Raw genomic sequence first — 57,671 nt, forward strand, 5'->3', positions numbered from 1 at the left:
AAGTTCTCTCCTTCCGCACCATTATTTAAGTCTCTTTTATTAGAGCAATGTAGGGCTATCGCCAAGCGGTAAGGCAGCGGCTTTTGATGCCGCCATTCCCTGGTTCGAATCCAGGTAGCCCTGCCACATACAATGATATTGAGATTTTACCAATTATCTTAATATCTACAGAATAAGTTGCGGAAGTGGCGGAATTGGTAGACGCACCAGATTTAGGTTCTGGCGCCGCAAGGTGTGAGAGTTCAAGTCTCTCCTTCCGCACCATTATTTAAGTCTCTTTTATTAGAGCAATGTAGGGCTATCGCCAAGCGGTAAGGCAGCGGCTTTTGATGCCGCCATTCCCTGGTTCGAATCCAGGTAGCCCTGCCATATACAATGATATTGAGATTTTACCAATTATCTTGATATCTACAGATCAAGTTGCGGAAGTGGCGGAATTGGTAGACGCACCAGATTTAGGTTCTGGCGCCGCAAGGTGTGAGAGTTCAAGTCTCTCCTTCCGCACCATTCTTGATCAAAAATTTAAAATGGCTACGTAGCTCAGCTGGTTAGAGCACATCACTCATAATGATGGGGTCACAGGTTCGAATCCCGTCGTAGCCACCATAAACAACGTTATTTAGGTTTTTACCAATTACCTTGATAACTATAGAATAAGTTGCGGAAGTGGCGGAATTGGTAGACGCACCAGATTTAGGTTCTGGCGCCGCAAGGTGTGAGAGTTCAAGTCTCTCCTTCCGCACCATTCTTTCTCTCGATAAGAGAGGTTAAGTAGTCTTTGACTATTTACGCTGTAGGGCTATCGCCAAGCGGTAAGGCAGCGGCTTTTGATGCCGCCATTCCCTGGTTCGAATCCAGGTAGCCCTGCCATATACAACGATATTGAGATTTTACCAATTATCTTGATATCTACAGATCAAGTTGCGGAAGTGGCGGAATTGGTAGACGCACCAGATTTAGGTTCTGGCGCCGCAAGGTGTGAGAGTTCAAGTCTCTCCTTCCGCACCATTCTTGATCAAAAATTTAAAATGGCTACGTAGCTCAGCTGGTTAGAGCACATCACTCATAATGATGGGGTCACAGGTTCGAATCCCGTCGTAGCCACCATTGATTGGATTGCTAGCATAAGCTATCGGTCACGTAGATTTAAGATGCGGAAGTGGCGGAATTGGTAGACGCACCAGATTTAGGTTCTGGCGCCGTAAGGTGTGAGAGTTCAAGTCTCTCCTTCCGCACCATCTTAAATTAATCTACACTATCAGAATACGCGGAAGTGGCGGAATTGGTAGACGCACCAGATTTAGGTTCTGGCGCCGTAAGGTGTGAGAGTTCAAGTCTCTCCTTCCGCACCATTCTTTCTCTCGATAAGAGAGGTTAAGTAGTCTTTGACTATTTACGCTGTAGGGCTATCGCCAAGCGGTAAGGCAGCGGCTTTTGATGCCGCCATTCCCTGGTTCGAATCCAGGTAGCCCTGCCATATACAACGATATTGAGATTTTACCAATTATCTTGATATCTATAGATTAAGTTGCGGAAGTGGCGGAATTGGTAGACGCACCAGATTTAGGTTCTGGCGCCGCAAGGTGTGAGAGTTCAAGTCTCTCCTTCCGCACCATTATCGGAAAACCCAGCATGACTTTGCTGGGTTTTTTCTTTTTTTGGTTCTGGACTCGGGAAATCATTAGATTTGCCGAATTAAAAAAGCGAGCTCATGGCTCGCTTTTTTTCTATCTGTGATTTGAGTAGCTTACTACATACCTAACGCGTATTTCAGTACTTGAGCCTTAATTGGCCCTGAGTTTTCAGCAAGCTTCAATGCAGCATTACGTACGAACTTCAATGGCCCAAGATCGTTGCTAAAACCTTTATAGAAAAAGTCCATGCCCGTCTGCATGAGTAAGTTGTCAGGTCGACGTGCGCGTTCGTATTTCGCGAGTAAGGTATCTTCCAGCTTTTCTTGGTGTTCTGTTACCGAAAGGAGAACGTCTACATCTTTGAAGCCTAAGTTTACCCCTTGCCCTGCAAGCGGGTTAATCGTATGGGCAGAGTCACCCACTAACACGCAATTTTTGCTTGAGTAGCTTTGCGCATGACGACGAGTGAGTGGGAATGAGCCAAACTGTAAAACTTCAATATCGCCCAATTCAGCAGGGAAATGACGTAAGATTTCTTCCCTTAGTTGAGGTTTACCCATCGCACACAGTTGTTTAATGCGTTTTGGCGAGTCATACCAAACCAACGAACCTTGGCCTACTTCTTGACCGTCTTCATTAGTCAAAGAGCACAAAGGTAAAAATGAACGCGGGCCTGAAGGAGTAAATTGTTGCCAAGTGATATCTTGCTGTGGCAATTCTGTTTTCACGTTAATCAACATGCAGTGTTGTCGGTAATCCCACGCAGTCACACCAATTCCAGCCAATTGACGAACTTTAGAGTTTGCACCATCAGCACCAATTACCCAGTTAGCTTCAAACTGCACCCCACTTTCTAGTGTCACAAGGTTTACATCTGCAAACTCAATGTCTTTTAATCGCTCGGGACACATCACGGTTAGATTGTCATACTGAGAGAAGACTTGCCAAAGACCTAATTGGATTAGGCGGTTTTCAACGATATAACCTAGCTGCTCCAATGACAGTTCATCAGAGTGAAAACGAGTACGGCACTCCGGGTGCTCCCAAGTTTCTAAACGCCGATAAGGGCAAACTCGCATACTTTTAATTTCTGACCATGCGCCGAGTGAATCAAGTAACTCCACCGACTGGTGCGAAATCGCAGATACGCGAATATCCATCACCTGAGCGGCATCAAAAGCTTTGGGTTTTGCACCTTCAACCAAGACAACGCTTCTGCCCTGCTTGGCAAATCCAACAGCGACGGCTGCCCCAACCATACCGCCACCGATCACGGCGATGTCATACTTGTTCATTTTTCACTCTTCATCGTGCTGATTAATTGGCGTTTTTTATTGTACTTTCCATGGCTATTTTTACAAAATTGTTTAACAAAAAACCTTGTTCTGCATAGGGCGAAAAACTAGATTTCATCAGGCTTTGCAGAGAATTAGCCAGATCACTAGTCAGGTGCTTTTTAAAGCAGTACAATACGCCGCTTACCGCCGTGATGGCGGCTATAATTTGAGCAATAGCTCTCCAATTTAAGTACAACTGAACGAGCGAAAGTGAGATGAGTAAGAAACTGCTAATTAAAACCTGGGGCTGCCAGATGAACGAATACGATTCATCAAAAATGGCCGACCTGCTTAATGCTGCAAACGGCTACGAGCTGACGGAAGAGCCAGAGGAAGCAGACGTACTTCTACTTAACACCTGTTCGATCCGTGAAAAAGCGCAAGAGAAAGTTTTCCACCAGCTTGGCCGCTGGAAAACACTAAAAGATAAAAAACCTGGCGTAGTTATCGGTGTAGGTGGTTGTGTAGCAACGCAAGAAGGTGACCATATTCGTGAACGTGCACCATACGTCGACGTTATTTTTGGCCCACAAACTCTGCACCGCCTACCTGAGATGATCAAACAATCTCAGTCGGATGACGCACCAGTTATGGACATTTCGTTCCCAGAGATCGAAAAGTTCGACCGCCTACCAGAGCCTCGTGCAGAAGGCGCGACAGCATTCGTTTCTATTATGGAAGGCTGCTCGAAGTACTGTACTTACTGTGTCGTACCGTACACTCGTGGTGAAGAAGTAAGCCGTCCAATGGATGACGTGCTGTTCGAAATCGCACAGCTTGCTGAACAAGGCGTACGTGAAGTAAACCTACTGGGTCAAAACGTAAACGCGTACCGCGGTCCAACACACGACGGTGAAATCTGTTCATTTGCAGAACTGCTTCGTTTGGTTGCGTCTATCGATGGTATCGACCGTATTCGTTTCACAACGAGCCACCCGCTAGAATTCACTGACGACATCATCGCGGTTTACGAAGATACGCCTGAGCTTGTGAGCTTCCTGCACTTACCTGTGCAAAGTGGTAGTGACCGTATCCTAACTATGATGAAACGCCCTCACACCGCTATCGAGTACAAGTCGATCATCCGTAAACTGCGTAAAGCTCGTCCTGATATTCAAATCAGTTCAGACTTTATTGTTGGTTTCCCTGGTGAGACAGACAAAGACTTCCAAGACACAATGAAGCTAATCAAAGATGTAGACTTTGACATGAGCTTCAGCTTCATCTTCTCTCCACGTCCAGGTACGCCAGCAGCGGATTACCCTTGTGATGTATCAGAACAAGTGAAAAAAGAGCGCCTTTACGAACTACAGCAAACTATCAATGCTCAAGCGATGCGTTACTCTCGCTTAATGCTTGGCACAGAACAACGTGTTCTAGTTGAAGGTCCTTCGAAGAAAAACCTAATGGAACTACGCGCTCGTACAGAAAACAACCGTGTAGTAAACTTTGAAGGTAGTGCAGACCTAATTGGTCAGTTCGTTGATGTGAAGATCGTAGACGTATTTGCGAACTCACTGCGTGGTGAGCTAGTACGTACTGAAAAAGACATGGATCTTCGTAGTGTGATTTCCCCAACGCAGATGATGGCGAAAACACGTCGCGAAGATGAGCTGGGTGTAGCTACTTTTACGCCGTAAGCTCGTATAAATAGCCATGGAGAGCCTGGTCGTTATCAGGCTCTCACTAAGTGGCAAAAAATGAGAGGCAACATTGAGTAATAAAATCGTAACTCTAGAAATTAACCTAGAACCTTCCGACAACCGCCGACTTGCTAGCCTGTGCGGTCCATTCGATGACAACATCAAGCATTTAGAACGTCGTCTAGGCGTTGAAATTAACCACCGTAGTGACCATTTTACAATTGTCGGTAAACCTCATACCGCATCAGCTGCGCTGGATATCCTGAAAACTCTGTATGTTGATACCGCGCCTGTACGAGGTGAGATCCCAGACATTGAGCCTGAACAGATCCATTTAGCGATTAAAGAGTCTGGTGTTCTTGAGCAGAATACTGAGTCTAATATCGAGCATGGTAAAGAAGTCTTCGTCAAAACCAAGAAAGGTGTGATCAAACCACGTACGCCAAACCAAGCGCAGTACTTGGTTAATATGGTCACGCATGATATTTCTTTTGGTATTGGCCCAGCTGGTACAGGTAAAACTTATCTTGCCGTTGCTGCAGCAGTTGACGCACTAGAGCGCCAAGAGATCCGTCGTATTCTATTGACGCGCCCTGCGGTTGAAGCCGGTGAGAAACTGGGCTTCCTACCTGGTGACTTAAGCCAGAAAGTCGACCCATACCTACGTCCGCTATACGATGCCCTATTTGAAATGTTGGGCTTTGAGCGCGTAGAGAAGCTGATTGAACGTAACGTGATTGAGGTAGCCCCTCTTGCTTACATGCGTGGTCGTACTCTAAACGACGCTTTCATCATTCTTGATGAGAGTCAGAACACCACGGTTGAGCAGATGAAGATGTTCCTAACGCGTATTGGTTTTAACTCTCGCGCAGTTATCACTGGTGACGTCACGCAAATCGACTTACCTCGTGGTGCAAAATCAGGTCTTCGTCATGCTATTGAAGTATTAAGCGAAGTCGACGACATCAGCTTTAACTTCTTCTTAGCAGACGACGTTGTACGTCACCCAGTGGTTGCTCGTATCGTTAACGCGTATGAGAAGTGGGAAGCACAAGACCAGAAAGAGCGTAAAGAGTTCGAGAAGCGTCGTCGTGAAGAACGCGATGCGAAGTTACTAGAAGCAGCAAAAGCTGAACTGAATGCACAAGTTGCTTCCACTAAGGAATAATCATGGCGATTGAACTTGATCTGCAACTGGCAGTCGAAAATGAAGAAGGGCTGCCTTCGCAGCAAGATTTCCAATTGTGGCTAGATAAGACGATTCCTCTCTTCCAGCCACAAGCCGAAGTGACCATTCGCATTGTGGATGAACAAGAAAGTCACACGCTTAACCATGAGTATCGTGGTAAAGATAAACCGACTAATGTGCTGTCTTTTCCATTTGAAGCTCCTCCGGGTATGGAAATAGATTTACTTGGCGACTTAATTATTTGCCGCCAAGTCGTTGAAAAAGAGGCAATTGAACAGAACAAGCCTCTGTTAGCACATTGGGCGCATATGGTTGTACATGGCAGCTTGCATCTGCTAGGTTATGATCATATTGAGGATGACGAAGCCGAAGAGATGGAGTCCCTCGAAACCGAAATCATGCAAGGTATGGGCTATGAAGACCCTTACATTGCTGAAAAAGAGTAGCCATTGGCTATTCAGCAGGGAAAGGCGAACCACCAAAATGATTCTCGTGTTCGCCTCTCTATGTGTGCTATCACACTTCTGATAGCGTTACTTAATTGAGAAACAATGAACGAAGATAATTCTCCCTCTTCTAACGAAGATAAGAAAGAAAAGGCAGAAGGTCCGAGTAGAAAGTCCTTCTTTGAACGTCTAGGTCAATTATTTCAGGGCGAACCAAAAGATCGCCAAGAGCTTGTGGATGTTATCCGTGACTCTGAAGTCAATGACCTGATTGACCATGACACCCGCGATATGCTTGAAGGTGTTATGGAAATCTCCGAAATGCGCGTGCGTGACATTATGATCCCGCGTTCGCAAATGGTTACGGTTGAGCGTACTCACGACCTTGATACCTTGGTTGCCTTGATTACCGATGCTCAACACTCTCGCTACCCTGTGATCAGCGAAGATAAAGACCATGTGGAAGGCATTCTTCTTGCGAAGGACTTACTTAAATACTTAGGCTCAGGCAGTAATCCATTTGATATCGAAGAAGTTATTCGACCAGCCGTTGTGGTACCGGAAAGTAAACGCGTTGATCGACTGCTGAAAGAGTTCCGTGAAGAACGTTATCATATGGCCATTGTTGTCGATGAATTCGGTGGTGTTTCTGGTCTTGTGACCATTGAAGATATCCTTGAAGAAATCGTCGGGGATATCGAAGATGAATTCGATGAAAGCGAAGAGACAGACATTCGTAAGCTTAGCAAGCATACGTTTGCTGTCAGAGCGCTGACAACCATCGAAGAGTTTAATGAGACATTTGGAACTAACTTCAGCGATGAGGAAGTAGATACCGTTGGTGGCATGGTCATGACTGCCTTTGGTCACTTACCTTCTCGTGGTGAACTGGTTGAAATTGAAGGTTACAACTTCAAAGTCACCGCTGCCGATAACCGTCGTGTCATTCAACTCCAAGTGACGATCCCAGACGAAGAAACCCTGATTGAAGCCACTCAAGAGTAACGCGATACCCATTGGGAATCTCAGAAAATTATAATGATGAATGAACTCTTTCATCGCCTCAAGCGGCCCTTAGTGGCCGCTTTTGTTGGCGCCTCTACTACGCTCGCTTTTGCACCTTACCAGTTGTGGCCTGTTGCCATTCTTAGCCCAGCTATTCTACTGATTCTTCTTGCTAACCAAACACCGAAACGCGCACTGTGGATTGGCTATGCTTGGGGGTTAGGTCAATTTGCAACTGGCGTTAGCTGGGTGTACGTCAGTATCTCCGGCTTTGGTGGCATGCCACTGATTGCTAATTTATTTTTAATGGGCTTGCTTGTCGCCTACTTGGCTGTTTATTCAGGCTTATTTGCCTGGCTAAACAACAAACTCTTTCCTCAATTTACGCTCACAAAAGCGCTTCTCGCTGCGCCCGCTTTATGGCTAATCAGTGATTGGTTGCGTGGTTGGGTGATGACCGGCTTCCCGTGGCTATGGCTAGGCTACAGCCAGATTGATGCTCCACTAGCAAGCTTTGCGCCTATCGGTGGCGTGGAACTGCTCACTCTGTTTATCCTTATTAGTGCGGGGGCATTAGCCTATGCTTGGGTTCATAAACAGTGGCTGATGGTGATTATTCCTGCGGTATTACTCAGCACAGGCTTTGGGATTCGAAACTACGATTGGGTAACACCTCGACCAGAAGACACGACTAAGCTCGCGCTGATTCAAGGTAACGTTGACCAAAACCTTAAGTGGCTGCCAAGCCAACGTTGGCCAACCATCATGAAATACGCCGATCTCACTCGTGAAAACTGGGACGCTGATATTATCGTCTGGCCAGAAGCTGCAATTCCTGCTTTTGAAATTGAAGTGCCTTCATTTTTGAGCAATATCGACAGCGCAGCAAAAATGAATAACAGCGCAATCATTACCGGTGTCGTCAACCAAGCTGAAGATCGACAGTTCTACAACAGTATTCTGTCCCTTGGCATCACACCATACGGTGACTACAGTTTCGACTTGAGCGAACGCTACCATAAGCATCACTTGTTACCGTTTGGTGAGTTTGTTCCATTTGAAGATATTTTGCGCCCATTAGCGCCATTCTTTAACTTGCCGATGTCGTCGTTTAGCCGGGGAGCTTTTGTGCAGCCCAACATCGTTGCGAATGGCATGCACATGGCACCAGCGCTTTGCTATGAGATCATCTTTAATGAACAAGTGCGTCAAAATGTGACTGACGAAACGGACTTCATTCTAACGTTATCAAACGACGCATGGTTTGGTCACTCTATCGGCCCTCTTCAGCATATGGAGATCGCCCGTATGCGTGCCTTAGAATTAGGTAAACCGCTCATCCGCTCGACTAACAACGGATTAACAGCGGTAACCGATCACAAGGGAAAAATCGTTGAGCAAGTACCGCAGTTTGAAACTGCAGTGCTACGCGCGGAGCTCACCCCAACCAATCGGAAAACGCCATATCGAATCGTAGGTACTTGGCCATTGTATATTTGGGTGGGATTAAGTTTAGCGCTGGCTTTCGGTTTAAGAAGAAAACAGAGCTGATAACAGCTTGAAAGTAGAAAAGACAAAAAAGAGGCGACCAAGCCTCTTTTTTATTCATTGCATTATACAGTCGTTACGCGCCATTTATGGCTTTAATGACTGGCGAGTAAAGCCTTTGTGACCACATTTAATACACGGAATGATTACAGTTGGGTGGTTATACGTTGTCTTGTGACCACAATCATCACAGACCAAGGTACCTAAGCCTATCACCTCTCCTGCTTCATATAGCCCTTGATGCTCTAAGTCATCGAACAACTCAACCCACTCAACTTTAGTTCGGTCTGTAATCTCTAACAGCCCTTGCCATATCGAATCCGCAATCGTTAAGTAAAACGGACCACTTTTACTGTCCTCGTAACTCTCTGAAAACTCTTTTAAGTCTGCTTTAAGGTACGCTTTGATTAAAGCCAATTCATCTTTGGTCAAGTCATTAGCAGCATCCACCACTTTGCCCGACGTCTCAATCGCTTTGTTAACTTCTTCCGGACTGTGCTTCAAGGTTTCAATCACATCCTCGAGCATTTCCTCATAACCTGTTTTACGTTTAGGCATAACTGACCTCCATCTTTCTCCTACCTGCGTCACTTAAGGGCGCATGGGTACAGATTGGCTATTGTTGTGATCCCTAGCTTTAGGTATTCTATGACGATCTATTTAAGTCTGTTCTAACCGAACTCACAAATTCCAAGATAACGGATACCATCGATGCAAGAACAATACAACCCACAAGATATTGAACAAAAAGTTCAAAAGCACTGGGATGACAACAAAACCTTTGTTGTAAGTGAAGACCCAAATAAAGAAAAATTCTACTGTCTATCCATGTTCCCATACCCAAGTGGTCGACTGCACATGGGTCACGTGCGCAACTACACTATCGGTGATGTAGTATCTCGTTTCCAACGCCTACAAGGTAAAAACGTGATGCAACCAATCGGTTGGGACGCATTCGGTCTACCTGCAGAAAACGCAGCAGTAAAAAACAAAACTGCACCAGCACCTTGGACTTACGAAAACATCGAATACATGAAGAACCAACTTAAGCTTCTAGGCTTTGGTTACGATTGGAACCGTGAATTCGCAACATGTACGCCTGAGTACTACCGCTGGGAACAAGAGTTCTTCACTAAACTTTACGAGAAAGGTTTAGTTTACAAAAAGACGTCTTCTGTTAACTGGTGTCCTAACGACCAAACTGTTCTTGCAAACGAGCAGGTTGAAGACGGTTGTTGCTGGCGTTGTGATACGCCTGTAGAGCAAAAAGAAATCCCTCAATGGTTCATCAAAATCACTGAATATGCTCAAGAGCTACTAGACGACCTAGACAAGCTTGAAGGTTGGCCTGAAATGGTGAAAACCATGCAGCGCAACTGGATTGGCCGCTCTGAAGGCGTTGAGCTGAAGTTTGAAGTTAAGGGTCAACAAGACCTAGAAGTTTACACAACACGTCCAGATACGCTAATGGGTGTGACTTACGTGGGCATCGCAGCCGGCCACCCTCTTGCAGCTCTTGCTGCAGAGAACAACCCAGAGCTTGCAGCGTTTATCGACGAATGTAAGAACAACAAGGTTGCAGAAGCTGAGCTAGCGACAATGGAGAAGAAAGGTATGGCTACTGGCCTTACTGCTATTCATCCATTGAACGGCCGTGAAGTTCCTGTTTACGTAGCAAACTTCGTACTGATGGACTACGGTACAGGCGCGGTAATGGCAGTACCTGCACACGACCAACGTGACTACGAGTTCGCAACGAAGTACGGTCTAGACATCGTGCCAGTTATCAAGCCTGCTGATGGCAGCGAACTAGACATCTCTGAAGCAGCATACACTGAGAAAGGCGTACTGTTCGATTCAGGTGAGTTCGACGGCCTAGAATTCCAAGCGGCGTTCGATGCAATTGCAGCGAAGCTAGAAGCAGAAGGCAAAGGCACTAAGACTGTAAACTTCCGTCTACGCGACTGGGGCGTATCTCGTCAACGTTACTGGGGCGCACCAATCCCAATGGTAACGACTGAAGACGGTGAAGTTCACCCAGTACCTGCTGACCAACTACCAGTGATTCTTCCAGAAGACGTGGTAATGGACGGTGTAACCAGCCCAATCAAAGCAGATAAAGAATGGGCGAAGACCACATTCAACGGCGAACCTGCTCTACGTGAGACAGATACGTTCGATACGTTCATGGAATCTTCTTGGTACTACGCGCGTTACTGTTCACCGCAAGCAGACGACATCCTAGATCCAGAAAAAGCAAACTACTGGCTACCAGTAGACCAGTACATCGGCGGTATCGAGCACGCTTGTATGCACCTACTGTACTCACGCTTCTTCCACAAATTGCTACGTGACGCGGGCTACGTAACGTCTGACGAACCGTTCAAGCAGCTACTGTGTCAAGGCATGGTACTGGCAGACGCGTTCTACTTCGAGAACGAGAAAGGCGGTAAAGAGTGGGTAGCTCCAACAGACGTAGCCGTTGAACGTGATGGTAAAGGCCGCATTACTTCTGCTAAAGACACTGAAGGTCGTGATGTAACGCACTCAGGCATGATCAAGATGTCTAAGTCTAAGAACAACGGTATCGACCCTCAAGAAATGGTAGATAAGTACGGAGCTGACACAGTACGCCTATTCATGATGTTCGCGTCTCCAGCAGACATGACGCTTGAATGGCAAGAGTCTGGCGTAGAAGGTGCGAACCGCTTCCTAAAACGTGTTTGGAAACTAGTGAAAGAGCACACAGCGAAAGGCGCAGCAGAAGCAGTAGATACAGCCGCGCTTTCTGGTGATCAAAAAGCACTTCGCCGTGACGTTCACAAAACCATCGCGAAAGTGACGGACGATATCGCTCGTCGTCAAACATTCAACACCGCGATCGCAGCGATCATGGAGCTGATGAACAAACTAGCGAAAGCGCCTCAAGAATCTGCGCAAGATCGTGCAATCCTTGACGAAGCACTGAAAGCTATTGTTGTCATGCTTTACCCTATCACTCCGCATATCTCATACGAGCTATGGGCAGCACTAGGTGAAACAGACATTGATAACGCGGCATGGCCGACGTTTGACGAAAAAGCGCTAGTTGAAGACGAAAAAACTATCGTTGTTCAAGTTAACGGTAAGCTACGTGCGAAGCTAACAGTCCCAGCGGATATCTCTAAAGACGATATCGAACAGCTTGGTCTAAACGACGAAAACGTGGTTAAGTTCACTGATGGCCTGACTATTCGTAAAGTCATTTACGTTCCAGGTAAACTGCTGAACATCGTTGCAAACTAATCACAGCTTGCAATTTGTCTCTGTTTACGAACTTATTTGTTAACCAAGAGTCATTAAACAGGGTAGTTCGCTACCCTGTTTATTTACCTCAAACCATTCACATGAGTGGTTTAAGGTAAATAACCCCTTCAATTTAGGATGAATACAATCAATGCGCTTTTTCTCTTTGATTAAACTACCAGTGGTATTGGTATTAGCGGGGCTTCTTTCTGCCTGTGGTTTTCACCTTCGCGGCGAGTATTCCGTACCGGAAGAGCTGCACACTATGTCTTTCTCCAGCTACGATGAATACAGTGAATTAACTCGCTATGTTCGCTCTCAACTCGAACTGAACAAAGTTGAACTTGTTCAACCATCATCGACTGTACCCAACCTTCATTTGACGGAAGCGACTATCGATGAGCGTACACTGTCTCTGTATCAAAATAGCCGTGCAGCAGAAAAAGAGCTGACATACGTAGTAAAATACCGTGTGACGATTCCTGGCTATGGCTCTAAAAACTTTACGACAACAGTAAACCGCAACTACCTAGACAACCCGTTGACGGCACTTGCAAAATCTGTTGAACGTGACGTAATTGAAGACGAGATGCGCTTGCAAGCTGCAAAACAGATGATGCGCCAGCTGGGCCGTATTCGTGCCGAATATGAAGCACGACAAATCTCTGAGCCAGCGAACACAAACTCTTAATCACTATGCGAATTTATGCCGATAAATTAACGGATCATTTAACTAAACACGTTAAACAAGTTTACCTAATCTTTGGTAATGAGCCGTTACTGATTCAAGAGAGCCGCCAAGCAATCCAAAAGGCAGCGTTTCAACAAGGTGTTGAGGAAAAACACCGTTTTGCGGTAGACGCAAGCATCGACTGGAATCAAGTTTACGATTGCTTCCAAGCGATGAGCCTGTTCTCAAACCGTCAATTGATCGAGCTTGAAATTCCAGAAAGTGGCGTGACAACCGCCGTCAGCAAAGAGCTGCAAACACTGTGTGATATGCTGCATGATGACATCATGCTCGTCATTGTTGGTAGTAAACTGACCAAAGCCCAAGAAAATGCGAAATGGTTCAAAGCATTAAGCTCAAAAGGCGACTGGGTAAGCTGTTTGTCGCCAGATCTACAACGCTTACCTATGTTCATTCAGGCACGTTGCCGCACGTTGGGCCTAAAACCCGATCAACAATCACTGCAAATGTTGGCTCAATGGCATGAAGGTAACCTCTTTGCATTGACACAAAGCTTAGAGAAATTGGCCCTACTCTACCCGGATGGTGAGCTGACCATCATACGTTTAGAGGAAGCCCTAAGTCGCCATAATCACTTTACTACGTTTAACTGGATCGACGCCTTACTGGCAGGTAAAGCAAACCGTGCACAACGTATTCTTCGCCAACTTGAGGCGGAAGGGGTCGAGACCGTGATCTTGATTCGAAGTGTACAAAAAGAGTTGAGCCAACTTTTAAATATGCATCAAGACTTAACTCAAATGGGAATGAACCAGGTATTTGAGAAATATCGAGTTTGGCAAAACAAGCGTCCACTCTATAACGCAGCACTGACCCGCTTATCGGCGAGTCGTATTTGTGCATTGCTCTCCTTGTTGGCTCAAGCAGAGATAAAAGCCAAAACTCAATATGACGAGTCTGTATGGCCAACTATTCATCAGTTGAGCTTAGAAACCTGCTCTCCTGATATTAAGCTGGCAATTTAAAAATCAAAGCGTGATATAGTGCGCGACCTGTTTTGCAAGCAAGAATGTAAAACACTGTAGAGATAAGAGACAAACCGAGGAAAACCGAGTGCTTCGCGAAGAACTGAAAGACTTTTTAGCTGACAAAGCCGACGACATGAAAGCGGAAGACATTATCGTCCTAAATGTGGAAGATAAATCAAGCGTTACAGATTACATGATCATCTGTACTGGCACATCCAAACGCCACGTTTCATCCATCGCTGACCACGTTGCAACAGAAGTGAAAAAAGCCGGTCTCGAGCCACTAGGAATGGAAGGTGAAAACGAAGGTGAATGGGTAGTCCTAGATATGGGCGACGCCATGCTTCACGTGATGCAAGAAGAGCACCGCGAACTCTACCAGCTAGAAAAACTCTGGGGTTAATCTTTTGAAAATTCAACTAATTGCTGTTGGCACAAAAATGCCAAAATGGGTTGAGGAAGGCTTTCAAGAATATCGTCGCCGTTTCCCACATGATATGCCATTGGAGTTGATTGAAATCTCTGCTGGCAAACGTGGAAAAAATGCCGATATCGCTCGTATCCTGCAAAAAGAAGGGGAAGCGATGCTCGCTGCGGTACCAAAAGGCAACCGTATCGTCACGTTAGATATCCCAGGTAAAAAATGGGACACTCCTCAACTCGCTGAGCAGTTAGAAGCTTGGAAATTAGATGGCCGTGATGTATCAATCTTAATCGGCGGTCCTGAAGGACTCGCTCCTGCATGCAAAGCTGCAGCAGACCAAAGCTGGTCATTGTCTGCCTTAACGCTACCCCACCCTTTAGTGCGTATCGTAATGGCAGAAAGCTTGTACCGAGCGTGGAGCATCACCGCGAACCATCCTTACCACCGCGAATAATCGTTGTTTAACTTTAGAGCCAAGCGTTAATGATTCGTAAGCGCCGCAGTCAAATCCGAGATTATCAAGCCGAAGCGCGTCTGTTTGCCAGCCGCGCTATTGTCGCTTTTATCGGCATTGTTCTCTTGATGGGAGCTCTGGTCGCCAATATGTACAACATTCAGGTGAACCAGTTTCAAGATTATCAAACCCGCTCGAACGATAACCGTATCAAAGTGGTTCCTATCGCGCCTAACCGAGGTCTGATTTATGATCGAAATGGTGTTTTACTGGCAGAGAACCGTCCCGTCTTTAACTTAGAACTGACTCCAGAAAAAATTAAAGACATTGATGCAACCATCCAAGAACTACAAACCATTCTGGAAATTACCCCAGATCAGATTGAACGTTTCCACCAAGAGCGTAAACGGACTCGTCGATTTAAGTCGGTCCCACTGCTTACCCAACTGAACGAAAAACAAGTAGCGGTATTCTCCGTCAATCAGTACCGCTTTCCTGGTGTAGAAATAAGTGCGACCTTAAAGCGCTACTACCCTTTCAGCGAAGTATTAACCCACGTGATTGGTTACGTTTCTCGAATCAATGATCGCGACATGCAGCGCCTGATCCGAGAAGAAAAAGACGCAAACTATCAAGCAACTCGCGACATTGGTAAGCTGGGTATCGAAAAATACTACGAAGACCTCTTACACGGTACGGCCGGATATCAAGAAGTCGAGGTAAACAGTCGCGGCAGAGTAATTCGTACGTTAAAGTACGTTCCACCTGTACCCGGAAAAGACATCGTTTTAAACCTTGATATCAACTTGCAGCTGTACGTACACCAATTATTGGATGGCCGTCGAGGTAGTGCTGTAGTGATCGATCCTAGAGACAACGGCGTACTGGCTATGGTTTCAAGCCCTAGCTACGACCCTAACTCGTTCGTGCACGGAATCTCGGGGAAAGACTATCGCGCCCTTTTGAACGATAAAAACCGTCCTTTGGTCAACCGTACCACACTTGGCATTTACCCACCTGCGTCTACCATCAAACCATTTATGGCGGTAGCCGCACTACAAGAAGGTGTCGTCACACCGAACACTACGCGAAATGATCCAGGTTATTGGCGCATACCAAACTCCAACACTCGCCCATTCCGTGACTGGTTGCGTTGGGGACACGGACGCGTCGATATCATTAAGTCGATCGAAGAGTCTGTTGATACCTTCTACTATCAAATCGCTTATGACATGGGTATTGACCGTATTTCGAATTGGATGATGATGTTCGGTTTTGGTGATTACACTGGCATCGATATCTACGAAGAAAGTAAGGCGAATATGCCGACTCGTGACTGGAAAATGTCTCGCCATAAAACCCCGTGGTACAAAGGCGATACGATCCCTGTGGGTATCGGCCAAGGTTATTGGACAGCAACACCAATGCAAATCGCCAAAGCGACCTCCGTATTAGTAAATGAGGGAGAAGTTATCGCACCTCACTTGCTCAAAGCGACGATAGAGAACGGCAACGACTTCGAAGAACAACAAACAACAGAATACGTGACTTACCCGCCAATCAAGAATGTACCGAAAAAGTACTGGGATATGGCGAAAGAAGGCATGCGTCGGGTAAACCATGGCACGCGCGGAACAGCTCGCCGCTCATTCTACAAAATGAGTTATCAAACAGCGGGTAAATCAGGTACTGCACAGGTCTTCGGTCTGGGTGAAAACGAAGAGTACAACGCCGATGAGATCGCCGAGCACTTACGTGACCATGCGTTATTTACTGGCTTTGCACCATTTGATGATCCTAAAGTGGTCGTCACTGTAGTACTAGAAAACGCCGGCGGTGGTTCTAGCAACGGTGCCCCAGTAGTAAGGAAAATTTTTGACCGAGTCGTTCTAGGCCCAGAAGAAATTGAGCCTGAAAACAATGCGAAGAAAGAGGTAAAACAGTAATGAAGATGGATCCCTCTACAGGTAAAAATCGCGCCCTGTTTGAACGCTTCCATATCGACTTACCACTCCTACTTGGCATATTGGCCCTGATGGGGTTTGGCCTCGTGATCATGTACAGCGCTAGTGGCCAAAGTTTACTGATGATGGATCGCCAAGCTATGCGGATGGTGCTTTCACTCGTTGTGATGATCGTTCTTGCGCAGCTTTCTCCACGAACCTACGAGAGCCTGGCACCTTTGATGTTCGTCGGCGGCGTCATACTGCTCTTTGGCGTGCTGTTTTTCGGTGAAGCATCTAAAGGCGCACAGCGTTGGCTTAACCTCGGTTTTGTGCGCTTTCAACCTTCCGAGTTATTGAAGCTCGCGGTGCCATTAATGGTGGCACGCTATGTAGGTCGACAACCCCTTCCGCCAACGCTAAAAACACTCATCGTTGCACTGATTATGGTCTGCTTGCCAACCATCCTCATTGCAAAACAGCCTGACTTAGGGACCTCTATTCTAATCGCCGCTTCCGGTATTTTTGTTATCTTCCTCGCGGGCATTAGTTGGAAAATCATCGCTGGTGCTGCGATTGCACTGGGTGGTTTCATTCCGATTTTGTGGTTTTTCTTGATGCGTGAGTATCAAAAAGTACGAGTTCGTACTCTGTTTAATCCAGAGTCTGACCCGCTAGGTGCGGGCTACCACATTATTCAGAGTAAAATTGCGATTGGCTCCGGTGGTATTTCCGGCAAAGGTTGGTTGCAAGGTACGCAGTCACAACTGGAATTTCTTCCTGAACGACACACTGACTTTATCTTTGCAGTAATTGCTGAAGAATGGGGTATGATTGGCTTCCTTTGCCTTTTAGCCATCTATCTATTTATTATTGGACGAGGTTTATACCTCGCCAGCCAAGCGCAAACTGCATTTGGACGAATGATGGCAGGCAGTATTGTACTCAGCTTCTTCGTGTATATTTTTGTAAATATTGGCATGGTAAGTGGCATCCTACCTGTAGTAGGTGTACCGTTGCCACTCATTAGTTATGGCGGCACATCAATGGTAACCTTGATGGCTGGCTTTGGTATTCTGATGTCAATTCATACGCACCGAAAAGCATTCTCTAAGGCGACCTAGACATGCAAAAACGCGCTTTATATTCCTTGGTTTTCTCTGCTCTTATTTTGGCAGGCTGTTCATCAACTAGCCAAAAAGAACAAGAAGGCCGTTACGAACTCGAATCCGATGTTGCACCGGATACACCGCTTTCAGTCGAACACATCGAGGATGCGCACCCTAAATATGAACCGTACAGCCTAGGTGGGAACAAAGATTACCACTTGCGCGGAAAAGACTACAAGATAGTTCGCGATGCCAAAGGCTTTAAAGAAAAAGGCCGCGCATCTTGGTATGGGAAGAAGTTCCAAGGTCATTTGACTTCTAATGGCGAAATCTATGACATGTACTCAATGACGGCTGCGCATAAAACGCTACCGTTACCAAGTTACGTAAAAGTTACCAATACTGACAACGGCAAAACCACCGTAGTACGAGTTAATGACCGAGGTCCTTTTCACGATGGCCGTATTATCGATTTAAGCTATGCCGCCGCACATAAGTTAGATGTCATAAAAACAGGCACCGCGAACGTGGAAATTGAAGTGATCAGTATCAATCAGCCCACGGACAAAAAGTCATTAGAAGCGCACCCTAAGTACGTTATTCAGGTGGCATCATCAAAAAATGAAGAGCGCGCGCGAACTTTAGGCACCGAGCTTGGTCAAAAATTGGATACAGAAACTTTCCTAGAAAATGCGAAAGAGTCTTATCGCTTGTTGTTAGGGCCATTTACTGACTATTCCCTGACGCAAGCCACTCTAGATAAAGTAAAGTTGCTCGGCTATTCGTCTGCATTTATTAAAAAACACAACACTGCCAAATGACCTAGTGTCATGAATTTCTCCTCGATCCCCTCTTACATAGCTGGGGATTCTGATAAGATGTCCGCAGTTAACCCAAAAATTTGAATTACCATGAATAAAAATAAGTTTGTGAAATCTATTCTCGTTTCTTCGGTTGCCCTTTCTGCAACTTTCGCTCAATCTGCTCTTGCATCACCTATCGTTGTTCCAGATGCCCCTCAAATCGCGGCGAAGGGCTACGTACTGATGGATTACCATTCAGGTAAAGTACTGGCAGAGAAAGAGATGAACACAAAATTGTCTCCAGCCAGTCTGACTAAGATGATGACAAGCTACGTAATCGGCCAAGAACTAGCGCGTGGTAATATCTCAGAAGATGATGATGTCACCATCAGTAAAAATGCATGGGCGAAAAACTTCCCTGAATCATCAAAAATGTTCATTGAAGTGGGCACAACTGTAAAAGTACGTGACCTAAACCGCGGTATCATCGTCCAGTCTGGTAACGATGCCTGTGTAGCAATGGCTGAACACATTGCAGGCTCAGAAGATGCGTTTGTTGACCTAATGAACGCTTGGGCCAACACACTAGGTATGACGAACTCACACTTTGCCAACGTTCATGGCTTAGATAACGCCGAGCTGTACTCGACACCATACGACATGGCATTGCTAGGTAAAGCCCTGATCCGTGACGTACCAAATGAGTACCGCGTGTACTCAGAGAAGAAATTTACTTACAACGGCATCACCCAATACAACCGTAACGGTCTACTTTGGGATAAGAGCATGAACGTTGATGGCATCAAAACGGGTCACACAAGCAATGCGGGTTACAGCCTAGTAAGTTCAGCAACTGAAGGCCAAATGCGTTTGGTTGCGGTCGTTATGGGCACGAAAGATGCCAATGCTCGTAAGTCAGAAAGCAAAAAGCTACTAAGCTACGGCTTCCGTTTCTTCGAAACAGTAGCGCCGCACAAAGCGGGTGAAACGTTCGTAGAAGAAAAAGTGTGGATGGGCAACAAAGACACTGTAGCGCTAGGCCTTGACCAAGATACTTACGTAACACTACCACGTGGTGAAGCGAAAAACCTAAAAGCCAGCTTCGTCCTTGAAAAAGAGCTAGAAGCCCCAATTAATAAAGGTGATGTAGTTGGTAAGCTATACTATCAGATCGATGGTGAAGATATTGCCGAATACCCCCTAATGGCACTAGAAACCGTAGAGCAAGGTAGTCTATTTAGCCGCATGTGGGATTACATCGTATTGTTATTCAAGAGCTTCTTCTAAGAAGGACGTTAGAGTAGCAAACTTATTCGCAAAGCCGCCTGAAAGGGCGGCTTTTTAAGTTTGAGATCCTCGTCTTGAGTTCCCCCTAATTTGACTGTACTATTTCGCACCGCAACGAATATCTACTGGAGTTATCGATATGCTAACCATCAACTCTGATGCAAAATTAAAAGACCTGCTTGAGTTCCCTTGTTCATTTACTTACAAGGTAATGGGTCATGCAAAGCCTGAACTTCCAGAGCTTGTTCTTGAAGTTATTCAGCGCCATGCTCCAGGTGACTACAGCCCGACCGTTAAACCAAGTGCTAAGGGCAACTACCACTCGGTATCAATCAACATCACTGCAACGTCTATCGAGCAAGTTGAGACACTATACAAAGAGTTAGGTGAAATTGACATCGTGCGCATGGTTCTATAATTTTTTGATAGATTAAATTTTTTTTGAAAGCAGCTTCGGCTGCTTTCTTTTTATTTATCAACCAGATAACAAAACTTTACATCGCTTTCAGTTAAAAATCTGTTACTCAGCGGTAGAGCATCAGGGTTATCCGGTTTATAATCCAAAAACTTTATATATTAGCAACAGGAATTCCCATGCAATACCAACTTGTTGTAAAACGACTTGGCCGCCAAGACTATGAGCCTGTATGGAAGGCGATGCATGAGTTCACCGACCAACGCACAGAAGAAACCCCTGATGAAGTCTGGTTGGTAGAACATAACCCAGTATTTACGCAAGGTCAGGCAGGTAAAGCTGAGCACCTTATTAACACTGGTGACATTCCTGTTGTACAAAGTGATCGCGGAGGCCAGGTTACGTATCATGGCCCTGGTCAGTTGGTCGCCTATTTCTTGATCAACTTACGCCGCAAAAAATTAGGTGTACGAGATCTCGTTACCACTATCGAGAACCTCGTGATCAACACGCTAAAAGCATACAATATCGATTCGGCCGCGCGACCTGACGCACCAGGCGTTTACGTTGACGGTAAAAAAATATGCTCTCTCGGTTTACGCATTCGTAAAGGATGCTCGTTTCATGGCTTAGCCTTGAACGTAAATATGGATTTAACACCGTTTCTGCGTATTAACCCTTGTGGTTATGAAGGTATGGAAATGGTTCAGGTCAGCCAATTTGGCGGCCCAGACAATGTAGAAGCCGTAGAAAAACAATTAATAGAAGAACTCGTTACTTTGCTCGACTATGAGCAAGTAGAATTCAGCACAGAAGCACCTTCTCAAGGTAATAAAGCATGAGCAAACCAATCCAGATGGAAAAAGGCGTTAAATATCGTGACGCCGATAAAATGGCATTGATTCCCGTAAAGAACATGCCTACAGAGCAGAAAGAAGTGCTACGTAAGCCTGATTGGATGAAGATCAAGCTACCAGCCGACAGCCAACGAATTCAAGACATCAAGGCGGCGATGCGCAAGAATAAACTTCACTCCGTATGTGAAGAAGCATCTTGCCCTAACCTAGCGGAATGTTTTAACCACGGTACAGCTACCTTCATGATCCTAGGTGCTATTTGTACTCGTCGTTGTCCTTTCTGTGACGTTGCTCATGGCCGCCCATTACCACCGGAAGCAGAAGAGCCTCAAAAACTGGCGAAAACCATCGCCGATATGAAGCTGAAATACGTAGTAATCACTTCTGTAGACCGTGACGATCTGCGTGATGGTGGTGCACAGCACTTTGCCGACTGTAACCGCGAGATCCGTGCGTTGAACCCGCATATTAAGATTGAAACTCTGGTTCCTGACTTCCGTGGTCGTATGGACGTAGCGCTGGATCTAATGAAAGACAATCCGCCAGATGTCTTCAACCACAACCTAGAAACTGCACCACGTCTTTACCGTAAAGCTCGCCCAGGTGCGAACTACAAATGGTCGCTGGAGCTTCTTAAGAAGTTCAAAGAGCAGCATCCAGATGTACCGACCAAATCTGGTTTGATGATGGGTCTTGGTGAAACCAAAGAAGAAATCATCGAAGTACTGAAAGATCTACGCGCACACGGTGTAACGATGCTGACTCTAGGTCAGTACTTAGCGCCAAGCCGTCACCACTTGCCAGTAGAGCGTTACGTTCCGCCATCAGAGTTTGACGAGCTAAAAGAAGTTGCATTAGAGCTTGGCTTCACGCATGCAGCGTGTGGTCCATTTGTTCGCTCTTCTTACCATGCTGATATGCAGGCTCAAGGCATCGAGATTAAGTAAGCTCTCGTTTGTTTTCAAAAGAAAGGTTGGCTCAGTGCCAACCTTTTTTGTATCAGTCAAATGGTGATAAAAAGCCATTCTACCTCCGTCATTCTGAACAGCGAGGAACGAGCGTGATTGAGAATCAGTTTCCAACGTACTGATGATTTTTTGGGAAACGCTGAGTAAAAGAGTGTGCCTCAACAAGATTCCTGATCTCGCCTAGGCTCGTCGGAATGACGCGGTTTGGATATATTGAAAGGGACAAGTGTTGGTAGCCATCTCCTTATCACACACTCTTCGCTATATCTCATTCCAAACGCCAGACAAACAAAAAGGCCCTCAATTGAGGACCTTTAGTATATCAATGTTCAAAATAGACGAGTCGAGTTCTAGGAGAACACACGGAGTTTGCGCGAGCAAGTGAGTATGTTCGACACCGAAATTGACTCATTCTATGAAGAATAGTTAGGCGTAAACCGGTAGACGCTTACAAATTTCGAGCACTTTCTGTTTAGTCGCTTCGATAACTTCTTCGTTGCCGATGTTATCTAGAACGTCACACATCCAGTTTGCTAGCTCTTTTGCGTCTTCTTCAGTGAAGCCACGACGAGTGATCGCTGGCGTACCTACACGAATACCAGACGTTACGAATGGGCTGCGTGGGTCATTTGGTACTGAGTTTTTGTTCACTGTGATGTTTGCTGCACCTAGTGCCGCGTCTGCGTCTTTACCAGTGATGTCTTTGTCGATCAGGTCCACAAGGAACAAGTGGTTTTCTGTGCCGTTAGATACGATTTTGTAGCCACGCTCTTGGAATTGACCAACCATTGCTTTTGCGTTTTTCACTACGCGAGCTTGGTAAGCTTTGAACTCTGGCTCCATCGCTTCTTTGAACGCTACTGCTTTACCAGCGATAACGTGCATTAGAGGGCCACCTTGACCACCAGGGAACACTGCTGAGTTCAATTTCTTGTACATATCTTCGCCAGCATTTGACAAGATAAGACCACCGCGAGGACCTGCTAGTGTTTTGTGCGTCGTTGTTGTTACCACGTGAGCGTGTGGAACAGGTGTTGGGTATTCGCCTGCTGCGATAAGACCCGCTACGTGCGCCATATCAACGAAAAGGTAAGCATCTACTTTGTCAGCGATTTCACGCATGCGCTTCCAATCAACGATTTGCGAGTAAGCAGAGAAACCACCGATGATCATCTTAGGCTTGTGCTCAAGCGCTAGCTGTTCCATCTCGTCGTAGTTGATTTGACCCGCTTCATCGATACCGTAAGGGATAACGTTGTAGTGCTTACCAGAGAAGTTTACTGGAGAACCGTGAGTCAGGTGACCACCGTGTGCTAGGCTCATGCCTAGAACTGTATCGCCTGGGTTAAGAAGCGCCATGTAAACCGCGCTGTTTGCTTGAGAACCTGAGTGAGGCTGTACGTTCGCGTATTCACAACCGAACAGTTTGCATGCACGGTCGATAGCAAGTTGTTCCGCTTTATCTACGTACTCACAACCGCCGTAGTAACGCTTGCCTGGGTAGCCTTCAGCGTATTTGTTCGTTAGCTGAGAACCTTGCGCTTCCATTACACGTGGGCTTGTGTAGTTTTCAGAAGCGATAAGTTCAATGTGTTCTTCCTGGCGAAGAGTTTCTTCCTGGATAGCTGCGAACAGTTCCGCATCGTAATCTGCGATGTTCATATCACGCTTAAGCATCTGTATCTCCTGACTCAGATTAGTACTGAAAGTTGCAAAAAAACTGTTGAATGACCCTACGCAAACGTTTTCGTCACCCTAATGGCGCGCATTCTACATAATTTGATCTGGGTCATAAAGAGAAATTTACAATTTTTCTCATGCAGTTTTTTCATGATGGCAAGCAATCTGTATCACGCCCGCATTGCAATTGCATAACGACGATCTATTGCCTGTCAATTTTGTGCTTTACACCCTGTAAAACAGCAATTACATAGGTTTACCGTAAATTTTACCCTCTAGCTACCGAAAAGATCATCTTTTTACTACTATGCACGCCTTATTTATCACTAATGACTGCAACATTGATGGAAAAACACTCATTAAAAGAAGACTGGATAGCGATTCTCACGGGTACCTTTTTGGTAGCTCAAGGCGTTTTCTTTCTCCAATCCGCAAACCTCCTAACAGGGGGGACGACAGGATTGGCTCTGCTTATTAGCCAATTTACACCTTTTACGTTTGGTGTGCTGTACTTTTTAGCAAACAGTCCCTTTTACTTGCTAGCATGGAAACGCTTCGGCCGTCATTTCGCCATTAATAGTGCCATTTCTGGCGCTTTGGTTTCTATCTTTGCCGATCATCTTTATTTGCTAATCTCGCTCGAATCGGTAAATGAAGTTTATTGTGCCGTCGCAGGTGGGCTTTTAATGGGACTCGGTATGCTGATCTTGTTCCGACATCGCTCCAGCTTAGGTGGCTTTAACGTGCTGTGTTTATTTATTCAGGACAAATTTGGCATTTCAGTTGGCAAAAGCCAAATGGCAATCGATGCGTGCATCCTGTTTGCGTCATTCTTCTTTGTCACTCCAGAAGTAATTGGTCTTTCGATTTTGGGCGCGTTTGCACTGAATGTCGTGTTAGCGATGAACCACAAGCCTCATCGCTATTCCGTGACCTACGGTTCATAAACTTTTGATGATAATTGGAGCGCAATTTATAAGATTTCGCGCTCCAATCGCTATATAATATTTCGCCATTTCCAAATAACGCGGTGCGGTATGCGCGATTTTTTGCAACAAGCCAAACAAACTCACAGTTGTATTGCGATTGGCGAGTTGGTCTATAATCCGAAGACACAAACTCTTCATCAAGACACTGTCGCGATTGATCTCGAACCTCGTACCATTGAGTTATTAGAGCTGCTGCTAACAAGCGTGGGACATCCGCTCTCTGCCGATACCATTATCGAAACCATTTGGCAGAGCAAATTCATCTCTAAGAATGTACTCACTAACCGCATTAGCACCTTACGTGCGCTGCTACAACAGCATCTCCCCGAGTACGATGCGACTAAGCTCTTGGTCACCTACCCTCGCAAAGGTTACTTTCTAAACCCTGCGAATATCCGTTTAGTGCCACCAGCGAAAAACCATCGACGTGCTATTACATCTCAAGTTACGAACCGTAAGAACATCAAGCTGATTTTTGCTTATAGCTTATGTGCCGTACTTACGGTTTGCAGCGTGACGCTCGCAAGCTTGTTATGGCAACGCCAAGAGATTTCAACACAACAAACACGTCATCAGTTACTTATCCCCAAAGTCGAGTTGCTGCTCAACCGTGTCGATGCAATCGGCTCTCAGGCGCGAAAATACCGCATACTGGTCAAAGCCGTCTTACTGCAACAACAAGTCGAATATCCATACACCGACATCGCCAACCAAGACGCTCCCAGTTACTTTCTTGATCCTATCGGTCATACGCCGTATTTCCCTGGCGCGCGAAACATGCAGACCAGTGATTACGAACTCAACATAGAGTTAAAAGACGGCGCAGAGCAAGGCACCTTGAAAGCGCAGATGAACCTTATTTATCCTGCGACAGGAAAGCTGGCGTTTCGCAACGAATACACACTGCGCTTATCCGACCTACAATCGGATATCTTCCAAATTCACTCAGATGTCGCGCAATACTTCAACTTGCCTGCACCTTCGGCAAGCACATGGCAACTGTCAGACGTTCACCAAAAAATGCTGTTTGAGAATGTCTTTTCTAACCAACCTCTACAACAAGCTGATGAGTTTGCAGCTATCACAACCGCAAGGCATCTCGCTTTGTACGAGCAAGAACCTCAAAAGCTGGAGGCGTATTTGACGCAAGTGCAGTCGTCGTTCGATGTTTTGCCAGATGAGCTAAGCCTCTGGTTGGGCGTATTGCATTTCAAACTAGGCAACCTAGACCGAGCAAAAGTTCTGCTGACCACTCCAGATGGCGACTCTCGTATTCAAAACGCGCTGATTTATACGTTTGTGTCTCACATCGCTTATAAACAAAACAAACTCGAACAGTTCCGTCTCAACTACATGGAATCACTGGTGGCACTGCTGCGCGTTTTACCGTCCGAGACATTGTTTGAACGTCTTTCTCAATCTGAATCGAAAGAGACTTGCCTTCAACCATGGAAAACGTTGCATGTCAGTTTGACCGATCAAGAAATTATCAGCCGATGGAAAGCGCTCATCAACGAGTATTGCACCAACGTAGCTAACGAAATAAGCCCAAATAAAACAAAGACCTAAATATAAAATTAAGCTTTCGTTAAGCCCTATTAGCTTTTGTTTTTTGCCCTTTTTAGCTCACTAAACTTAGCATGCTCGCATTCAAGCAACGGCCCAACATGAAGCGGCCTAATCAATCAGGAATGTAAACCATGCTAAACAAAATGACGCTTATCGCAGCAGCAACTCTGGCTCTTTACGGCTGTGGCGGCGGTTCATCTTCTGGCAGTGCTAATCCAAACAAAGTGCCTCAAGAAAGTTTCGACATCGCGATTCAAAACTCAATCTTCGCTCCCACGCCAAGCACACAACTAAACTACGCGTTTAGCCTGGATGGCCAACCTGAAGGCGAGATGAAACTGAGCTTCCAAGCGATGGATAACGAGCAATTGTTGGCAGCGTTGGCACAAATCCCAAACAGTGAGGCAATGGTCCAGTTGGTTAATGACTTGGTGAACTACGGCGCCAAACAGTTCTACTATTCTGACGAACAGTACAACGACGATGAAGAGAGCAATACACTTTATTTTGCAGGCTCTGATGGCGCACTTCATGAAGTCACCGACGCTTATTCCATTAACCAGCAGTTTGTTGCCATGCTGATGCACAGCAGCCCTATTTTCCGTCTCAACGGTGACGACGTAAAAGAGAAAAGCCCGAACATTGATATCGGTGAAGAGACCATATCTCTGCAAACCACTCTAACAGGCTACGCAGTTCACAACCTACTAGACAGTTTTGAAGAGCATGAGTGGGTGCAAAACCTGCCAATGACAGCATCTTGCCAAGTGGTTTGGCAGCAGCAAATCCGAGAGACTGGCGTACGTAAAACGTTCTCAATTTCAAGCAAGAAAATTGAAGCGGCGTACCTGACGGAAGAGAATACTTACAACCTAAACTGCGATGATATGGACTCAATGGAGTTCGCCACTTCGGCAGAACGTTGGTTTAACCCGAGCTTAGGTCTGATTGAGCAAATCGAACTGCTAAAAGTACAACAAGTACAAATCAATGAAGAGAAAGTGCTGCTAACAGCAATTGAAGCAAAATAAGCCTGTACTCCACAAGTATCTCGCATCTCAATAAAAAAGGCTTTGGGGAGCACACCAAAGCCTTTATCTCGAACATCAATCTTAGGGGGTGACACCCGAGTTTATTCTTCTATCAATAAAATACGAGTTTCGTAAGGTCGTAATACTTGATGGTTTGACGCGACTGCACTCGCTGAGTTTTGATAGTTAGATAGCAAGTTTTTCGCTTTACTCATATCAAAACGTTCTGGCAGAACGCATTCCACCTCTTCAGCGTAGTAGTTATTGATACACAGCAGCGTTTGTTTGTCGTTCTGGCGAGCGTAAGCAAAAATGCGTTGATGATCTGGCAATAAATCTTCATAACGGCCATCGGTGATCACCGGAACCTGTTTACGTAGCTCAATCAAACGTTTGTAGAAGTAGAACACCGAGTTCAAATCAGCAACCGCTGCTTCTGCGTTGATTTCAGAGTAATTCTGCGCCACTTCAAGCCACGGTGTGCCTTCGGTAAAACCAGCGTGCTTTTGGCTATTCCATTGCATTGGCGTACGTGAGTTATCACGCGACTTCTGCGCCAAAATCGCCATCATCTCCTCGTGTGATACGCCATCGCGGTTGACCATGATGTCGTACATGTTGGTGCTTTCTACGTCGCGGTACTGGCTGATCTCAGTGTAACCTGGGTTGGTCATGCCAATCTCTTCCCCTTGGTAAACATAAGGTGTGCCTTGCATCATGTGTACAGACGCCGCCAGCATCTTGGCAGATTCGACGCGGTATTGTTTATCATCGCCTAAGCGGCTTACCACACGAGGTTGATCGTGGTTACACCAGAACAGCGCGCCCCACCCTTTGCCATTTAAGCCCGTTTGCCAATGGTTGAAGATCTGCTTTAACTGAATGAAATCAAATGGCGCTTTGGTCCATTTTTCACCATTCGGATAATCGACTTTCAGATGATGAAAGTTGAACACCATGGATAGCTCTTTGCCGTCTAGCGAAGAGTATTGCTGGCAGTGCTCTAGCGTGGTGGAAGACATTTCACCCACCGTCACGCTGCCGTACTTTTGGAACACGGCTTCGCTGATTTCTTGCAGATATTCGTGCACGCGAGGACCATCAGTATAGAAACGACGGCCATCGCCAATATCATCGCTTGGGAAATCTTGTTGTTTAGAAATCAGGTTGATGACATCAAGACGGAAACCATCCACGCCTTTGTCTGCCCAGAAGCTGATGACTTCTTTGACTTCTTCACGCACCACTGGGTTTTCCCAGTTTAAGTCCGCCTGCTCTTTAGCAAAAAGGTGCAAGTAGTACTGCCCTGTCGCTTCATCCAATTCCCAAGCATTGCCTCCAAACTTCGATTGCCAGTTGTTGGGCTCTACGCCATCAACCGGATCTTTCCAGATGTAGTAATCACGGTAAGGGCTGTTTTTATCACCTAACGCAGATTGGAACCACTTGTGTTCTGTCGAAGTATGGTTGACCACGATGTCCATGATGATTCGAATGCCCAACTGATGAGCCTCTGACAACAGGGTATCGAAATCTTGCATCGTGCCGAACTCGGGGTTGATCGAGTAGTAATCGGAGATGTCATAACCGTTGTCGATCATTGGCGATTGGTAAACCGGCGTCAGCCAAATCGCATCCACACCGAGATGTTTTAGATAATCCAGTTTAGAAATGATCCCTTTAATATCGCCCGTGCCTTTACTGCCGCTGTCACAAAAGCTTTTTGGGTAAATTTGATAGATGGTTGCGGTTTTCCACCAGCTCTCATCATGCTTGGTCATAGCCATTTCTAACACTCACTTACCAGTAATCGGAAACTTAAAATTTGAAAAGAAAAATAGGAGGAGGCAGCCAAGTCACTGCCTCAAATTGAATTACGCGTTTGCCGCCTCAAGCTCACCTTTGGCTTGTGCACGCTTATAAAGAATTAATGTTAATGCGGCAGGTACCACCATCGCGACTAACATCGCCAGAGCAAAGATGCCCCAGAACTGCGGCTGGATAGATAAGATACCCGGCAAGCCGCCCACACCGATACCGTTCGCCATGACGCCCGCACTACCACAGATAGCAGCAGCACATGCACTACCGATCATCGCACTCAACATTGGGAACTTGTATTTCAAGTTGATGCCGTACATCGCCGGCTCTGTTACGCCAAGGTAGGCAGAAATCGCTGCTGGCACTGAGATTTCACGCTCATCCTGCTTTTTACTGATGATAATGATGCCAACCACTGCCGATGCTTGAGCAATGTTCGATAGTGCAATCAAAGGCCAAATCGGCGTACCACCCAATTCTTGCATCAACTGCAAGTCAACGGCGTTAGTTGTGTGGTGGATACCTGTGATCACAAGTGGCGCGTATAAGAAGCCGAAGATGGTTGAGCCAATCATCGCGAAGTCACCCGTCATGGCTGCTTTTGCTGCGAAAGCAACGCCGTCACCCAACATACGACCGAATGGGCCAATGATAGAGTGCGCAAGAATCACAGACACAATGATAGAAACAAACGGTACTACTACTAGGTAAAGGTAAGATGGAATGATGCGTTTTAAGCGTGTTTCGATAAACGCTAGTGCGATACCTGCTAACATCGCGGGAATCACCTGCGCTTGGTAACCGACTTTCTCAATCGCAAACAACCCAAAGTCCCACACTTCAGGTACTTGCTTACCAATCAGGTAGGCGTTCATTAACTGAGGCGAAACCAATGTCACGCCAAGCGTGATACCCAGAATCGGTGTACCGCCGAGCTTTTTCACGGTCGACCAACACACACCAACGGGTAGGAAGAAGAAAATTGCTTCACCAATTAACCATAGGAATGAATGAACAGTCGCCCAAAACTGACTGATTTCCGTTAGGGTTTGACCATCAAACATCTTGATGTCGCCAATTACATTACGGAAACCAAGAATCAAACCACCAGTAATGATCGCAGGCAACAGTGGTACAAAGATTTCTGCAAGGTGGGAAATACCACGCTCAACGATATTCATGTTTTGGCGAGCAGCATTCTTGGATTCGTCTTTGCTCGCTTCACTTTTACCGCTAAGCTCGATCAGTACTTTGTAAACCTCATCAACTTCAGTGCCGATGACGACTTGGAATTGACCTGCGTTGGTAAAGCAGCCCTTCACCATCGGTAATGCTTCTAACTGTTTCGTGTCTGCTTTGTCCGTATCGTTTAGAACAAAACGCAAGCGAGTTAAACAATGGCTTACACTGGCAATATTGTCCGGCCCCCCGACCAGCTCAATAAGACGCTCCACGTCTTTACGCGCAATCTTACTCATAACTTTGTCCACCCTGTATTGGATACATTCGATTCATCATTTTATTTTTATAAATGGGAACATTCCCATTTCTTAATTTTAATATTGCCATTCAAAGACAAAAAACAAAATGGGAACAGTCCCATTAATTGAGAATGATCACAGTATAATTTTAGAGCAAACCGTTGTAGTGTGGATTAGCGGCAAATAGGTTGTTGAGTGAAGTGAACGACTTCTTCATCGCCATTTAATTGATTAATCAGCATTTTAGCGGACTTTTCACCCGCAAGGGTATAACCAGGATCGACACTAAATACTTTAGGGAAAAGGAAAGAAAGCAACTCGTTACCACCCACGCCTGTCACGACCACGTCTTCACGACCTAACTCTTGAAGACGCTTGATTACGCCCAATGCAATGGTATCGCTGGCACACACAATAGCTTGCGTGTCTGCATTGAGAACGTGGTCCACCAACTGATAAGCACTTTCATGGCTAAGCTTACCGGTTTGGAAGCAAGGCGTAAGTTGCTTGCGCTGACACCAAGCTTTGTAAGCATTTAAACGAGCCAAGCCTGTGGTTTTATCTTCGGGATCAACACCAATATAAGCAATGCGAGATAAAGATTGCTGCTCAAGGTGAGACAAAGCCATGTCTATCACGCCTTGGTTATCATAATTGATGGAAGAGACGTTATCGGTATCCATCGCAATCACCACAATGCGATTGCCCCACTCGGCTAAGGCTTGCTCATCGCATCCAGTAAACCCAAATACAATCACGCCATCCACATTGCGACGCTTAAGCACACTCAAGTGCTCATTGGTTTTGTCTCGGTCAAACTGACTCTCCATGATCACCGCATCATAACCAGCGGAATACAATGCATTGAGCATTGTACCAACGGCGCGATTTTCTGATGGTGAGTCTAGACGGGAGATGATAACACCAATAACTTTTTGGCTACCGCCACGCATTGATTGCGCAGATTTGGACGGTACATAACCAGATTCACGAATGATTTGCTCTACTTTCTCTCGCGTTTGAGGTTTCACTTTTGGATCGTTGGTAAGCACACGGCTTACTGTTGATTTGCCAACGCCTGCCAATTTCGCGATATCAAGAATGGTGAGTTTTTTGCTCATAAGTGATCAAACTAGAATGGATGAATGCTTAGGTGACTGAACTTTAACAGTAATAAGAGAAAAGGGAAGCAAACGCTTCCCTTAAATATGCGAATTGTGCAGATTATTTCTTTAAATATGCAGGCACGTCAGCAACACTATCAAGCACAACCGTTGCTAATGCTTCACCTTGCTCAGTAACAGGCTTACCTGTGCGCACCAAAATCTTGGTGCCAACGCCCGCGGCTTCTGCTGCCATCATGTCTTCGGCTTTATCACCAATCATCACAGATTTTTCCATGTCGATTTTCAAGAAGTCGCGAGCAGAGATAAACATACCAGGCTTAGGCTTGCGGCAATCACAATCCTGCTTGTAATCCCCAATGCCATGTTCAGGGTGATGTGGACAGTAGTAGATACCATCAAACTCAACACCATGATCAACAAAGTTCCAGTCCATCCATTGAGTCAGAGACAAGAAACGGTCTTCACTGAATTTACCACGTGCGATGCCCGATTGATTCGTCACTAGCACTAAGAGGTAACCTTGATCTTTCAGCGCTTTCGTCGCTTCAAACACACCATCAATGTACTCAAAATCATGTTCGTCATGAACGTAGCCGTGGTCAACGTTTATCACGCCATCACGATCGATAAAAACAGCAGGTTTTGCCAAAACATATTTCTCTATTAACTCGGTTTAATCAGATTATTACATACCTTATAAACTTCAACACTATCTAATTCATTCTAGGCCTCGACAAAACAGTTGATTTGTTGGGCAAGAATCGGTAATTCTGAGGGGGTTCTCCACTTATCTTCTCCTCGTAACTTACTCCTCATTCTCTTCAAAACAGAACATCCATACATTTAGACGTCTAGACGTAAAAATATCTATTGACTTCATTCTGGTTAACCCATAGCATCAACTGAGAAGTGAGATAAAGCTCAACATTAAGTTCTGTCAAAGGCCGTTTTTGACAGCGAAGTTCCCCGTATCTTTGGGCAGGTTGAAACATGATAGAAATAAAAAACGTCAATAAAGTGTTCTACCAAGGCAGTAAGGAAATCCTTGCCCTGAAAGACATTAACCTACACATCGCCAAGGGCACCATCTTCGGTGTTATCGGTTCATCTGGTGCTGGTAAAAGTACGCTGATCCGCTGCGTAAACATGTTAGAAGCACCAACATCTGGCTCCATCATCGTTGATGGCATTGATTTAACAAAACTCAGCAAAAAGCAGTTGGTCGAAACGCGCCGTAACATCGGCATGATCTTCCAGCATTTTAATCTGCTCTCGTCTCGTACTGTGTTTGATAACGTGGCGCTACCACTGGAACTGGCAGGCAAAGACAAATCGCAAATCACAACAAAAGTCACTGAGTTACTAAAACTTGTTGGCTTAGCCGACAAACACGAAAGCTATCCGTCCAACCTAAGTGGCGGTCAAAAACAACGTGTGGCGATTGCTCGCGCATTGGCATCCGATCCAAGCGTACTACTGTGTGACGAAGCCACTAGCGCACTGGATCCTGCAACAACTCAATCTATCCTTGAGCTATTGAAAGAGATCAACCGCACACTCAACATCACGATTCTACTGATCACCCACGAAATGGAAGTGGTAAAAAGCATCTGTCACGAAGTGGCGATCATCGGTGGTGGTGAATTGGTGGAGAAAGGCACCGTTGGCGATATTTTCGCGCACCCTAAAACGGAGCTGGCGCACCAATTCATTCGCTCAACGCTAGATCTATCCATTCCTGAAGATTACCAAGCACGTCTGCAAGCAGATCGTGTTGATGGCAGCTACCCATTAGTTCGCTTAGAGTTTACCGGTGCAACCGTCGATGCACCGCTAATGTCGCAAATCTCTCGTAAATACAATATTGATGTGAGTATTTTAAGCTCCGATCTCGATTACGCTGGCGGCGTGAAATTCGGCATGATGGTCGCAGAGCTATTTGGTAACGAAGAAGATGACAACGCAGCACTGGAATACCTACGTAAGCACAACGTAAAAGTAGAGGTACTTGGTTATGTCCTTTAATACAATTTCTGAATGGCTGAGTTTAAACAGCAAACTACTTTTAGGTGCAACGTGGGAAACGCTTTACATGGTTGCGGTTGCCGGATTAGTCGGCTTTGCCGTGGGTATTCCATTAGGCGTAATCCTCCACATTACTAAGAAAGGCGGCCTACTTGAAAACACCAAACTAAATAGCAGTCTAGGCGCTGTCGTTAACATTGGTCGTTCTGTGCCATTCCTCGTCCTGATGGTTGCGATTATTCCAGTGACAAAAATGCTAGTTGGAACCTTTATCGGTACAACCGCAGCAATCGTCCCACTGACTATTGGTGCCATTCCGTTTGTTGCCCGTCTTATTGAAGGTGCTTTGTTAGAGGTACCAACAGGCTTGGTGGAAGCGGCGCAGTCAATGGGGGCGACACCAACACAGATCATCACAAAAGTTCTACTACCTGAAGCAATGCCGACTATTGTTAACTCAGTAACGATCACCTTAGTCACTCTCGTTAGCTACTCGGCCATGGCGGGAACGGTAGGCGGCGGCGGCCTCGGCGACGTAGCCATCCGTTACGGCTTCCATCGCTACGATGTAACTATCATGGCCGTGACTGTCGTGATGTTGATTGTTCTAGTACAGATTATTCAGTCTATCGGTGACGCAGTGGTGCGCCGTGTAGACCACAGATAAGCATTGAAAATACAAATTATAAGGAGATAAAGATGAAATTTAGCCTTAAAGGTCTTTTGACTGTAGCAACAGCCGCTTCTGCTCTTGTTCTAGCGGGTTGTGGCGACAAAGAAGTAGACGTAAATAAAGTAAAAGTTGGCGTTATTGCTGGTGCTGAAGCACAAGTTGCCGAAGTGGCAGCTAAAGTAGCAAAAGAAAAGTACAACCTAGACGTTGAGTTAGTAACATTTACCGATTACGTAACGCCAAATGCCGCTCTGGATGATGGTTCAGTAGACGCGAATGCGTTCCAACATAAACCATACCTAGATCAACAAGTGAAAGACCGCGGCTACAAACTGGCTATCGCGGGTAACTCATTCGTTTACCCTATTGCTGGTTACTCTAAGCAAGTGAAGTCAATCGATGAAATCCAAGATGGCGCACGCATCGCAGTACCAAACGATCCAACGAACCTAGGTCGCTCACTACTGCTTCTTGAGCAACAAGGTTTGATTACGCTACGTGATGGCGTTGGTCTACTCGCTACAGTACGTGACATCGTAGGCAACCCTAAAAATATCGAAATCATTGAGTTAGAAGCGCCACAACTTCCACGTTCATTGGATGACGTAACGCTATCTATCATCAACACCACTTACGCAAGCTCTATCGACCTATCGCCAGAGCGTGACGGCGTGTTCGTTGAAGATAAAGACTCACCATACGTAAACCTAATTGTTGCTCGCGAAGAAAATGTTAATGCGCAAAACGTACAAAACTTCGTAAAAGCTTACCAAACGGAAGAAGTTTACGAAGCGGCAAAAGAGCTGTTCAAAGGCGGCGTAGTGAAAGGTTGGTAATCCCACTTTTCTAAACCGTACTGAAAATAATAGTCTGAACATAAAAAGGGCTGATGTGAAAACATCAGCCCTTTTTATTTCTCTATCTAACCATTTACGTAACCTCAATTAGTTACTTAAGGTGGTCCCAAGAGATGTTCGACACGATTCGGCACTCATCGCATTTAAAGTAAAATATGTCATGTAATGGCTCATCGAGTAGCCACTCTCCACCGCATTTGGGACACTTGCGCGCTTTCTCGCTCTCCAGCGACTGACCGCCCACGCGATACTGGTAATAGTAAGTTGGAACCTTGGTGATGTATTCGATACGACCTCGCAAATCCCAACCGCGGCGGAACAACACACTGTCCACATCGCAAATCTCGTGCAGCGCCGCATGCTCTGCACGGCACCCGCCCGCCATTTGGATTTCATCGCACGCTTGCCATTCTGTCTGCCATTTGATGACGGCTTTATGGTCACCATTTAGCGTCGGCTCATTGCGATACAAAGGAATCGGCAACAGGGTTTCACCACTTCGCAAAGGCGAACACGTATGAACATAAGTCGTGTACAACACTTGCCAGCTAGGTGTCTCTTCTTCGGCTGCTTGTTCTGAATTCAAATCACGCCCCAGCATACGCATTTTCGGAGCAAGCAAAGACGCATCCGACAAACGGTTCATGCACACTTTGACGAAATCTGAGTGATAACGTGGATGCAAGCTGTCTTGTTCTGGGCAAACAACACGAACGAAAAATTCACCTTCTCCCATCACTATCGGGAATTCACGACCTAATACTTGGCCGTTGTAACGCAGAGCATCCATCAAGCCATTAATGGCTTTGTCTACCGCGCTGACGGTGGTGTTATCAAAACACTCAAACTGCAACTCAACAACATACATACTTAGACGGCAGCCTCTAACTTATTCAAGAACTCAACCAATGAATCTGCCAATACATCACGTTTAGAGGTGCCCAAACGCTCTAGAATCACATTGCCAGTGAGGTTACAAATAGAAATCACATCCATTTCCTCATCTGTCGCTGCGATAAATACTGTTGGTTTAAGTTTCAAGCGGCGCTGCGTCACCAAATGACCAAGAATATTTTCTTGTAGGCGCACAAAATCATCATCGCTCCACACTTGCAGCAGCGTCAACGAATTACCTTGCCAAGTTGCCTCCATATCGGCGCAGTATTGAGAACCATAAAAGGCTTTAACATCATCTTGCAGTGACAACTCAATCGCATTTTCCACATTGGCGAAATCGGCCATTTCATCACGTGCGACCGCTTTCCAAAGCACCTTTCCATCACGCTTCTCTTCGACACAAGGAGAAACAAGATCTGCAAGCTCTTCACTGCTTGGCAACTCATTATATTTAGCTTGCCAAGCTTGTTGGTAGCGCAGGCTGAACTCTTGTAGCGCCTGAGTAACGTTTTGGGTCATGAAGGTCTCCTCATTCCTTATTTATCAGATAGCCGTGTTTGCCGGATGGCAATTGACCAGCGGATTCAGTAAAATTCTCGCCATTCTAATCGAAAACGACCACAAAGTATGAGCAAATATTCTGACGCTAAAGAGCTTGCTGGCCTAACACTAGGTAAAAAGACCGAGTATGCGAACCAATACGACCCAAGCTTGCTGCAACCAGTTCCTCGTAGCCTAAACCGAGATGACCTTCAGTTAGGCGACAGCCTTCCTTTTATGGGCCACGACATTTGGACGCTGTACGAGCTATCTTGGTTAAATAGTAAAGGCTTACCACAAGTGGCCGTTGGCGAAGTATACATTCCAGCCACCAGTGCAAACTTGATTGAGTCGAAGTCTTTCAAACTGTACTTAAACAGCTACAACCAAACCCGTTTTTCAAGCTGGGAAGAAGTTGAAGAGCGTTTAACGCAAGACCTATCTGAATGTGCAGGTGAAAAGGTGTTGGGCGAGGTGAACCCGGTTACTCACTACACCAATCAGCCTATTGTGACAATGGAAGGCGAATGCATTGATGACCAAGACATTGACATCACCAGTTACGATTTTGATGCCGATTTGCTTGAAGGCGCAGCAGGTGAAGAGCAAGTGGAAGAAATCCTACATAGCCATCTATTGAAGTCAAACTGTTTAATCACTAACCAGCCTGACTGGGGCAGTGTAGAAATTCGCTACCAAGGTGCGAAAATAGATCGCGAGAAATTACTGCGTTACTTGGTATCTTTCCGCGAGCACAACGAATTTCACGAACAGTGTGTTGAGCGTATTTTTACTGATCTAATGAAATACTGCCAACCAAGCAAACTGACCGTATTCGCCCGCTACACGCGCCGTGGTGGCTTGGACATCAACCCGTACCGCTCAACGGAACAAGACAAGCCAGATCACAACCACCGCATGGCTCGTCAGTAATCGCGTTAGTGACAGAAATAAGTTCGGTAATCTAAAGGGTTACCGGACGTTTTTATTGTCCAAGCATGTTACTATATCAAATGGCTTCAACCTGCATTTAAGAGGCTTGTTGAGGTCTTTTACCGTTATCCGCCATATCTAAAAACAGTTCGAGGGAACGAAAGGATGTTTTGGGACAGTTCGCGTCTATTCAAGTTGATTGGCTTTCTTTGCTTGCTGTTTGTACAGCCGCTTCACGCGACCATTTTATCGTCCGCGTTACTCAACGAAGCACAACAATTGGCGGAAATAGAGCCATCACAAGCAAAACAAGCGGCAACCAACTACTTGTCACAACGTGAGCTAACGGAACGCAAAGAGAGTGACAGCCCTTCTGCTATGTCTCGTGACGAGACCGATCGTAGCGTTCGCACACCAAGCAGCACCATCGAAGCACACAAGATTATCGCTCAGGCAGACTACGCCATGGGTAACGTTCGTTCGGCTATCGAACACCTAAACAAAGCCGAGCGCTTAGCGCAAGAATATCAATTGCCGTACATGGACTTAGATCTCCAGCTGATGCGCAACCAAATGATTTGGATGTACGACAAAAACTATTCAAAAGCGGAAGATACGCTTAACCAAATTGAGCAGCAACTCGATGAAGCCGATGCGGTATTGCAACGTACCGACAGCGTCCGCTATCGATTAGTGATGCAAAGAGCGCTCCTCGCTTCACATAGTGGCGATCTGATTAAAGCGGAAAGTTTGTATTCTCAAGCCAAAACTATGCTTGAAGACAGCCGATCTGACTTAGCCTTGATCGACTATTACACAGCCGTCGGCGAGTTTTATCTGAATAGCAAGAAATACAATTTGGCTTTGTCGGAACTGCTTTACGGTTATTGGCAATCTATTGAGAGTGACAGTGGCGCAAGGTTAGCAAAAGTTAATCGCCTGTTGGCGAGACTCTTCCAAGAGCGTCGAGTTTACGACAAAGCGATCGAATACTTATCTCAAGCCGCAGACTTCTATGACTCCTACCCTAGCTCTCCCATCCTAGCGGATGTCCTTGAGCAAATGGGTGACATTTATTTTTACCAAGGCAAGTTTAACCTTGCCTTAGTGCACTACTTCAACGTGCTGGACCATGAAAGCACCAGTAAGAACATTAATCGGATCATTAAGATTCGCTTAAGCTTAGCGGCTACCTATCTGCAACTCTACAACTACGCGCTAGCTGAACAATACCTAGACCGTTCTAAAGAGCTTTTAGAATACACTGACATTCCTAAGCTTGAAGCAAAGGCAGCGTTGCTTCAGTCAGGCCTGGCTTATCATCAAAACGACAGTAAAAACGTCATTACCAATGCAAAGCTGGCGTTAGCACTTGCTGAAAAGTCACCTGAAAATAACAACTTCATTAAGCAGCAGTCTTACCGCTTACTCGGGCTTGGTTACGAGCAGGCAGGCGAATACCAACTTTCTCTGCAGGCTTATAAGAAATACACCAACCTTGTGCGTTTAGAGCAAAAACAGCTCAACCAAATCAGTGAGGATGCATTCCGCCAGCAAAAAGAGTTTGCTGAACAAACCATCCACTATATCGGCCAATCGGAACGCCTTGAGCAAGTGGAAAGGGAACACCGCAAATTCCAGAAAATCTCATTCGCATTGTTTATTACTGTGTTGGTGATGTTTTTGTTCATTATGCGCCGCGGCGTGATCATGCAGCGCCAAGCAAGTGAAATCGAAAAACTGCGTAATGATCTCTTCACTCACTCTCGTTCCCGTTTGCGTAACTTGCGTATGCTGAACGTTAAGCTGTCTCGCTCATTGAAAAAGTCGAGCGAAACTTTCGAGCAATGGCAAATGGGCGAATTGATCCACGAGCCACTTAACGATCGCCTGCGCTTTGTCATGATCGACTTGCCATTCCTACGAAGCATGTACGTCCATAACGGCTATAAGGCTGGTCTAGAACTAGAACGTGCATTTGGCGACTTCCTTGCGGAAAAAATAGAAAAACCGTCGCGTCTTTACCATTTCTCAGATGCAAACCTACTCTATATCGAGCCGAACGCTGACCGTGATGCTTCTGCCGAAGTCATGTTCGAGAAATTCCAGACTTGGGTGGATGAGTTCGCTCAGCAGCACAACGTCAACCGTATTATTCGCATGGGTATCAGCGATTATCCGTTCTTACCACGCGCCTACACTGCAATTAACGACGAGGAATTACTCGATCTGTTGCTGCTTGCGACTCACATTGCGCGAGAAGTCAGCTTGAAGGATAAGCAAAGCCACTGGGTTTTCTTGAAAGCCATCGATAACGCACCCGCCGCGAGCTTTGCAACGGGTAACATAAGAACCGCCTGTCAGCATGCCATTAGCCAAGGCCTGATTAAGATCCATTCGTCCTACAAGAATGAGGACGACATCAAGAAAATATTAAAAAATGGATAATTAAACGCCTGTTAGACATAATAACTAATGACGCTATAACGTTTTTTGTTATTATCGGATAATTGTCAGTAGTACATGGACTTAACCGTAGTCACTTCATGGGAATCTTGGAATCCGATATTCAGTCGCAGCTTCATCAGCTGAGTTGTCAACTTGACCAACTCAGACTGACACATCGTGATACTTCACTCAAATTCAAACGTGAACAACAAGTTCTTAAACGCGTTGTGGCATCATTGTCTTCAGCTTGCCAGGGTTCGAATACCCAGGTATCCAATTACCTGTTTGAAATCCAACAAGAGCTGCAACATCAAAAAGATATCAGTACTCTTATCCCACGTTTAGCGGTATTAGAGAGAATGCTCAAACAGCAGTCGAAGACGATGGACAAACAGAACGGCTACTTAGACGAACAAATCAAACACAGTGGTGAAACACTCCAACGTGTCACAGGTTTACCTGCGCAGTTAAAACGTGAACTACGGAACTTAATGAGTTTCTCAGAAGCTCATGCCAGCAATAAAGCCGATCAAGCCACTAAGCTACTGAGCATTTACGAACGCGCTCTGAAAATCATCACTTCCAACTCGCGTTTGCATCTCAGTGAGTTTGAGAATAATCCTGATAAGTCTCAACTTGAGTGCTTAGCCAGCGATCTACAACATACCATCACCGAGCTGGATTTTGAGGGAGAAACGGGAGATAGGTTGCTCGATATTCGGGCTAAGCTGCTTCTTGGCGTGAGTGCAGAGTCTCTCATTGAGCTTACGCTCTCAACGCTGAAATTGGTTGTCGAAGCAACAAAGTTCGAGCGCGAAGCATCTAGCCAATTTCTCGATCAGTTAAACTCAGCGCTGGCGAGTAACCTCAAAACCGTCCATCAAAACGTCGATCAACACCATACTTATTTTGAGCATCGCCAAGAGCTGAATGCGGAAATGAATGGTTTGGTTGAACTCAGCCAACAATCTCTCGACCAAGCACAGGATTTAGCAGAACTCAAACAAGAAGTCGCTCCATTGCTGGCCCAAATGGCCTCGTTAACCGAGCGCCTCAAGATGACGGAAGAGAGAGAACAGGCCCTGCAAGAGCGTTTAAGCTACAGCAAAAACCAGCTTGAAGCGGTGTTTGAAACCACACAAGATTACCGTCGCCGCTTAGACGACCAGACACAGCGAATGTTGCTTGATCCACTCACGAAGGTTTACAACCGAACAGCATTTAACGATCGTCTTGAGCTCGAATACCGCCGTTGGATTCGCTCTCAACAAAATCTACGAGTGGTACTGTTTGATGTCGATAACTTCAAAGCCGTAAACGACAGTTATGGTTATACCGCTGGTGATAAAGCGCTGAAGATCATCGCTCGCACCATTAATAAACGCGTATCAGAAACTGAAACGGTAGCTCGCTTTGGTGGCGAAGAGTTTATTTTACTCGTTCCAGAACAATCTGAAGAATACACACTGGATCTCATTAAACATATCCAGCGTGATATTAGCCAATTACCATTTAAGTTCCGTGAGCAAAATATCATGATCACCCTAGCGGCTGTGTCGACCTCTTTTAAAGAGTCCGATACGCCAGAGTATGTACTCGATCGACTCGGCAAGATGCTTGCGGACGCTAAAAAACGTGGAACAAATCAGCTTAACTGGAGCTAGACTTCGTACAAAAATCGAACAAACAAACCAGAATTGGCGCAATTTACGCTTTATAACCACCCATTTTCAACGAGTTATCACATTTCTTCCCTTTCAGTCTGCTAAGCTGTAAAAACCCAAGTCACTTCAAGATGATGCATTTACAGAACGCGAATGTACCATCTTGAGGTTGCTTGGGAGTCAATAACCATAAAACCAAATCGGCCAACTGCCTTTCATCAAACCATACGTATAACCCAAAAAGGTGAGTTGGTACTTTCCCTCAAAATAATGCAACACAAGGAGGCGTTATGATTACCCATATAAGCCCCGCTGGTAGCATGGACTTGCTATCTCAATTAGAAGTAGAGCGCTTAAAGAACACGGCCTCGAGTGAACTTTATCAACTGTACCGCAACTGCACGTTAGCGGTGTTGAACTCCGGCAGTCATACCGATAACTCGAAAGAGCTACTCGATAAACACCAGTCGTTTGATGTCAACGTAGTGCGCCGCGAGCGTGGTATTAAGCTTGAGCTGACTAACCCGCCTGAACACGCCTTTGTCGATGGCGAGATAATTAAAGGTATCCAAGAGCATCTGTTCTCCGTGTTACGCGATATCGTTTATGTCAATATGCATTTAGCAGACGCACAACGACTCAACCTGACGAACCCAATTCACATCACTAACCTCGTGTTCGGTATTCTGCGTAATGCCAGAGCACTCACACCAGGTATCGAGCCAAACCTCGTCGTGTGTTGGGGTGGTCACTCTATCAATGGCGTGGAATATCAATACACACGTGAAGTCGGTAACGAGCTTGGCTTGCGTGAGCTTAATATCTGCACGGGTTGTGGCCCTGGTGCGATGGAAGGGCCAATGAAAGGTGCCGCTATCGGACATGCGAAGCAGCGTTATACTCAGCAACGTTATCTTGGTTTAACCGAGCCTTCGATTATTGCAGCCGAGCCACCAAACCCAATCGTGAATGAGCTGGTTATCATGCCAGACATCGAAAAGCGTTTGGAAGCCTTTGTGCGTATGGCGCATGGCATTGTAATTTTCCCTGGTGGTCCGGGTACTGCAGAAGAGTTGCTGTATATTCTTGGCATTATGATGCATCCAGACAACGCCGATCAGCCAATGCCTATCGTGTTAACTGGACCAAAAGAGAGTGAAGAGTACTTCCGCTCTATCGACGAGTTTGTTCGCGATACACTTGGCGAAGAAGGTCAAAAGCATTACGAGATCGTCATTGACGATCCGGCAGAAGTGGCACGCATCATGAAGCGCTCCATGGACTCTGTACGCCTTCACCGAAAAGAAAAAGGCGATGCTTATAGCTTTAACTGGTCATTAAAAATCGAGCCTAACTTCCAGTTACCATTCGATCCAACTCATGAGTCGATGGAGCAATTGGATTTAAGCTTAGATCAAGAACCTCAAGTCTTAGCGGCCAACCTGCGTCAAGCTTTCTCCGGTATCGTGGCTGGTAACGTCAAAGCCGAAGGCATTCGAGAAATCGAACGTCGAGGCCCTTTCACCATTCACGGTGATCCTGTGCTAATGAAAAAGCTCGATAAGTTACTACAAGACTTTGTCGAACAACACCGAATGAAATTACCTGGCGGTTCGGACTACGAACCGTGTTATCGCATCGCTCACCCAGAAATTGGTGGTCGATAGTCAGGCTAGCATTCGTTACACTAGGGGCATTACGCCCCTTTTTTATTGCTAAGTCATTATGTCTATTCATCTTGTTATTATTGATGCCCTAAACCTGATCCGCCGAGTGCACTCTGCACAACCGGATCCAACCGACATAGCAAGAACCATCACCACGACACAAAGAACCCTCACTCGCATTCTGTCAGAAGCCAACCCGACACACATCATCGCGGTTTTCGATCACCATGAACAAGACAGAGGATGGCGAGCTGAGATTCTCCCAGACTATAAGCAAAATCGAAAACCAATGCCGGAACCACTGGTGCTAGGTCTAGATGCGATTCAGCAAGCATGGTGGGAACAAGGTATTGATTCATTGCTTTCTGAAGGCGATGAAGCGGACGACTTGGTTGCGACTCTCGCGACGAAAGTGGCCAGTCATGATGAAAAAGTCACCATCGTTTCTACGGATAAAGGCTACTGTCAGCTGCTTTCTCCTACCCTACAGATCCGTGATTACTTCCAACATCGTTGGTTAGATGAACCGTTTATCGAAAAAGAGTTCGGCGTAAAACCGAGCCAACTGGCCGATTATTGGGGGTTAACGGGGATCAGCTCTAGCCAAGTGCCGGGGGTTCCGGGCATTGGACCAAAAGCGGCGAAAGAGATTCTTACTCAGTTTGAGAATATTGAAGCAGCCTACGCCAGTGAAGACCTCGCACCGAAATACCGTAAAAAATTAGACGAGCACATTGAGTCTGCACGCTTATGTAAACGCGTCGCGGCTTTAAAGTGCGACATTGAACTCGGCTTTAACTTACAGGACATTCGCTTTACAGGACCAAATAAAGCGGAATAGTGTCTGATGATGGTTTCAAACCATAAAGCTCTCAGACAATAAAAAAGCGCCATTTGAAGGCGCTTTTTTCTATTCTCGGGACTATCCCCAAATGACTCGGAGATAGAATTAGTACGGCGAAATGTTCGATAGACACTGGATATGAATCGTGATCTCTTCACGATCATGATACAAATGCTTAGCTTGTAGCCTGAACTTTACCTTATTATCAATCAGGAACTGCTTCAGGTTTTCAAGGTCTTGCAGCACCTCGTCATAGCGGCCTTTCATTGGCAGCTTAAGGTTAAAGATTGCCTCTTTCGCCCAACCTTTTAACAGCCACTGGCCCATAAGGTGAGCAACACGAGCTGGCTTTTCTACCATGTCACAAACAATCCATGTTACGTTCTTACGGTCTGGTTCGAATTTAAAACCATCCACCATATGATGCTTGATCTGGCCAGTTTCCATCAAGCTGTCTGCCATCATGCCGTTATCGACACAGTGAACGAACATCGAGCGCTTCACCAGTTGGTACGTCCAACCGCCTGGACATGCCCCTAAATCAACTCCCCACATTCCTGGTGCCAAACGCTCATCCCACTCTTCACGTGGAATAAATACGTGAAATGCTTCTTCCAGTTTAAGCGTTGAACGACTTGGGGCATCTGCTGGGAACTTAAGGCGAGGAATACCCATGAAGAACTGAGAGTTATTGTCAGTGTAAGAATAACCGACATAACAGTGGCCAGGCTCCACAAAACAAATGTGCAGTACTGGCTTCTTCGCGTTGTCTTTGTTCAACATTAGACCTTTACCGCGCAACGCTTGACGCATTGGGACAGTAAATTTACGGCAGAATTTCAGTAGTTCTTTCGCTTCATTCGTATCCGGGGTTTCAATTCTCAAATCCCCACAGCGAGGAAACGCTTCAATGTCTGCTAGCTCGTTCAAAATTGGGCTAATGCGGTCATCACTTGGCAGCGATTGAAACTCAGCCGCTACCGCAAACATTTGGCGAGCGAAGATTAACGACTTGAAGTCCAAACCTCTCGCAAGTTTGTCCGCATCTCCATCTTGGTAACACTCGAAGACAACATAACCTGAGTTTCTCTTCACACGAGGGAAGCCATACACTTCCAACTGTGTCGCTTTGTCCTGAATTTCACCAGCACACTCTTTCTCAAAGCCTGAACGGCAATAGAGCATTAGTTGTTTCACTTGGAGACCTCTTTGATATTGAACGCAGCAAAAAAGAACAGACACCAACCAATCATGAACAGTAATCCTCCCATTGGAGTAATCGGCCCAAACCACTTAATGCCTGTCAGCGCCAGCGCGTAAAGACTGCCGCTAAAACAAAAGATGCCGATGATAAAGCAAATCGCTGCAATGAAAAAATATTTTTGTGCTTTTTGTCCCAAATTCAATAGCAATAAAACCGCACAAAACACAATCGCCAGCGTGTGAATAAATTGGTACAACACTCCAGTCTCAAATACGCCAAGTAAATACGGAGCCAGCTGAGCTTTTAGCCCATGTGCAGCAAAGGCACCTAGAGCGACAGAAACCAGCCCAGATAGACCAGAAAATGAGAGTAACCACTTACTTTTCACGGTACACCTCTTTGATAAACGCCACTAACTGCTCTACCGCGAGCTCGATGTTACCCGCCTCGGTATGGCCTGAGCTCTTGCGCGGTTTAAAGCTGTGGTCACCATCGGGTAAAAAACTCACCTTGACTTGTGATGAAAGGACAAAGTCATCGAACTCCTCACGATTACCAAAGGTGTCTCGCTCCCCTTGTAGAATCAGCGTAGGTTTCTCAATAGTTGCTAAGTGCTCGCCTTTGTATTTCTCTGGCTTTCCCGGTGGGTGAAATGGAAACCCTAAACAGGCAATGCCCGCCACCAGCTCATTTTCAGCCAGTAAACTCGACATGCGACCACCCATTGACTTGCCACCAATGACAATAGGTTGAGAGGTAAAGTGAGCAATCACTTCTTCATAGGCTTCCAGCAGTTTTGGCGCACGCTCTGGTGGGCGCTTTTTCCCATCTTCCGCTCGCTTAATCATATACGGGAAGTTAAATCGCACCACGCGAATTCCTTGCTCAACTAATCCTTTGGCAACGGCGGTCATGAAATCATGTTCCATCCCCGCTCCAGCGCCATGGGCAAAGATAAATAGAGGACCGCTCTCAGGTCCCTCAACTATCCATTGGCTCATCTAATACTTCCTCTTGCTCTTTTCTCGCGGTCGCTAACATCCAGTCTCTAAACGTTGCGATTCGGCCCATATCTGCCTGCTGTTCATGACACACCACGTAGAATGCATTCTTGGAGATCAACACCTCGTCGAATGGCGCAATGAGTCGTCCAGCTTCCATTTCTGGCTTGGCGAGTACGTTGTTACCAAGCGCGACCCCCTGACCATGCGCAGCAGCCTGTAGCACCATCGTCGAGTGGCTGAAGATAGGACCGTGGTTTACATTGATACCTTCGATGTTGTAATGACGCGCAAACTGCTTCCAGTCTTTACGCGAAGTATCATGTAACAAAGTGTGTAATTTGAGGTCACTTAGAGATTCTAATGGTTTGTTGCCTAAAAGTAACGAAGGTGAACAAAGTGGGATCAGAAACTCTTGGTACAATTTATCCGCTCGCAAACCCGGCCAATTCCCACGGCCATAGTAGATAGCCACATCTACATCATCAGTCAGTGAACCTTCATCCATATCCACAGCTTTAATACGTACATCGATATCTGGCTCTTGAGCATTAAAATCGGCCAAACGAGGCACCAACCATTGGATAGCAAAACTCGGCGGTAGACTGATCGTCAATGCCCCTTTTTCACTACGTTGCAATACCTTATCTGTCGCCTCGGCAATCGAGGTGAAAATATCTTTGATGTCGAGAAAGTAACTTTGTCCTTCTTCTGTCAACAATAGCGAACGATTACGGCGACGAAAAAGCTTCAACGATAAGAACTCTTCGAGTGCTTTAATCTGGTGACTGACCGCGGCTTGAGTAACAAACAACTCTTCTGCCGCTCGCGTAAAACTGAGATGGCGAGCAGCCGCTTCGAAGACTCGAAGCGAATTTAATGGAGGCAATCTGCGAGACATATGGGACCTCAAATAGGATTAGTTTTTTTAATCTGAAACATTATAAAATGTCCGTTGTCGAACAGCCAGATAAATTCTATATTTCACCCCGCAACACGAGCCTGAACGGCTTGATTTCTTTGGAAATCAATTGGCTTGTTGTTGCGATGTTGTGTTTGCAAACTCGTATTTCGAGTTAGGTAGATTTCTACCATAATGTTTTGTCCACACTCCCTGTGACAAAACATATACTTCCTGTATTTATTTTTGACCTGTCTGTCAAATTTGTTACACCGCCTAAATTAGGCGGTGTTTTTTTATCTATCGAAAATCTCATCCGCATATCTGGAAGCAACATCACTTTATTACTCTTCTTTCGGATTAATTATCGTTATATCAACATAAAGTGTATGGCTTTGCGATAAGCCTCAACATTATGCTAAGTAATGGTTAGCTGTAACGCGATCAAAAACAAAAAAGGCGCAAATTGATGTCTCAATTTGCGCCTTTTAACGTCTTTTTATCAGTCAACTATGGGCGGTAAACTTTTACGTTATTGAAGCCTTGCTCTTGCAAGTAAAGTGCTTGCAGACGGCTCATCACCCCACGGTCACAGTACAATAGATATGTCTTAGATTGGTCTAAATCACCAAACTGTGTACCCAACTTGTAGAATGGGATATGTTTCACATCCACACCTTCGATTTCGAGCGGGTTATCGTCTTCCTCTTCAGGACTACGAATATCTAGCACAACCGCGTGCTCTTCTACCGCTTCAACCTGCTCGACTTCTGGTGCTGCTTGCTCAGACTCTTTCGCGATATCACGAATGTCCATCATGCGTGCATCACGAACTACTTGCTCAAGAATGCTAAAGTCAAACTTCTCTTCTTCCGCTTCTAGCTTCGCTTTAATCGCTTTTACTGTCGGCTTCTTAGAAATAACACCACAATACTCTGGCATAGTCTTCGCAAAGTCTTCTGTGCCGATTTCGCGTGCTAGGTTAATGATGTCTTCTTTATCCCAGTTGATAAGTGGGCGCAGAATCAACGTGTCCGTTACGTTATCGATATGGCGGAGGTTAGTTAGCGTTTGGCTCGATACCTGACCGAGCGCTTCGCCAGTCACCAATGCTTCGATCTTCATCTTCTGAGCGATCATGCCTGCTGCACGCATGAACATACGCTTCAAGATAACCCCCATTTGACCGTCATCGACTTTCTCTAGGATTTCCGCAACCACAGGTTCGAAATCAACTGAAATGAAACGTACTTTTGCAGAAGAACCGTATTTGTTCCATAGGTAGTGAGAAACCTGCTTAACGCCGATTTCGTGTGCTGGACCACCTAAGTTAAAGAAGCAGTAATGTACTTTTGAGCCACGCTTGATATGCAGATAGCTAGAAACACCAGAGTCAAAACCACCAGAGATCAAGCTCAACACGTCTTCTTGCGTGCCCAGTGGGAAGCCGCCTAAACCTTTATGACGAGCCAGCACTTGGTTTAGCTTATCGTTCGAGACTTCCACCTTGATCGTCACGTCTGGGTTTTGCAGCTTAACTCTTGCGCTCTCAATCGCTTGGTTTAAACCACCGCCGACATAACGCTCTAGTTCGATAGAGGTAAAGTCGTGCTTACCGCGACGCTTCGCACGTACAACAAAGGTTTTATTTTCGAGTGCAGAGCGATTTAGCTCCAGTACTTGTTCGAAGATATCGTGCAAATCTTTAAATTCGGTCTGCTTCACTTCCAGTACGTGGTGAATGCCTGGTGTATGAGTCAAAACCTCAAGAACTTCAGCGTGGAATTCGTTACTCTCAGAGGTCACTTCAATGTGATCACGACGGTTGAATACCGCGACAGATTCCGTGCGGCTCTTAATGATGTTACGAATGTTGCACTCTAAAATCTTTGTGAAGCGCTTACGCACAGATTCACTTTTTACAAAAATTTCTGGATGGGGCTTTACAATAAATTTCATAGTCTAATTCGCAGGTTAGTTTCGCAATCAACAAAGAGTGACACTCAACTTCAATGCTTCATACGCAGTAAAACCGCGTTTCAGTCACAAAAAGTAGTCTGAGCTCACTTTTAAGGCGCAAGATTATACACCCAAGCGGATTGGAAAAACAAAAAAAGCGAGCAATCTGCTCGCTTTCTTATCTCTCTACTGACTTGAAACTAAAGTCTAGTTATTGAATTACAGGCACTTCTTCACTGTATAGTGGCTCGCCTTGCATGATGCTGATTTCAACCCGTCGGTTAAGCGCGCGATTTTCATCAGAATCATTCGGCAACAATGGTTCAGTATCTGCCATGCCTCGCACTCTCAAACGTTGATGAGAGAAGCCTCTCACCTTCTCCATCTCTTGTGCAACCGATACGGCGCGCTGAGAAGAGAGATCCCAGTTAGAACGATAAAGCTCTGAGTCCAACGGTCGGTTGTCCGTATGACCTGATACTCGCACAATGCCTGGCACGTCTTTTACTAACTCTGCAATTTGTCGAACTAAAGGGCGGAATTTAGGCTGCAAGAAGGCCGAACCTTCAGGGAATGCACCTTTTTCACGCATGCGTATAACAATCTGTTGGCCAAGATTTTCAACTTCAATGGCACCTTGTTCAATCTCTCGCTCTAAAGCTTTCTTGATGCTTTCCATCAAGGTTTCCATCTCTTGCGACATCTCTTCAGATTGCTGCTGTTGCATGTCCGCTTCTGCAGATTGATTGTTTTGCGTTGACGTTTCTGGCGATTGACCACCGGTTAACTTGCCTTCATCACGCTTTGTGCCACCAGCTCGGTCAGACTCCCCTTCATGAAATTCGAGCGTCTGCTGAGTGATGTCCATAGTTTGCTGCATGATGACATCAATCGGCGTTGGTTCCGGTCGGCCCGGTCGAAACTCTTGAGCAATGATGCTAGTACCTTTGGGAATGTCTTTCACTTCAAGTTGATTTTGTACACCGAAGGCAAATTTCATTGATCCCGCAATCTGTTTGAACTTCAGCACGTCCATCTCAGAAAACGAGAGCAGAAGAACAAAGAAACACATCAGTAGCGACATTAAGTCCGCGAATGTCCCCATCCATAACGGGAGACCGGGTGGCGGACAATCGCATTTGTTATCTTCATCATCCATCACTACTCTCCAAGTTACTCGTCAATCTCAAGGGCACGTTTACCTTCGTTGAGGTAGTTCTTCAAGTAGCTATCAATCACTCGCGGGTTTTGACCATCTTGAATCGCTAATACGCCATCCATGATCAAACGGCGGTTTAGCGTTTCTTGGTCACGGCGCAGAGAAAGCTTATCCGCAATAGGGAAAAACACCATGTTGGACAGGATCGCGCCATACAATGTGGTTAAGAGCGCAACCGCCATTGCTGGTCCAATCGCTTTTGGATCATCCATATTCGAAAGCATCGCGACTAAGCCAACCAAGGTACCAATCATCCCCATTGCAGGGGCAACGTCACCAAAGGCGCGAAATACGCCAGTGCCTTGAGTATGTCGTTCATCCGTAAGCGCGATGTCTTTTTTTAAGGCTGCTCTTACCACGTCGGCATCATGGCCATCAACAAGCAAATCAATGCCTTTTTGCATAAAAGTGTTATTAATTTCCATCTCTTCAAGAGCAAGAAAACCACCTTTACGTGCCGCATCGGCCATTTCCACAATTTTTGCGATCAAGTCTTCCGGTTCATCCGCTTTAAACATGAAGGCTTTGCCTGCGATCTTTGTTGCACCAAAGAACTGTCCCATTGTGAACTTCATCAGTACTACAAATATTGAGCCACCAACGACAATAAGGATCGACGTGACATCGACAAACATGCCGATGCTGCCACCAAGCACCATCGCCATAATGACGAATGCAAAACCACCAATCAAACCTAATAGGGTTGCTAAATCCACAAAGCACTCCTCACGCTATACTCAAATACTGCCATTGGGCGGATTATTACCTGTATCGACAACTCGCGCAGAATTTTTAGAAAAATCTTAGCTAATGGATCACAAATTAGACTTAACAACCTTAACCAAAATATGGGGTTTCAGCGCTTAGGCTCGTTTAACGCTAATTTTGTGACAATTATATAAGGTTAAATTTGACCAAGTTACTAGGCTAAGGTAACTTTCGTGCATCTTCTCCAAGGCTTGATTAAGGCAGAAAAAAGATGGCGGTCAAGAAACCAGAAAACATGACCTTCGAAGCAACCATTGAAGAGCTTGATAGCTTGGTTGATCAATTAGAAAATGGCGATCTTGCCCTAGATGATGCTCTACGTAAGTTTGAACGAGGCATTGCCTTAGCTCGTGCTGGCCAAACTAAACTTAGCGACGCCGAACAGCGCGTAAGTATTCTTCTCAGCGAAGATGATGAAGCACCACTGAGTGACTTCAAACCAGATTCAGAATAACCATCAGTAGTGAGCAATGTGATGCAACAGACATTGACGTCTTTTCAACAAAGAAACAATCAGCAATTGAACTTGTGGCTCGATCAGCTTCCATATCAAGAGCAGCCATTGATTCAAGCAATGAAATACGGCCTTTTGCTAGGTGGAAAACGCGTTCGCCCTTTTCTTGTTTACATCACAGGTCAAATGCTCGGCTGTAAACCAGAAGACTTAGACACTCCTGCCGCTGCTATCGAATGTATACATGCCTACTCACTCATTCATGATGATCTGCCAGCCATGGACGATGATGAACTGCGTCGAGGTCAACCAACTTGTCATATTAAGTTTGATGAAGCAACCGCAATACTGACAGGTGATGCACTACAAACTCTCGCCTTCACCATTATTGCCGATGGTCAATTAAACCCGGCAGCCGAGACTCAACGCATCAATATGATCAAAGCGCTGGCGCATTCTTCTGGCGCCAACGGCATGTGTGTTGGACAAGCTTTAGATTTAGGCGCAGAAAATCGCCAAGTTTCTCTTGAAGAAATGGAAGAGATACACCGTAAAAAAACCGGAGCTCTGATTGATTGTGCGGTAAAATTAGGTGCATTAGCTGCTGGTGAGAAAGGTATCGAGGTTCTACCTCACTTGGAGCGCTACTCAAAAGCAATTGGTTTGGCGTTTCAGGTTCAAGACGATATTCTTGATATCATCAGTGACACAGAAACACTGGGTAAGCCTCAAGGTTCCGACCAAGGTCTGAATAAGAGCACTTATCCTTCCCTGCTGGGTTTAGAGGGAGCCATAGAGAAAGCTCACACTCTGTTACAGGAAGCACTTCAAGCATTGGAAGCTATCCCATACAATACTCAGTTACTCGAAGAGTTCGCCCGATATGTCATCGAGCGCAAAAATTAACACTATAAGCGCGCATTTATATGACTCTTGATATTTCAAAGTACCCAACACTGGCGTTAGCAAATACACCGGAAGAATTACGTCTCCTTCCGAAAGAAACATTACCAAATCTGTGTGATGAACTGCGAACGTATCTGCTAAATTCAGTGAGCCAATCTAGCGGACACTTAGCGTCTGGCTTAGGCACCGTGGAGCTAACTGTCGCTCTGCATTATGTTTACAACACCCCTATCGACAAACTGATCTGGGATGTTGGTCATCAGGCTTACCCGCATAAAATCCTAACCGGACGTCGCGATAAAATGCCAACAATTCGCCAAAAGGATGGTCTACACCCTTTCCCTTGGCGTGAAGAAAGTGAATATGACACCTTATCTGTCGGTCACTCTTCGACATCGATTAGTGCTGGTCTTGGCATGGCCATCAGCGCACAAAAAGAAGGCAAAGGTCGTAAAATTGTCAGTGTGATTGGCGATGGCGCAATTACAGCCGGCATGGCATTCGAAGCTATGAACCACGCTGGCGACGTTCATCCTGATATGTTGGTGATTTTGAACGACAACGAAATGTCTATTTCAGAAAACGTCGGCGCCCTGAATAACCACCTTGCGAAAGTACTTTCTGGCAGCTTGTACACTTCTATCCGTGAAGGCGGTAAAAAAGTGTTGTCTGGTGTTCCACCTATTAAAGAGTTGGTTCGCCGTACGGAAGAGCACCTAAAAGGCATGGTAGTGCCTGGTACTCTGTTCGAAGAGTTCGGCTTTAATTACATTGGTCCGATTGATGGGCACGACGTCAATGAACTCGTCAAAACGCTAAAAAACATGCGTGAGCTCAAAGGTCCTCAGTTCCTACACATCATGACCAAGAAAGGCAAAGGTTATGAGCCTGCCGAGAAAGATCCTATCGGCTACCATGGTGTTCCTAAATTCGATCCAACGCATAACTGTCTACCGAAAAGCAGTGGCGGTAAGCCAACTTACTCAAAGATCTTTGGTGACTTTTTATGTGACATGGCGGCCCAAGATCCTAAGCTAATGGCAATTACGCCAGCAATGCGCGAAGGCTCTGGTATGGTACGTTTCTCAAAAGAATATCCAGACCAATACTTTGACGTGGCGATTGCTGAGCAACACGCTGTGACACTTGCAACAGGCATGGCAATTGCGGGCGATCATCCAATCGTTGCTATCTATTCGACTTTCTTGCAACGTGGTTATGACCAACTGATCCACGATATCGCGATCATGGATTTACCAGTAATGTTCGCTATCGACCGTGCAGGTCTCGTTGGTGCAGATGGCCAAACTCACCAAGGCGCATTCGATCTAAGCTTTATGCGCTGTATTCCGAACATGGTGATCATGGCGCCAAGTGACGAAAACGAATGTCGACAAATGCTTTACACTGGCCATAAACATACTGGCCCTAGTGCGGTTCGATACCCTCGCGGTAGCGGGATGGGCGTAGAAATCGAAACTGAGTTTACGGCTTTAGAAATCGGTAAAGGACGCATGGTTCGCCAAGGTGAAAAAGTTGCTATTCTGAACTTTGGTACTTTCTTGGGTAACGCGCTAGAAGCGGCAGAATACCTTAACGCCACTGTTGCTGATATGCGCTTTGTGAAGCCGCTCGATGAAGCATTAATTCGTCAATTAGCCGCAGATCATGACGTGCTCGTGACGTTAGAAGAAAATGTTATCGCGGGTGGTGCTGGTGCTGGTGTTGTTGAGTTCATGATGAAAGATAAAATCATTAAACCTGTGTTGAACCTAGGTTTACCAGATGAGTTTATTCATCAAGGAACACAAGATGAACTGCATGAAGAGCTTGGTCTCGATGCAAAAGGGATTGAAAAATCCATCTTGGATTATTTAGCAAAATAGCATGTAAAAAGGGATGCTCATGGCATCCCTTTTTTACGTCCAACGTTTAATTCATCCAGCCGGCGTATTTTGCGACTAGAAACAGGGCAACACCAGCCATAATTCCCGCCACGATATCATCAACCATAATACCCAGCCCACCGTGAACTCGCTTATCTAGCCACCCAATTGGCCACGGTTTTACCATGTCGAAAAAACGGAACAAGATGAAGCCAGTGAGCAACCACTTCCACTCGGTCAACGGAATATTTAACGCAGGGACGATACCCATCGTAATCCAAAAACCCGCAAATTCATCCCATACGATTGAACCATGATCATGTACTTTCATGTCTGCAGACGTCACTTGGCAGATTTGAATGCCGATCACACACGAAATCAGAACAACAATGACATACGCCGTAAATGGCAATTGCGCCAACAACAAAAAGAAGGGCACGGCCGCCAGTGTCCCCATTGTTCCTGGAATAAACGGGGATAATCCACTGCCAAAACCCGTCGCCAATAGATGCCACGGGTTCTTTAATGAAATCAGAGAAAGAGGGTTGGTCATATCCTTAAACCTATACTGCTAGTTTGGTTTCAATCGTCATGCCTGTGAGTTGCTCAATAGTAACAGGCTCTTGGCTAGAGCTTAGCTCAGATCATTTAAAGTGGTCGAAGCCACTTAAGTCCCAATCAAGTGGTTGATTGTTATCATGCAGCTCGAAGGTTCCATTTGGTCGGATTTGACCAATACATGTGACCTTACAGCCAGTATGAGATAAAGCGCTTTGTAACGAGCCTCGATTTTGCTCCGGCACGGTAAAACACAACTCGTATTCTTCGCCACTTGCTAAAGCATACTGCTGCGCGCTGATCTTATCATCTAAAAACTGGACTAATTCTGAAGAGATCGGTAGCTGAGAGACATCAATACTCACCCCAACCTGAGATCGCTGTAAAATGTGCTTAATATCAGAGATTAAACCATCTGAAATATCTATCGCCGACGAGGCTAAGCCAACAAGAGCCTGACCAGCGAGCACACGAGGCGAACTAAGGTAATGAGCTCGCTCTAGTGCTTCCGCGCCAGCTCTGCTGCGTAGAGAGCCATCTAGAATCACATCTAAGCCAGCTTTTGCATCGCCAAGGTTCCCCGTTACGTACACCCAGTCCCCTGGCTTTGCTCCGGAACGTGTGAGCGCTTTGTCTTCAGGTACAAAACCTTGCACCGTTAGTGTCAGACACAATGGCCCTTTGGTGGTGTCACCGCCTATTAACTGGATACCATAGTAATCAGCCAGTTCGAAAAATGCATCACAGAAAGGTGCAAGCCATTCTTCATCTGGCTCGGGCATCGTTAATGCAAAGCTCACCCATGCAGGCGTTGCTCCCATCGCTGCCAAATCACTGATGTTAGAAGCCAATGCTTTGTGCGCCACCCACGCCGGATTTGCGTCGGCTAAGAAATGCGTTCCCGCCACCAATGTATCCGTGCTAATCGCAATCTGAACATTAGTCGGCGCCTTAACGAGTGCGCAATCATCACCAGCCGCTAGATGGACATCTTTACGTTGGCTCTGACGACCGACGAAGTATTTGTCTATCAGATTAAATTCACCAGACATAATTCACTTACTTTTTGATGTAAAAGCTTTTGATACAAAAAAGGTCAGCATGTGCTGACCTTTTCATTGAAGAAATCGTTATTTCTTACGAATGTGAGGTGCTGCTTTATCAAGTACACCGTTCACAAACTTGTGGCTATCTTCTGCTGCGAAGACTTTTGCAAGTTCAATCGCTTCATTGATAACAACTTTGTAAGGAACATCTTCGCGACGAGTCATCTCGTACATAGCAAGGCGAAGAAGAGCAAGTTCCATCATATCTAAATCCTGCATAGGACGAGAGATGTATGGACGAATTTTGCTATCTAGCTCAGCGTGGCTAAGTACAACACCGCTTAGTAGTTCACGGAAGTAAGCTACGTCTGTTTCTGGAGCAGCAAGCGCTGGCTCAGATGCATGAAGTTCTTCTTCATCGTATTTGTCGCCAGACAAAAACTGTTCTTCAATCTTGGCAACATTCTCTTTAGTAATTTGCCATGAGTAGATCGCCTGTAGAGCGAATTGACGTGCGTTACGACGTGCGGCTGGTTTCACACTGGCCCCCATTAGGAATCAATTTCAGATAGTACATTAATCATTTCAAGTGCGCTTAGTGCAGCCTCTGCACCTTTATTACCAGCCTTGGTTCCTGCGCGTTCAATCGCTTGATCGATCGTATCAACAGTCAAAACACCAAATGCTACTGGAATGCTGAATTCCATAGACACTTGTGCTAGACCTTTGTTCATTTCACTACAAACATAGTCAAAGTGAGGCGTTCCACCGCGAATAACAGACCCTAGAGAAACAATAGCGTCGAATTTGCCAGTTTTAGCAACACGCTGAGCTACTAGAGGTAGTTCTACGGCACCTGGACAACGCACAACCGTGATGTTGTCTTCGCTTACTTGTCCGTGACGCTTTAGTGTATCGATCGCACCAGAAAGTAGGCTTTCGTTAATAAAACTGTTGAAACGAGAAATAACGATAGCAATTTTTGCATTTGGCGCTGGGAAGCCACCCTCGATCACTTTCATAAGCTTTCCTTTAACTCTATTTATAAGTGAAATATGTTCATCAAGTGAGAATCGCCGGATTCTAGCACAAATTTGTGAGCAATATCTAATGGAAATTGGAGGCAAATCACCGGTTCCTAGCCATTGACGAGTTGAGTGCGTAAAAGACTAGGAACTTATTGTTCGGTTGTTACTCGCAGACGTACTCAACCACGTTCAGACCAAAACCACCTAATGCGTGGTACTTTTTGTTGGTCGATGACAGAAGGCGCATATCATGTACACCGAGATCCGCAAGAATCTGTGACCCCACACCAACACGGCGAGACGTGCCTTGTTTTTTAGCAAGCGTTGGTGCTTCACCTTTGTCTTGCGCTTCAAACATCTTCACGCGATGAATAAGTAGATCAGTCGATTCTTCATGGCCAAGAACAACCAGCACACCGCCTTCTTCAC

At 45.8% G+C, this 57,671-nt stretch carries 52 protein-coding genes and 14 tRNA genes (2 of these 66 running past the window's edge); 45 read left to right on the forward strand and 21 right to left on the reverse strand.

Annotation, left to right across the window (positions count from 1 at the left end; translation table 11 throughout):
- The 14 genes from NL645_RS11875 to NL645_RS11940 all read left to right on the forward strand — a co-directional run.
- Window positions 1-21 (forward strand) — tRNA-Leu (locus tag NL645_RS11875) (it extends 164 nt beyond the left edge of the window).
- A gap of 30 nt (window positions 22-51) precedes the next feature.
- Window positions 52-126 (forward strand) — tRNA-Gln (locus tag NL645_RS11880).
- Between the two features lie 53 nt (window positions 127-179).
- Window positions 180-264: transfer RNA gene (locus NL645_RS11885), tRNA-Leu, on the forward strand.
- 30 nt (window positions 265-294) lie between these two features.
- Window positions 295-369, forward strand: a tRNA-Gln gene (locus NL645_RS11890).
- Window positions 370-422: 53 nt separating this feature from the next.
- Window positions 423-507: transfer RNA gene (locus NL645_RS11895), tRNA-Leu, on the forward strand.
- Between the two features lie 22 nt (window positions 508-529).
- Window positions 530-606: transfer RNA gene (locus tag NL645_RS11900), tRNA-Met, on the forward strand.
- Between the two features lie 54 nt (window positions 607-660).
- Window positions 661-745: transfer RNA gene (locus NL645_RS11905), tRNA-Leu, on the forward strand.
- A 50-nt stretch (window positions 746-795) separates the two neighbouring features.
- Window positions 796-870 (forward strand) — tRNA-Gln (locus NL645_RS11910).
- Window positions 871-923: 53 nt separating this feature from the next.
- A tRNA-Leu gene (locus NL645_RS11915) sits at window positions 924-1,008 on the forward strand.
- Between the two features lie 22 nt (window positions 1,009-1,030).
- Window positions 1,031-1,107, forward strand: a tRNA-Met gene (locus NL645_RS11920).
- Between the two features lie 46 nt (window positions 1,108-1,153).
- Window positions 1,154-1,238: transfer RNA gene (locus tag NL645_RS11925), tRNA-Leu, on the forward strand.
- A 29-nt stretch (window positions 1,239-1,267) separates the two neighbouring features.
- A tRNA-Leu gene (locus NL645_RS11930) sits at window positions 1,268-1,352 on the forward strand.
- A gap of 50 nt (window positions 1,353-1,402) precedes the next feature.
- A tRNA-Gln gene (locus NL645_RS11935) sits at window positions 1,403-1,477 on the forward strand.
- 53 nt (window positions 1,478-1,530) lie between these two features.
- A tRNA-Leu gene (locus NL645_RS11940) sits at window positions 1,531-1,615 on the forward strand.
- A 135-nt stretch (window positions 1,616-1,750) separates the two neighbouring features.
- On the opposite strand, the gene NL645_RS11945 is transcribed toward NL645_RS11940, so the two are convergent.
- The gene (locus tag NL645_RS11945) at window positions 1,751-2,929 is read right to left on the reverse strand and encodes a 2-octaprenyl-3-methyl-6-methoxy-1,4-benzoquinol hydroxylase (protein ID WP_074190987.1); all 1,179 of its coding nucleotides are present in this window, start codon (window positions 2,927-2,929) and stop codon (window positions 1,751-1,753) included.
- 257 nt (window positions 2,930-3,186) lie between these two features.
- Between NL645_RS11945 and miaB the strand changes: the two genes are divergently transcribed.
- The 5 genes from miaB (at window position 3,187) to lnt (ending at window position 8,805) form a co-directional block, all read left to right on the forward strand.
- A complete protein-coding gene (miaB, locus tag NL645_RS11950) occupies window positions 3,187-4,611 on the forward strand; it encodes a tRNA (N6-isopentenyl adenosine(37)-C2)-methylthiotransferase MiaB (protein WP_005391310.1) in 1,425 nt (474 codons plus the stop codon).
- A gap of 73 nt (window positions 4,612-4,684) precedes the next feature.
- The gene (locus NL645_RS11955; RefSeq protein ID WP_005373033.1) at window positions 4,685-5,782 is read left to right on the forward strand and encodes a PhoH family protein; all 1,098 of its coding nucleotides are present in this window, start codon (window positions 4,685-4,687) and stop codon (window positions 5,780-5,782) included.
- A 2-nt stretch (window positions 5,783-5,784) separates the two neighbouring features.
- On the forward strand, window positions 5,785-6,249 hold the full coding sequence (ybeY, locus tag NL645_RS11960; protein ID WP_005391311.1) for an rRNA maturation RNase YbeY: 465 nt from the start codon (window positions 5,785-5,787) through the stop codon (window positions 6,247-6,249).
- A gap of 105 nt (window positions 6,250-6,354) precedes the next feature.
- The gene (corC, locus tag NL645_RS11965; protein ID WP_253651748.1) at window positions 6,355-7,254 is read left to right on the forward strand and encodes a CNNM family magnesium/cobalt transport protein CorC; all 900 of its coding nucleotides are present in this window, start codon (window positions 6,355-6,357) and stop codon (window positions 7,252-7,254) included.
- 33 nt (window positions 7,255-7,287) lie between these two features.
- On the forward strand, window positions 7,288-8,805 hold the full coding sequence (gene lnt / locus NL645_RS11970; RefSeq protein ID WP_253651749.1) for an apolipoprotein N-acyltransferase: 1,518 nt from the start codon (window positions 7,288-7,290) through the stop codon (window positions 8,803-8,805).
- A gap of 84 nt (window positions 8,806-8,889) precedes the next feature.
- Here the strand turns inward: lnt and NL645_RS11975 are convergent, their stop codons facing one another.
- Window positions 8,890-9,360, reverse strand: a complete 471-nt coding sequence (locus tag NL645_RS11975; RefSeq protein ID WP_253651750.1) for a zinc ribbon-containing protein — start codon at window positions 9,358-9,360, stop codon at window positions 8,890-8,892.
- A gap of 153 nt (window positions 9,361-9,513) precedes the next feature.
- Here NL645_RS11975 and leuS point away from each other — a divergent pair, with 153 nt between their 5' ends.
- The 12 genes from leuS (at window position 9,514) to lipA (ending at window position 22,045) form a co-directional block, all read left to right on the forward strand.
- Window positions 9,514-12,087 (forward strand): leucine--tRNA ligase, encoded by a 2,574-nt coding sequence (leuS, locus tag NL645_RS11980; RefSeq protein ID WP_005391313.1) that lies wholly within the window; start codon window positions 9,514-9,516, stop codon window positions 12,085-12,087.
- A 151-nt stretch (window positions 12,088-12,238) separates the two neighbouring features.
- Complete coding sequence (gene lptE, locus NL645_RS11985) at window positions 12,239-12,778, forward strand: LPS assembly lipoprotein LptE (RefSeq protein WP_253651751.1); 540 nt, start codon at window positions 12,239-12,241, stop codon at window positions 12,776-12,778.
- Window positions 12,779-12,783: 5 nt separating this feature from the next.
- Entirely contained in the window at window positions 12,784-13,803 is a 1,020-nt protein-coding gene (gene holA / locus NL645_RS11990) for a DNA polymerase III subunit delta (protein ID WP_253651752.1), read from the forward strand.
- Window positions 13,804-13,891: 88 nt separating this feature from the next.
- Window positions 13,892-14,209, forward strand: a complete 318-nt coding sequence (gene rsfS, locus NL645_RS11995; RefSeq protein WP_005373015.1) for a ribosome silencing factor — start codon at window positions 13,892-13,894, stop codon at window positions 14,207-14,209.
- Window positions 14,210-14,213: 4 nt separating this feature from the next.
- The gene (gene rlmH, locus NL645_RS12000) at window positions 14,214-14,684 is read left to right on the forward strand and encodes a 23S rRNA (pseudouridine(1915)-N(3))-methyltransferase RlmH (protein ID WP_017821762.1); all 471 of its coding nucleotides are present in this window, start codon (window positions 14,214-14,216) and stop codon (window positions 14,682-14,684) included.
- A gap of 29 nt (window positions 14,685-14,713) precedes the next feature.
- Complete coding sequence (gene mrdA, locus NL645_RS12005; protein ID WP_005391316.1) at window positions 14,714-16,630, forward strand: penicillin-binding protein 2; 1,917 nt, start codon at window positions 14,714-14,716, stop codon at window positions 16,628-16,630.
- Complete coding sequence (rodA, locus tag NL645_RS12010; RefSeq protein ID WP_005391317.1) at window positions 16,630-17,751, forward strand: rod shape-determining protein RodA; 1,122 nt, start codon at window positions 16,630-16,632, stop codon at window positions 17,749-17,751. The genes mrdA and rodA overlap by 1 nt, the downstream gene beginning before the upstream one ends.
- Window positions 17,752-17,753: 2 nt before the next feature.
- Window positions 17,754-18,557, forward strand: a complete 804-nt coding sequence (locus NL645_RS12015; protein WP_046874297.1) for a septal ring lytic transglycosylase RlpA family protein — start codon at window positions 17,754-17,756, stop codon at window positions 18,555-18,557.
- A 90-nt stretch (window positions 18,558-18,647) separates the two neighbouring features.
- Complete coding sequence (locus NL645_RS12020) at window positions 18,648-19,826, forward strand: serine hydrolase (protein ID WP_012842069.1); 1,179 nt, start codon at window positions 18,648-18,650, stop codon at window positions 19,824-19,826.
- A 139-nt stretch (window positions 19,827-19,965) separates the two neighbouring features.
- Window positions 19,966-20,244, forward strand: coding sequence for a DUF493 family protein YbeD (gene ybeD / locus NL645_RS12025; RefSeq protein WP_005384135.1), 279 nt, complete (start codon window positions 19,966-19,968; stop codon window positions 20,242-20,244).
- A 176-nt stretch (window positions 20,245-20,420) separates the two neighbouring features.
- Entirely contained in the window at window positions 20,421-21,083 is a 663-nt protein-coding gene (gene lipB, locus NL645_RS12030; RefSeq protein WP_053808751.1) for a lipoyl(octanoyl) transferase LipB, read from the forward strand.
- Window positions 21,080-22,045, forward strand: a complete 966-nt coding sequence (gene lipA, locus NL645_RS12035; protein ID WP_005391329.1) for a lipoyl synthase — start codon at window positions 21,080-21,082, stop codon at window positions 22,043-22,045. The genes lipB and lipA overlap by 4 nt, the downstream gene beginning before the upstream one ends.
- 447 nt (window positions 22,046-22,492) lie before the next feature.
- Here lipA and glyA read toward each other — a convergent pair whose 3' ends face one another.
- Window positions 22,493-23,743 carry a serine hydroxymethyltransferase gene (glyA, locus tag NL645_RS12040; protein ID WP_005391333.1) on the reverse strand — a complete coding sequence of 417 codons (1,251 nt, stop codon included), beginning with the start codon at window positions 23,741-23,743 and terminating at the stop codon, window positions 22,493-22,495.
- 347 nt (window positions 23,744-24,090) lie between these two features.
- Between glyA and NL645_RS12045 the strand changes: the two genes are divergently transcribed.
- From NL645_RS12045 to NL645_RS12055, 3 genes are all read left to right on the forward strand, one after another.
- Window positions 24,091-24,693, forward strand: coding sequence for a YitT family protein (locus tag NL645_RS12045; RefSeq protein WP_031780204.1), 603 nt, complete (start codon window positions 24,091-24,093; stop codon window positions 24,691-24,693).
- 90 nt (window positions 24,694-24,783) lie between these two features.
- Window positions 24,784-26,304, forward strand: coding sequence for a winged helix-turn-helix domain-containing protein (locus NL645_RS12050; protein ID WP_203343520.1), 1,521 nt, complete (start codon window positions 24,784-24,786; stop codon window positions 26,302-26,304).
- Between the two features lie 131 nt (window positions 26,305-26,435).
- Window positions 26,436-27,335, forward strand: a complete 900-nt coding sequence (locus NL645_RS12055; protein WP_253651753.1) for a hypothetical protein — start codon at window positions 26,436-26,438, stop codon at window positions 27,333-27,335.
- 101 nt (window positions 27,336-27,436) lie between these two features.
- On the opposite strand, the gene treC is transcribed toward NL645_RS12055, so the two are convergent.
- The 4 genes from treC to gmhB all read right to left on the reverse strand — a co-directional run bounded on the left by treC (window position 27,437) and on the right by gmhB (window position 32,413).
- On the reverse strand, window positions 27,437-29,122 hold the full coding sequence (treC, locus tag NL645_RS12060; RefSeq protein WP_253651754.1) for an alpha,alpha-phosphotrehalase: 1,686 nt from the start codon (window positions 29,120-29,122) through the stop codon (window positions 27,437-27,439).
- Window positions 29,123-29,209: 87 nt separating this feature from the next.
- Window positions 29,210-30,634: a PTS trehalose transporter subunit IIBC gene (gene treB / locus NL645_RS12065; protein ID WP_046874302.1), complete on the reverse strand. Its 1,425-nt coding sequence runs from the start codon at window positions 30,632-30,634 to the stop codon at window positions 29,210-29,212.
- Window positions 30,635-30,810: 176 nt separating this feature from the next.
- Window positions 30,811-31,758: a trehalose operon repressor TreR gene (gene treR, locus NL645_RS12070; RefSeq protein WP_047010145.1), complete on the reverse strand. Its 948-nt coding sequence runs from the start codon at window positions 31,756-31,758 to the stop codon at window positions 30,811-30,813.
- Between the two features lie 103 nt (window positions 31,759-31,861).
- Complete coding sequence (gene gmhB / locus NL645_RS12075) at window positions 31,862-32,413, reverse strand: D-glycero-beta-D-manno-heptose 1,7-bisphosphate 7-phosphatase (protein ID WP_048626100.1); 552 nt, start codon at window positions 32,411-32,413, stop codon at window positions 31,862-31,864.
- A 341-nt stretch (window positions 32,414-32,754) separates the two neighbouring features.
- Here gmhB and metN point away from each other — a divergent pair, with 341 nt between their 5' ends.
- Genes metN through NL645_RS12090 form a run of 3 tightly spaced genes read left to right on the forward strand, consistent with a single transcriptional unit; the run spans window position 32,755 to window position 35,298 of the window.
- A complete protein-coding gene (metN, locus tag NL645_RS12080) occupies window positions 32,755-33,789 on the forward strand; it encodes a methionine ABC transporter ATP-binding protein MetN (protein WP_253651755.1) in 1,035 nt (344 codons plus the stop codon).
- Complete coding sequence (locus NL645_RS12085; protein WP_005391355.1) at window positions 33,779-34,456, forward strand: methionine ABC transporter permease; 678 nt, start codon at window positions 33,779-33,781, stop codon at window positions 34,454-34,456. The genes metN and NL645_RS12085 overlap by 11 nt, the downstream gene beginning before the upstream one ends.
- 32 nt (window positions 34,457-34,488) lie before the next feature.
- Window positions 34,489-35,298, forward strand: coding sequence for a MetQ/NlpA family lipoprotein (locus NL645_RS12090; protein WP_005391357.1), 810 nt, complete (start codon window positions 34,489-34,491; stop codon window positions 35,296-35,298).
- A gap of 112 nt (window positions 35,299-35,410) precedes the next feature.
- Here NL645_RS12090 and NL645_RS12095 read toward each other — a convergent pair whose 3' ends face one another.
- Window positions 35,411-36,187, reverse strand: coding sequence for a Zn-ribbon-containing protein (locus NL645_RS12095; RefSeq protein ID WP_006743209.1), 777 nt, complete (start codon window positions 36,185-36,187; stop codon window positions 35,411-35,413).
- A gap of 2 nt (window positions 36,188-36,189) precedes the next feature.
- Complete coding sequence (gene syd, locus NL645_RS12100; RefSeq protein ID WP_012842071.1) at window positions 36,190-36,735, reverse strand: SecY-interacting protein; 546 nt, start codon at window positions 36,733-36,735, stop codon at window positions 36,190-36,192.
- A 108-nt stretch (window positions 36,736-36,843) separates the two neighbouring features.
- On the opposite strand from syd, the gene queF reads away from it, so the two are divergent.
- From queF to xni, 5 genes are all read left to right on the forward strand, one after another.
- Window positions 36,844-37,689 carry an NADPH-dependent 7-cyano-7-deazaguanine reductase QueF gene (gene queF, locus NL645_RS12105; RefSeq protein ID WP_253651756.1) on the forward strand — a complete coding sequence of 282 codons (846 nt, stop codon included), beginning with the start codon at window positions 36,844-36,846 and terminating at the stop codon, window positions 37,687-37,689.
- Window positions 37,690-37,854: 165 nt separating this feature from the next.
- Window positions 37,855-40,137 (forward strand): hypothetical protein, encoded by a 2,283-nt coding sequence (locus NL645_RS12110; protein WP_005391368.1) that lies wholly within the window; start codon window positions 37,855-37,857, stop codon window positions 40,135-40,137.
- Window positions 40,138-40,235: 98 nt separating this feature from the next.
- Window positions 40,236-41,801, forward strand: a complete 1,566-nt coding sequence (locus NL645_RS12115; protein WP_253651757.1) for a diguanylate cyclase — start codon at window positions 40,236-40,238, stop codon at window positions 41,799-41,801.
- 290 nt (window positions 41,802-42,091) lie between these two features.
- Window positions 42,092-43,468 carry a nucleotide 5'-monophosphate nucleosidase PpnN gene (gene ppnN, locus NL645_RS12120; protein ID WP_005391372.1) on the forward strand — a complete coding sequence of 459 codons (1,377 nt, stop codon included), beginning with the start codon at window positions 42,092-42,094 and terminating at the stop codon, window positions 43,466-43,468.
- 58 nt (window positions 43,469-43,526) lie between these two features.
- Window positions 43,527-44,309 carry a flap endonuclease Xni gene (xni, locus tag NL645_RS12125; RefSeq protein WP_253651758.1) on the forward strand — a complete coding sequence of 261 codons (783 nt, stop codon included), beginning with the start codon at window positions 43,527-43,529 and terminating at the stop codon, window positions 44,307-44,309.
- 108 nt (window positions 44,310-44,417) lie between these two features.
- Here the strand turns inward: xni and rlmM are convergent, their stop codons facing one another.
- The 7 genes from rlmM to pomA all read right to left on the reverse strand — a co-directional run bounded on the left by rlmM (window position 44,418) and on the right by pomA (window position 51,312).
- A complete protein-coding gene (rlmM, locus tag NL645_RS12130) occupies window positions 44,418-45,509 on the reverse strand; it encodes a 23S rRNA (cytidine(2498)-2'-O)-methyltransferase RlmM (RefSeq protein ID WP_005391375.1) in 1,092 nt (363 codons plus the stop codon).
- Window positions 45,506-45,904, reverse strand: coding sequence for a DUF423 domain-containing protein (locus tag NL645_RS12135; protein WP_005391376.1), 399 nt, complete (start codon window positions 45,902-45,904; stop codon window positions 45,506-45,508). Before NL645_RS12135 ends, rlmM begins: the two co-directional genes overlap by 4 nt.
- Window positions 45,894-46,517, reverse strand: coding sequence for an alpha/beta fold hydrolase (locus tag NL645_RS12140; RefSeq protein ID WP_253651759.1), 624 nt, complete (start codon window positions 46,515-46,517; stop codon window positions 45,894-45,896). Before NL645_RS12140 ends, NL645_RS12135 begins: the two co-directional genes overlap by 11 nt.
- The gene (locus NL645_RS12145; RefSeq protein ID WP_253651760.1) at window positions 46,498-47,418 is read right to left on the reverse strand and encodes a transcriptional regulator GcvA; all 921 of its coding nucleotides are present in this window, start codon (window positions 47,416-47,418) and stop codon (window positions 46,498-46,500) included. Before NL645_RS12145 ends, NL645_RS12140 begins: the two co-directional genes overlap by 20 nt.
- 510 nt (window positions 47,419-47,928) lie before the next feature.
- A complete protein-coding gene (thiI, locus tag NL645_RS12150; RefSeq protein WP_031780206.1) occupies window positions 47,929-49,377 on the reverse strand; it encodes a tRNA uracil 4-sulfurtransferase ThiI in 1,449 nt (482 codons plus the stop codon).
- Between the two features lie 211 nt (window positions 49,378-49,588).
- Window positions 49,589-50,536: a flagellar motor protein MotB gene (locus NL645_RS12155; RefSeq protein WP_006741833.1), complete on the reverse strand. Its 948-nt coding sequence runs from the start codon at window positions 50,534-50,536 to the stop codon at window positions 49,589-49,591.
- 14 nt (window positions 50,537-50,550) lie between these two features.
- Complete coding sequence (gene pomA / locus NL645_RS12160) at window positions 50,551-51,312, reverse strand: flagellar motor protein PomA (protein WP_005381564.1); 762 nt, start codon at window positions 51,310-51,312, stop codon at window positions 50,551-50,553.
- A gap of 263 nt (window positions 51,313-51,575) precedes the next feature.
- Here pomA and xseB point away from each other — a divergent pair, with 263 nt between their 5' ends.
- From xseB to dxs, 3 genes are read left to right on the forward strand one after another with little or no spacing between them, the layout of a single operon-like run.
- Window positions 51,576-51,818: an exodeoxyribonuclease VII small subunit gene (gene xseB, locus NL645_RS12165; protein WP_005381566.1), complete on the forward strand. Its 243-nt coding sequence runs from the start codon at window positions 51,576-51,578 to the stop codon at window positions 51,816-51,818.
- 21 nt (window positions 51,819-51,839) lie between these two features.
- A complete protein-coding gene (gene ispA / locus NL645_RS12170; protein WP_005391389.1) occupies window positions 51,840-52,724 on the forward strand; it encodes a (2E,6E)-farnesyl diphosphate synthase in 885 nt (294 codons plus the stop codon).
- A 20-nt stretch (window positions 52,725-52,744) separates the two neighbouring features.
- Window positions 52,745-54,610 carry a 1-deoxy-D-xylulose-5-phosphate synthase gene (gene dxs / locus NL645_RS12175; protein WP_047010153.1) on the forward strand — a complete coding sequence of 622 codons (1,866 nt, stop codon included), beginning with the start codon at window positions 52,745-52,747 and terminating at the stop codon, window positions 54,608-54,610.
- A 46-nt stretch (window positions 54,611-54,656) separates the two neighbouring features.
- Here dxs and pgpA read toward each other — a convergent pair whose 3' ends face one another.
- From pgpA to ribBA, 5 genes are all read right to left on the reverse strand, one after another.
- Window positions 54,657-55,163: a phosphatidylglycerophosphatase A gene (pgpA, locus tag NL645_RS12180; RefSeq protein ID WP_046874310.1), complete on the reverse strand. Its 507-nt coding sequence runs from the start codon at window positions 55,161-55,163 to the stop codon at window positions 54,657-54,659.
- A gap of 91 nt (window positions 55,164-55,254) precedes the next feature.
- On the reverse strand, window positions 55,255-56,220 hold the full coding sequence (thiL, locus tag NL645_RS12185) for a thiamine-phosphate kinase (RefSeq protein ID WP_253651761.1): 966 nt from the start codon (window positions 56,218-56,220) through the stop codon (window positions 55,255-55,257).
- A gap of 78 nt (window positions 56,221-56,298) precedes the next feature.
- Window positions 56,299-56,766, reverse strand: a complete 468-nt coding sequence (nusB, locus tag NL645_RS12190; protein ID WP_005381571.1) for a transcription antitermination factor NusB — start codon at window positions 56,764-56,766, stop codon at window positions 56,299-56,301.
- On the reverse strand, window positions 56,766-57,236 hold the full coding sequence (ribE, locus tag NL645_RS12195) for a 6,7-dimethyl-8-ribityllumazine synthase (protein ID WP_005381572.1): 471 nt from the start codon (window positions 57,234-57,236) through the stop codon (window positions 56,766-56,768). The genes nusB and ribE overlap by 1 nt, the downstream gene beginning before the upstream one ends.
- A 169-nt stretch (window positions 57,237-57,405) precedes the next feature.
- Window positions 57,406-57,671 carry the end of a bifunctional 3,4-dihydroxy-2-butanone-4-phosphate synthase/GTP cyclohydrolase II gene (gene ribBA / locus NL645_RS12200; RefSeq protein ID WP_164666669.1) on the reverse strand. Its footprint extends 844 nt past the window's final position, so only the last 266 of its 1,110 coding nucleotides appear in the window; its start codon lies off the right edge, out of view — the gene reads right to left on this strand; its stop codon occupies window positions 57,406-57,408.

It is taken from the genome of Vibrio sp. Y51_MX_L26, assembly GCF_024181935.1.
In the GTDB taxonomy this organism is placed as follows: domain Bacteria; phylum Pseudomonadota; class Gammaproteobacteria; order Enterobacterales; family Vibrionaceae; genus Vibrio; species Vibrio diabolicus.

Coding starts and splice junctions, on each gene's coding strand:
- lipA (WP_005391329.1), top strand. CDS start 21,080: ATGAGCAAACCAATCCAGATGGAAAAAGGCGTTAAATATCGTGACGCC.
- NL645_RS12115 (WP_253651757.1), top strand. CDS start 40,236: ATGGGAATCTTGGAATCCGATATTCAGTCGCAGCTTCATCAGCTGAGT.
- ybeD (WP_005384135.1), top strand. CDS start 19,966: ATGCTAACCATCAACTCTGATGCAAAATTAAAAGACCTGCTTGAGTTC.
- NL645_RS11945 (WP_074190987.1), bottom strand. CDS start 2,929: ATGAACAAGTATGACATCGCCGTGATCGGTGGCGGTATGGTTGGGGCA.
- nusB (WP_005381571.1), bottom strand. CDS start 56,766: ATGGGGGCCAGTGTGAAACCAGCCGCACGTCGTAACGCACGTCAATTC.
- NL645_RS12015 (WP_046874297.1), top strand. CDS start 17,754: ATGCAAAAACGCGCTTTATATTCCTTGGTTTTCTCTGCTCTTATTTTG.
- mrdA (WP_005391316.1), top strand. CDS start 14,714: ATGATTCGTAAGCGCCGCAGTCAAATCCGAGATTATCAAGCCGAAGCG.
- ppnN (WP_005391372.1), top strand. CDS start 42,092: ATGATTACCCATATAAGCCCCGCTGGTAGCATGGACTTGCTATCTCAA.
- holA (WP_253651752.1), top strand. CDS start 12,784: ATGCGAATTTATGCCGATAAATTAACGGATCATTTAACTAAACACGTT.
- NL645_RS12090 (WP_005391357.1), top strand. CDS start 34,489: ATGAAATTTAGCCTTAAAGGTCTTTTGACTGTAGCAACAGCCGCTTCT.
- ispA (WP_005391389.1), top strand. CDS start 51,840: ATGCAACAGACATTGACGTCTTTTCAACAAAGAAACAATCAGCAATTG.
- xni (WP_253651758.1), top strand. CDS start 43,527: ATGTCTATTCATCTTGTTATTATTGATGCCCTAAACCTGATCCGCCGA.
- NL645_RS12140 (WP_253651759.1), bottom strand. CDS start 46,517: ATGAGCCAATGGATAGTTGAGGGACCTGAGAGCGGTCCTCTATTTATC.
- queF (WP_253651756.1), top strand. CDS start 36,844: ATGAGCAAATATTCTGACGCTAAAGAGCTTGCTGGCCTAACACTAGGT.
- NL645_RS12095 (WP_006743209.1), bottom strand. CDS start 36,187: ATGTATGTTGTTGAGTTGCAGTTTGAGTGTTTTGATAACACCACCGTC.
- ybeY (WP_005391311.1), top strand. CDS start 5,785: ATGGCGATTGAACTTGATCTGCAACTGGCAGTCGAAAATGAAGAAGGG.
- treR (WP_047010145.1), bottom strand. CDS start 31,758: ATGAGCAAAAAACTCACCATTCTTGATATCGCGAAATTGGCAGGCGTT.
- NL645_RS11975 (WP_253651750.1), bottom strand. CDS start 9,360: ATGCCTAAACGTAAAACAGGTTATGAGGAAATGCTCGAGGATGTGATT.
- metN (WP_253651755.1), top strand. CDS start 32,755: ATGATAGAAATAAAAAACGTCAATAAAGTGTTCTACCAAGGCAGTAAG.
- rodA (WP_005391317.1), top strand. CDS start 16,630: ATGAAGATGGATCCCTCTACAGGTAAAAATCGCGCCCTGTTTGAACGC.
- NL645_RS12045 (WP_031780204.1), top strand. CDS start 24,091: ATGGAAAAACACTCATTAAAAGAAGACTGGATAGCGATTCTCACGGGT.
- thiL (WP_253651761.1), bottom strand. CDS start 56,220: ATGTCTGGTGAATTTAATCTGATAGACAAATACTTCGTCGGTCGTCAG.
- syd (WP_012842071.1), bottom strand. CDS start 36,735: ATGACCCAAAACGTTACTCAGGCGCTACAAGAGTTCAGCCTGCGCTAC.
- dxs (WP_047010153.1), top strand. CDS start 52,745: ATGACTCTTGATATTTCAAAGTACCCAACACTGGCGTTAGCAAATACA.
- thiI (WP_031780206.1), bottom strand. CDS start 49,377: ATGAAATTTATTGTAAAGCCCCATCCAGAAATTTTTGTAAAAAGTGAA.
- treB (WP_046874302.1), bottom strand. CDS start 30,634: ATGAGTAAGATTGCGCGTAAAGACGTGGAGCGTCTTATTGAGCTGGTC.
- pgpA (WP_046874310.1), bottom strand. CDS start 55,163: ATGACCAACCCTCTTTCTCTGATTTCATTAAAGAACCCGTGGCATCTA.
- leuS (WP_005391313.1), top strand. CDS start 9,514: ATGCAAGAACAATACAACCCACAAGATATTGAACAAAAAGTTCAAAAG.
- miaB (WP_005391310.1), top strand. CDS start 3,187: ATGAGTAAGAAACTGCTAATTAAAACCTGGGGCTGCCAGATGAACGAA.
- NL645_RS12050 (WP_203343520.1), top strand. CDS start 24,784: ATGCGCGATTTTTTGCAACAAGCCAAACAAACTCACAGTTGTATTGCG.
- NL645_RS12020 (WP_012842069.1), top strand. CDS start 18,648: ATGAATAAAAATAAGTTTGTGAAATCTATTCTCGTTTCTTCGGTTGCC.
- NL645_RS12110 (WP_005391368.1), top strand. CDS start 37,855: ATGTTTTGGGACAGTTCGCGTCTATTCAAGTTGATTGGCTTTCTTTGC.
- lipB (WP_053808751.1), top strand. CDS start 20,421: ATGCAATACCAACTTGTTGTAAAACGACTTGGCCGCCAAGACTATGAG.
- xseB (WP_005381566.1), top strand. CDS start 51,576: ATGGCGGTCAAGAAACCAGAAAACATGACCTTCGAAGCAACCATTGAA.
- treC (WP_253651754.1), bottom strand. CDS start 29,122: ATGGCTATGACCAAGCATGATGAGAGCTGGTGGAAAACCGCAACCATC.
- lptE (WP_253651751.1), top strand. CDS start 12,239: ATGCGCTTTTTCTCTTTGATTAAACTACCAGTGGTATTGGTATTAGCG.
- lnt (WP_253651749.1), top strand. CDS start 7,288: ATGATGAATGAACTCTTTCATCGCCTCAAGCGGCCCTTAGTGGCCGCT.
- NL645_RS12145 (WP_253651760.1), bottom strand. CDS start 47,418: ATGTCTCGCAGATTGCCTCCATTAAATTCGCTTCGAGTCTTCGAAGCG.
- NL645_RS12085 (WP_005391355.1), top strand. CDS start 33,779: ATGTCCTTTAATACAATTTCTGAATGGCTGAGTTTAAACAGCAAACTA.
- ribE (WP_005381572.1), bottom strand. CDS start 57,236: ATGAAAGTGATCGAGGGTGGCTTCCCAGCGCCAAATGCAAAAATTGCT.
- glyA (WP_005391333.1), bottom strand. CDS start 23,743: ATGCTTAAGCGTGATATGAACATCGCAGATTACGATGCGGAACTGTTC.
- NL645_RS12155 (WP_006741833.1), bottom strand. CDS start 50,536: ATGGATGATGAAGATAACAAATGCGATTGTCCGCCACCCGGTCTCCCG.
- corC (WP_253651748.1), top strand. CDS start 6,355: ATGAACGAAGATAATTCTCCCTCTTCTAACGAAGATAAGAAAGAAAAG.
- NL645_RS12055 (WP_253651753.1), top strand. CDS start 26,436: ATGCTAAACAAAATGACGCTTATCGCAGCAGCAACTCTGGCTCTTTAC.